Annotated in this window: 55 protein-coding genes and 1 tRNA gene (1 of these 56 only partly in view); 29 read left to right on the top strand and 27 right to left on the bottom strand. The window is 66.9% G+C overall.

Annotated features, from left to right (window positions below):
* The 10 genes from ACE3QC_RS07270 to ACE3QC_RS07225 all read right to left on the bottom strand — a co-directional run.
* Positions 1-1,717, bottom strand: the 5' portion of a protein-coding gene (locus ACE3QC_RS07270) for a protein-L-isoaspartate(D-aspartate) O-methyltransferase (protein WP_374406778.1). 254 nt of this gene lie to the left of the window's left edge; the window shows 1,717 of its 1,971 coding nt (coding positions 1-1,717); its start codon is at positions 1,715-1,717; the stop codon falls past the left edge of the window.
* Between the two features lie 112 nt (positions 1,718-1,829).
* Positions 1,830-3,479 carry a chaperonin GroEL gene (groL, locus tag ACE3QC_RS07265; RefSeq protein WP_374406776.1) on the bottom strand — a complete coding sequence of 550 codons (1,650 nt, stop codon included), beginning with the start codon at positions 3,477-3,479 and terminating at the stop codon, positions 1,830-1,832.
* 64 nt (positions 3,480-3,543) lie between these two features.
* Positions 3,544-3,831: a co-chaperone GroES gene (groES, locus tag ACE3QC_RS07260; RefSeq protein WP_374406774.1), complete on the bottom strand. Its 288-nt coding sequence runs from the start codon at positions 3,829-3,831 to the stop codon at positions 3,544-3,546.
* Positions 3,832-3,964: 133 nt separating this feature from the next.
* On the bottom strand, positions 3,965-5,371 hold the full coding sequence (locus ACE3QC_RS07255; RefSeq protein WP_374406772.1) for an MATE family efflux transporter: 1,407 nt from the start codon (positions 5,369-5,371) through the stop codon (positions 3,965-3,967).
* A 110-nt stretch (positions 5,372-5,481) separates the two neighbouring features.
* The gene (locus ACE3QC_RS07250) at positions 5,482-6,042 is read right to left on the bottom strand and encodes a hypothetical protein (RefSeq protein WP_374406770.1); all 561 of its coding nucleotides are present in this window, start codon (positions 6,040-6,042) and stop codon (positions 5,482-5,484) included.
* Between the two features lie 165 nt (positions 6,043-6,207).
* The gene (gene rplL / locus ACE3QC_RS07245) at positions 6,208-6,582 is read right to left on the bottom strand and encodes a 50S ribosomal protein L7/L12 (RefSeq protein ID WP_374406769.1); all 375 of its coding nucleotides are present in this window, start codon (positions 6,580-6,582) and stop codon (positions 6,208-6,210) included.
* A gap of 69 nt (positions 6,583-6,651) precedes the next feature.
* Entirely contained in the window at positions 6,652-7,167 is a 516-nt protein-coding gene (gene rplJ / locus ACE3QC_RS07240) for a 50S ribosomal protein L10 (RefSeq protein WP_374406767.1), read from the bottom strand.
* Positions 7,168-7,541: 374 nt separating this feature from the next.
* Positions 7,542-7,820: a hypothetical protein gene (locus ACE3QC_RS07235; protein WP_374406765.1), complete on the bottom strand. Its 279-nt coding sequence runs from the start codon at positions 7,818-7,820 to the stop codon at positions 7,542-7,544.
* A 145-nt stretch (positions 7,821-7,965) separates the two neighbouring features.
* A complete protein-coding gene (locus ACE3QC_RS07230) occupies positions 7,966-8,214 on the bottom strand; it encodes a helix-turn-helix domain-containing protein (protein ID WP_374406764.1) in 249 nt (82 codons plus the stop codon).
* The gene (locus tag ACE3QC_RS07225) at positions 8,214-8,762 is read right to left on the bottom strand and encodes a DUF2975 domain-containing protein (protein ID WP_374406762.1); all 549 of its coding nucleotides are present in this window, start codon (positions 8,760-8,762) and stop codon (positions 8,214-8,216) included. Before ACE3QC_RS07225 ends, ACE3QC_RS07230 begins: the two co-directional genes overlap by 1 nt.
* Positions 8,763-9,349: 587 nt before the next feature.
* Between ACE3QC_RS07225 and rpoB the strand changes: the two genes are divergently transcribed.
* The 4 genes from rpoB (at position 9,350) to gltX (ending at position 19,869) form a co-directional block, all read left to right on the top strand.
* The gene (rpoB, locus tag ACE3QC_RS07220; protein ID WP_374406760.1) at positions 9,350-13,555 is read left to right on the top strand and encodes a DNA-directed RNA polymerase subunit beta; all 4,206 of its coding nucleotides are present in this window, start codon (positions 9,350-9,352) and stop codon (positions 13,553-13,555) included.
* A 72-nt stretch (positions 13,556-13,627) separates the two neighbouring features.
* Entirely contained in the window at positions 13,628-17,977 is a 4,350-nt protein-coding gene (gene rpoC, locus ACE3QC_RS07215) for a DNA-directed RNA polymerase subunit beta' (protein WP_374406758.1), read from the top strand.
* Between the two features lie 107 nt (positions 17,978-18,084).
* On the top strand, positions 18,085-18,513 hold the full coding sequence (locus ACE3QC_RS07210; RefSeq protein WP_374406756.1) for a hypothetical protein: 429 nt from the start codon (positions 18,085-18,087) through the stop codon (positions 18,511-18,513).
* 27 nt (positions 18,514-18,540) lie between these two features.
* Positions 18,541-19,869 (top strand): glutamate--tRNA ligase, encoded by a 1,329-nt coding sequence (gene gltX, locus ACE3QC_RS07205; protein ID WP_374406755.1) that lies wholly within the window; start codon positions 18,541-18,543, stop codon positions 19,867-19,869.
* A gap of 129 nt (positions 19,870-19,998) precedes the next feature.
* Here the strand turns inward: gltX and ACE3QC_RS07200 are convergent, their stop codons facing one another.
* Together ACE3QC_RS07200 and pyk are read right to left on the bottom strand one after the other, a co-directional pair.
* Entirely contained in the window at positions 19,999-20,304 is a 306-nt protein-coding gene (locus ACE3QC_RS07200) for a cation transporter (protein WP_374406753.1), read from the bottom strand.
* Between the two features lie 58 nt (positions 20,305-20,362).
* Positions 20,363-21,829, bottom strand: a complete 1,467-nt coding sequence (gene pyk / locus ACE3QC_RS07195) for a pyruvate kinase (protein WP_374406751.1) — start codon at positions 21,827-21,829, stop codon at positions 20,363-20,365.
* Between the two features lie 49 nt (positions 21,830-21,878).
* Between pyk and ACE3QC_RS07190 the strand changes: the two genes are divergently transcribed.
* A complete protein-coding gene (locus tag ACE3QC_RS07190) occupies positions 21,879-22,193 on the top strand; it encodes a DUF1244 domain-containing protein (RefSeq protein WP_374406749.1) in 315 nt (104 codons plus the stop codon).
* 87 nt (positions 22,194-22,280) lie between these two features.
* Entirely contained in the window at positions 22,281-22,517 is a 237-nt protein-coding gene (locus ACE3QC_RS07185) for a DUF2312 domain-containing protein (protein WP_374406747.1), read from the top strand.
* Between the two features lie 4 nt (positions 22,518-22,521).
* Here the strand turns inward: ACE3QC_RS07185 and ACE3QC_RS07180 are convergent, their stop codons facing one another.
* Positions 22,522-23,157, bottom strand: coding sequence for a hypothetical protein (locus ACE3QC_RS07180; protein ID WP_374406745.1), 636 nt, complete (start codon positions 23,155-23,157; stop codon positions 22,522-22,524).
* Between the two features lie 212 nt (positions 23,158-23,369).
* Between ACE3QC_RS07180 and ACE3QC_RS07175 the strand changes: the two genes are divergently transcribed.
* The 7 genes from ACE3QC_RS07175 to ACE3QC_RS07145 all read left to right on the top strand — a co-directional run bounded on the left by ACE3QC_RS07175 (position 23,370) and on the right by ACE3QC_RS07145 (position 27,027).
* Positions 23,370-24,248, top strand: coding sequence for an SDR family oxidoreductase (locus ACE3QC_RS07175; RefSeq protein ID WP_374406743.1), 879 nt, complete (start codon positions 23,370-23,372; stop codon positions 24,246-24,248).
* The gene (locus ACE3QC_RS07170) at positions 24,241-24,588 is read left to right on the top strand and encodes a heavy metal-binding domain-containing protein (protein WP_374406741.1); all 348 of its coding nucleotides are present in this window, start codon (positions 24,241-24,243) and stop codon (positions 24,586-24,588) included. The genes ACE3QC_RS07175 and ACE3QC_RS07170 overlap by 8 nt, the downstream gene beginning before the upstream one ends.
* Positions 24,585-25,052 (top strand): AAC(3)-I family aminoglycoside N-acetyltransferase, encoded by a 468-nt coding sequence (locus ACE3QC_RS07165; RefSeq protein WP_374408012.1) that lies wholly within the window; start codon positions 24,585-24,587, stop codon positions 25,050-25,052. Before ACE3QC_RS07170 ends, ACE3QC_RS07165 begins: the two co-directional genes overlap by 4 nt.
* A 95-nt stretch (positions 25,053-25,147) precedes the next feature.
* The gene (locus tag ACE3QC_RS07160) at positions 25,148-25,891 is read left to right on the top strand and encodes a YebC/PmpR family DNA-binding transcriptional regulator (RefSeq protein ID WP_374406739.1); all 744 of its coding nucleotides are present in this window, start codon (positions 25,148-25,150) and stop codon (positions 25,889-25,891) included.
* Between the two features lie 4 nt (positions 25,892-25,895).
* Complete coding sequence (gene ruvC / locus ACE3QC_RS07155; protein WP_374408010.1) at positions 25,896-26,369, top strand: crossover junction endodeoxyribonuclease RuvC; 474 nt, start codon at positions 25,896-25,898, stop codon at positions 26,367-26,369.
* Complete coding sequence (locus ACE3QC_RS07150) at positions 26,369-26,683, top strand: antibiotic biosynthesis monooxygenase (protein WP_374406738.1); 315 nt, start codon at positions 26,369-26,371, stop codon at positions 26,681-26,683. The genes ruvC and ACE3QC_RS07150 overlap by 1 nt, the downstream gene beginning before the upstream one ends.
* Positions 26,680-27,027: an arsenate reductase gene (locus ACE3QC_RS07145; RefSeq protein WP_374406736.1), complete on the top strand. Its 348-nt coding sequence runs from the start codon at positions 26,680-26,682 to the stop codon at positions 27,025-27,027. The genes ACE3QC_RS07150 and ACE3QC_RS07145 overlap by 4 nt, the downstream gene beginning before the upstream one ends.
* Here the strand turns inward: ACE3QC_RS07145 and ACE3QC_RS07140 are convergent.
* On the bottom strand, positions 27,021-27,188 hold the full coding sequence (locus ACE3QC_RS07140; protein WP_374406734.1) for a hypothetical protein: 168 nt from the start codon (positions 27,186-27,188) through the stop codon (positions 27,021-27,023). The two genes, ACE3QC_RS07145 and ACE3QC_RS07140, sit on opposite strands and share 7 nt — an antisense overlap.
* On the opposite strand from ACE3QC_RS07140, the gene ACE3QC_RS07135 reads away from it, so the two are divergent.
* Genes ACE3QC_RS07135 through ACE3QC_RS07125 form a run of 3 tightly spaced genes read left to right on the top strand, consistent with a single transcriptional unit; the run spans position 27,187 to position 30,306 of the window.
* Entirely contained in the window at positions 27,187-28,272 is a 1,086-nt protein-coding gene (locus ACE3QC_RS07135) for a glycerophosphodiester phosphodiesterase (RefSeq protein WP_374406732.1), read from the top strand. The genes ACE3QC_RS07140 and ACE3QC_RS07135 overlap by 2 nt on opposite strands.
* 4 nt (positions 28,273-28,276) lie before the next feature.
* The gene (locus ACE3QC_RS07130; RefSeq protein WP_374406731.1) at positions 28,277-28,687 is read left to right on the top strand and encodes a thiol-disulfide oxidoreductase DCC family protein; all 411 of its coding nucleotides are present in this window, start codon (positions 28,277-28,279) and stop codon (positions 28,685-28,687) included.
* Positions 28,684-30,306 carry an SDR family oxidoreductase gene (locus ACE3QC_RS07125; RefSeq protein WP_374406729.1) on the top strand — a complete coding sequence of 541 codons (1,623 nt, stop codon included), beginning with the start codon at positions 28,684-28,686 and terminating at the stop codon, positions 30,304-30,306. The genes ACE3QC_RS07130 and ACE3QC_RS07125 overlap by 4 nt, the downstream gene beginning before the upstream one ends.
* Here ACE3QC_RS07125 and ubiG read toward each other — a convergent pair.
* Positions 30,303-31,058 carry a bifunctional 2-polyprenyl-6-hydroxyphenol methylase/3-demethylubiquinol 3-O-methyltransferase UbiG gene (ubiG, locus tag ACE3QC_RS07120; RefSeq protein WP_374406728.1) on the bottom strand — a complete coding sequence of 252 codons (756 nt, stop codon included), beginning with the start codon at positions 31,056-31,058 and terminating at the stop codon, positions 30,303-30,305. The genes ACE3QC_RS07125 and ubiG overlap by 4 nt on opposite strands.
* A gap of 53 nt (positions 31,059-31,111) precedes the next feature.
* On the opposite strand from ubiG, the gene ACE3QC_RS07115 reads away from it, so the two are divergent.
* The 4 genes from ACE3QC_RS07115 (at position 31,112) to purT (ending at position 35,467) form a co-directional block, all read left to right on the top strand.
* On the top strand, positions 31,112-32,389 hold the full coding sequence (locus ACE3QC_RS07115) for an aspartate kinase (RefSeq protein ID WP_374406727.1): 1,278 nt from the start codon (positions 31,112-31,114) through the stop codon (positions 32,387-32,389).
* Positions 32,390-32,475: 86 nt separating this feature from the next.
* Positions 32,476-33,129 (top strand): helix-turn-helix domain-containing protein, encoded by a 654-nt coding sequence (locus tag ACE3QC_RS07110; RefSeq protein WP_374406725.1) that lies wholly within the window; start codon positions 32,476-32,478, stop codon positions 33,127-33,129.
* A 215-nt stretch (positions 33,130-33,344) separates the two neighbouring features.
* Positions 33,345-34,256 carry a GGDEF domain-containing protein gene (locus ACE3QC_RS07105; RefSeq protein ID WP_374406724.1) on the top strand — a complete coding sequence of 304 codons (912 nt, stop codon included), beginning with the start codon at positions 33,345-33,347 and terminating at the stop codon, positions 34,254-34,256.
* A gap of 44 nt (positions 34,257-34,300) precedes the next feature.
* Positions 34,301-35,467 (top strand): formate-dependent phosphoribosylglycinamide formyltransferase, encoded by a 1,167-nt coding sequence (gene purT / locus ACE3QC_RS07100; RefSeq protein WP_374406722.1) that lies wholly within the window; start codon positions 34,301-34,303, stop codon positions 35,465-35,467.
* 9 nt (positions 35,468-35,476) lie between these two features.
* Here purT and ACE3QC_RS07095 read toward each other — a convergent pair whose 3' ends face one another.
* Both ACE3QC_RS07095 and katG read right to left on the bottom strand, forming a co-directional pair.
* A complete protein-coding gene (locus ACE3QC_RS07095; RefSeq protein ID WP_374406720.1) occupies positions 35,477-37,528 on the bottom strand; it encodes a S46 family peptidase in 2,052 nt (683 codons plus the stop codon).
* Between the two features lie 149 nt (positions 37,529-37,677).
* Positions 37,678-39,882: a catalase/peroxidase HPI gene (gene katG / locus ACE3QC_RS07090; RefSeq protein WP_374406718.1), complete on the bottom strand. Its 2,205-nt coding sequence runs from the start codon at positions 39,880-39,882 to the stop codon at positions 37,678-37,680.
* A gap of 186 nt (positions 39,883-40,068) precedes the next feature.
* Between katG and ACE3QC_RS07085 the strand changes: the two genes are divergently transcribed.
* The 3 genes from ACE3QC_RS07085 to ACE3QC_RS07075 all read left to right on the top strand — a co-directional run bounded on the left by ACE3QC_RS07085 (position 40,069) and on the right by ACE3QC_RS07075 (position 42,888).
* A complete protein-coding gene (locus tag ACE3QC_RS07085; protein ID WP_374406716.1) occupies positions 40,069-41,085 on the top strand; it encodes an NAD(P)H-dependent flavin oxidoreductase in 1,017 nt (338 codons plus the stop codon).
* A 1-nt stretch (position 41,086) separates the two neighbouring features.
* On the top strand, positions 41,087-41,941 hold the full coding sequence (gene purU / locus ACE3QC_RS07080; RefSeq protein ID WP_374406714.1) for a formyltetrahydrofolate deformylase: 855 nt from the start codon (positions 41,087-41,089) through the stop codon (positions 41,939-41,941).
* A gap of 62 nt (positions 41,942-42,003) precedes the next feature.
* A complete protein-coding gene (locus tag ACE3QC_RS07075; protein ID WP_374406712.1) occupies positions 42,004-42,888 on the top strand; it encodes a dienelactone hydrolase family protein in 885 nt (294 codons plus the stop codon).
* Between the two features lie 95 nt (positions 42,889-42,983).
* Here ACE3QC_RS07075 and ACE3QC_RS07070 read toward each other — a convergent pair whose 3' ends face one another.
* A complete protein-coding gene (locus tag ACE3QC_RS07070; protein ID WP_374408008.1) occupies positions 42,984-43,349 on the bottom strand; it encodes a response regulator in 366 nt (121 codons plus the stop codon).
* Between the two features lie 131 nt (positions 43,350-43,480).
* Positions 43,481-43,786 (bottom strand): hypothetical protein, encoded by a 306-nt coding sequence (locus ACE3QC_RS07065; RefSeq protein WP_374408006.1) that lies wholly within the window; start codon positions 43,784-43,786, stop codon positions 43,481-43,483.
* On the opposite strand from ACE3QC_RS07065, the gene ACE3QC_RS07060 reads away from it, so the two are divergent.
* From ACE3QC_RS07060 to ACE3QC_RS07050, 3 genes are all read left to right on the top strand, one after another.
* Complete coding sequence (locus ACE3QC_RS07060; protein ID WP_374408004.1) at positions 43,761-43,817, top strand: hypothetical protein; 57 nt, start codon at positions 43,761-43,763, stop codon at positions 43,815-43,817. The genes ACE3QC_RS07065 and ACE3QC_RS07060 overlap by 26 nt on opposite strands.
* Before the next feature lie 160 nt (positions 43,818-43,977).
* Positions 43,978-44,988, top strand: coding sequence for an SPFH domain-containing protein (locus ACE3QC_RS07055; RefSeq protein WP_374406710.1), 1,011 nt, complete (start codon positions 43,978-43,980; stop codon positions 44,986-44,988).
* Between the two features lie 3 nt (positions 44,989-44,991).
* On the top strand, positions 44,992-45,480 hold the full coding sequence (locus ACE3QC_RS07050; RefSeq protein WP_374406708.1) for an NfeD family protein: 489 nt from the start codon (positions 44,992-44,994) through the stop codon (positions 45,478-45,480).
* 7 nt (positions 45,481-45,487) lie between these two features.
* Here the strand turns inward: ACE3QC_RS07050 and ACE3QC_RS07045 are convergent, their stop codons facing one another.
* Positions 45,488-46,453: an SDR family NAD(P)-dependent oxidoreductase gene (locus ACE3QC_RS07045; protein ID WP_374406707.1), complete on the bottom strand. Its 966-nt coding sequence runs from the start codon at positions 46,451-46,453 to the stop codon at positions 45,488-45,490.
* Between the two features lie 175 nt (positions 46,454-46,628).
* On the opposite strand from ACE3QC_RS07045, the gene ACE3QC_RS07040 reads away from it, so the two are divergent.
* Positions 46,629-46,715 (top strand) — tRNA-Leu (locus ACE3QC_RS07040).
* 30 nt (positions 46,716-46,745) lie between these two features.
* Here the strand turns inward: ACE3QC_RS07040 and ACE3QC_RS07035 are convergent.
* Positions 46,746-46,997, bottom strand: a complete 252-nt coding sequence (locus tag ACE3QC_RS07035) for a hypothetical protein (protein ID WP_374406705.1) — start codon at positions 46,995-46,997, stop codon at positions 46,746-46,748.
* Between the two features lie 313 nt (positions 46,998-47,310).
* On the opposite strand from ACE3QC_RS07035, the gene ACE3QC_RS07030 reads away from it, so the two are divergent.
* The gene (locus tag ACE3QC_RS07030; RefSeq protein WP_374406703.1) at positions 47,311-47,439 is read left to right on the top strand and encodes a hypothetical protein; all 129 of its coding nucleotides are present in this window, start codon (positions 47,311-47,313) and stop codon (positions 47,437-47,439) included.
* Entirely contained in the window at positions 47,439-48,545 is a 1,107-nt protein-coding gene (locus ACE3QC_RS07025; protein ID WP_374406701.1) for a JmjC domain-containing protein, read from the top strand. Before ACE3QC_RS07030 ends, ACE3QC_RS07025 begins: the two co-directional genes overlap by 1 nt.
* Before the next feature lie 60 nt (positions 48,546-48,605).
* On the opposite strand, the gene ACE3QC_RS07020 is transcribed toward ACE3QC_RS07025, so the two are convergent.
* The 6 genes from ACE3QC_RS07020 to ACE3QC_RS06995 form a co-directional block, all read right to left on the bottom strand.
* Positions 48,606-49,148 carry a pseudouridine synthase gene (locus ACE3QC_RS07020; RefSeq protein ID WP_374406699.1) on the bottom strand — a complete coding sequence of 181 codons (543 nt, stop codon included), beginning with the start codon at positions 49,146-49,148 and terminating at the stop codon, positions 48,606-48,608.
* A complete protein-coding gene (locus ACE3QC_RS07015) occupies positions 49,145-49,339 on the bottom strand; it encodes a hypothetical protein (RefSeq protein WP_374406697.1) in 195 nt (64 codons plus the stop codon). Before ACE3QC_RS07015 ends, ACE3QC_RS07020 begins: the two co-directional genes overlap by 4 nt.
* Positions 49,340-49,344: 5 nt before the next feature.
* Positions 49,345-51,195, bottom strand: a complete 1,851-nt coding sequence (locus ACE3QC_RS07010) for an ABC-F family ATP-binding cassette domain-containing protein (RefSeq protein ID WP_374406695.1) — start codon at positions 51,193-51,195, stop codon at positions 49,345-49,347.
* Positions 51,196-51,273: 78 nt separating this feature from the next.
* A complete protein-coding gene (locus tag ACE3QC_RS07005; protein WP_374406693.1) occupies positions 51,274-51,915 on the bottom strand; it encodes a glutathione S-transferase in 642 nt (213 codons plus the stop codon).
* The gene (locus ACE3QC_RS07000; protein WP_374408002.1) at positions 51,905-52,876 is read right to left on the bottom strand and encodes a rhodanese-related sulfurtransferase; all 972 of its coding nucleotides are present in this window, start codon (positions 52,874-52,876) and stop codon (positions 51,905-51,907) included. Before ACE3QC_RS07000 ends, ACE3QC_RS07005 begins: the two co-directional genes overlap by 11 nt.
* 205 nt (positions 52,877-53,081) lie before the next feature.
* On the bottom strand, positions 53,082-54,788 hold the full coding sequence (locus ACE3QC_RS06995; RefSeq protein ID WP_374408000.1) for a DEAD/DEAH box helicase: 1,707 nt from the start codon (positions 54,786-54,788) through the stop codon (positions 53,082-53,084).
* Between the last annotated feature and the right edge of the window lie 487 nt (positions 54,789-55,275).

Raw genomic sequence — 55,275 nt, 5'->3', positions numbered from 1 at the left:
TGTCGTGGCACAGCCGCTCGTAGCTGTCGCGGCGCGAGGGGACGATGCGCTTGACCTCGCGCTCACCGTCCCAGTCGCTCGCCGCCGAGACGGTGCCGCCATGCGTCCCGAACCCGATCAGCGCTACGTCGCGGCCCCACTTCTCGCGCGCCAGTTGGCCGATATCGTGCTCGCCGCGCACCGAGCCCATCTCGGTCGCGCGCGCGTCGCCGATATGGCTGTTGTGCGCCCAGACCACCGCCTTCGCGTGCGGCCCGCGCGCATCGAGCAGGTGTTCGAGCGTTTTGGCCATGTGGCTGTCGCGCAGGTTCCAGCTCTCCGAACCGCCATAGTACATCGCGCGGTAATAGCGTTCCGCCGAAGCGATCAGCCGCGCGTTCATCGCCGCGCCCAAGCCATCGCCGTCTTCCGCCAGCGCGGTTTCGAGCAGGTCGCGACATTGCGCGACCACCGCCGCCTCGCATTCGGCATAGCCGCTACGCAGCGCCGCGCGGCCGTAGGTCGCAGGGTCGGCCTGCCACGGGGTCAGGCAGCCGTAGCGCTCGCGCGCGACCGCCGCGGTGTCGGGATCGTGTTCGTCGAGATAGGCGAGCACCGCTTCGATCGAGCCCGACATGTTGTAGATGTCGAGGCCGTAGAAGCCCGCTTGGTCGCGCTCGTCGCGGTGCGCGTTGATGGCCTTGAGATCGCGCAGCAGGCCGGGAATCACGGTGTTGCGCCACATCCACGTCGGAAAGCGCTGGAACGGCGGCGGCGCGCCGGTGCGCTGCGGTTTGCTGCGGATGTAGCGGTCGTAGGCGGCGGCATCGGGCCAGTCGCCTTCGACCGCGATCACGTTGAACCCGTGCCGCTGCACCAGATGGCGGGTGATCGCGGCCCGCGCGGCATAGAATTCGTACGTGCCGTGGCTGCATTCGCCGAGCATGACCACGCGGCGATCGGCGAAGCGGTCGAAAGCGCTGGCGAAGCCGGGGTCGGCGATCTCGCCCAAGGGGATGGCGGCATCGGCGATCAGTTCGGGCAGCGTCCGGTCGCGCGCGGGCCGGTGGTCGGTGGCCGCCCGGGCGCCGTCTTCGGCCACCGCGCCGGGCAGCAGCGGCACGAACCGCACCGGCGCGATGTCGTGGCTGTCCCACGCATCCTCGGCTGTACGGACCACGCAACGTAGCTGCTGCACCGCTTCGTCGCCGATCGGGATGACCATGCGCCCGCCGACCGCGAGTTGGTGCCGGAGCGCATCGGGCACTTCGAGCCCGCGCGCGGCGACGAGGATCGCGTCGAACGGCGCTTCGCCCGGCAGCCCGTCCATGCCATCGCCCGCGATCACCGTACAGTTGCCGTAGCCGAGCGCTTCGATCCGCTCGCGCGCCTGCTGGGCGAGGATCGCGTGGCGTTCGATGGCGAAGACCTGACCGGCCAGGCGCGACAGCACGGCGGCGGCGTAACCCGATCCCGCGCCGACCTCGAGCACGCGATCCCCCGCTTCGATCCCGACCGCTTCGATCATGCAGGCGACGATGTACGGCTGGCTGATCGTCTGCCCCTCGCCGATCGGCAGCGGGCCGTCGTCGTAGGCGAACTCGGCGAGGTCGGCGGGCACGAAGCGTTCGCGCGGCACTTCGCCGAAGGCGGCGAGGATGCGCGGATCGGCGATCCCGCGGTGACGGATCTGGCGCGTGACCATCGCGCGGCGCTGACTGTCGTGATCTGCCGGCATCGCCTCTCCTGCCTCGCCCGCACCGTTTACCCGACAAGCGCCTGTATGAAAAGCAAAAGGCCCGGCGGATCGCTCCGCCGGGCCTCTCGTGTATCGATCCGGTTGGCCGAGCTTAGAAGCCCATGCCGCCCATTCCACCCATACCGCCCATGTCGGGCATCGCGGGGGCGGACGACTTGTCTTCCGGCTTCTCGACCACCGCGGCTTCGGTGGTGATCAGCAGACCGGCGACCGAGGCTGCGTTCTGCAGCGCGGTGCGAACGACCTTGGTCGGGTCGATCACGCCGGCGGCGACGAGGTTCTCGTACGTATCGGTCGCGGCGTTGAAGCCGAGCGATTCGTCGTTGCCGTCGTTCAGCTTGCCCGCGACGACGGCGCCGTCGTGGCCCGCGTTCTGAGCGATCTGACGGACCGGAGCCTGCAGGCCGCGGCGCACGATGTCGATCCCGCGCGTCTGGTCCTCGTTCTCGCCGGTCAGGCCGTCGAGCGCCTTGGCGGCATAGAGGAGGGCAGTGCCGCCGCCGGGAACGATGCCTTCTTCCACCGCGGCGCGGGTCGCGTGCAGCGCGTCGTCGACGCGGTCCTTGCGCTCCTTCACCTCGACTTCGGTGGCACCGCCGACCTTGATCACGGCAACGCCGCCGGCGAGCTTGGCGAGACGCTCCTGCAGCTTCTCGCGGTCGTAGTCGCTGGAGGTGTTGTCGATCTGCGTGCGGATTTCGCCGACGCGGGCCTTGATGTCGGCCTCGTCGCCCGCACCATCGACGATGGTGGTGTTGTCCTTGTCGATGGTGACCTTCTTGGCTTCACCGAGCATGCCGAGCGTGACGTTCTCGAGCTTGATGCCGAGATCTTCGGAAATCATCTCGCCCTTGGTCAGGATCGCGATGTCCTGCAGCATCGCCTTGCGGCGATCGCCGAAGCCGGGCGCCTTGACGGCCGCGACCTTCAGGCCGCCGCGCAGCTTGTTGACCACCAGGGTCGCCAGCGCTTCGCCTTCGATGTCTTCCGCGATGATCAGCAGCGGACGGCCCGACTGAACCGCGGCTTCGAGCACCGGCAGCATCGCCTGCAGGTTCGACAGCTTTTTCTCGTGGATCAGGATGTACGGGTTTTCCAGCTCGACCGTCATCTTTTCCGGGTTGGTGATGAAGTACGGCGAGAGGTAGCCGCGATCGAACTGCATGCCTTCGACGGTCTCAAGCTCGAATTCGAGGCCCTTGCTCTCGTCGACGGTGATCACGCCTTCCTTGCCGACCTTCTCCATCGCCTCGGCGATCTTCTCGCCGACTTCGCGGTCGCCGTTGGCCGAGATCACGCCGACCTGGGCGATCTCGCTGGAGCCCGACACGTCCTTCGAACGGCTCTTGAGGTCTTCGACGACCTTTTCGACCGCGAGGTCGATGCCGCGCTTCAGGTCCATCGGGTTCATGCCGGCGGCGACCGACTTCATGCCCTCGGTCACGATCGACTGGGCGAGCACGGTGGCGGTGGTGGTGCCGTCACCCGCGGCGTCGTTCGACTTCGAAGCGACTTCCTTGAGCATCTGCGCGCCCATGTTCTCGAACTTGTCCTTGAGTTCGATTTCCTTGGCGACGGTAACGCCGTCCTTGGTGATGCGCGGGGCGCCGAAGCTCTTGTCGATCACGACGTTGCGGCCCTTGGGGCCGAGCGTCACCTTCACCGCGTTGGCGAGGGTGTCGACACCGCGGAGGATGCCTTCGCGCGCGTCGCGCGAGAATTTCACGTCCTTGGCAGCCATTGGTGTTTCTCCTGGAATTCTGTGGGTTAGTTGAAGAAATGCGTTCGTGACAGGATCAGGCGGATCAGCCGATGATCCCCATGATGTCGCTTTCCTTCATGATCAGCAGGTCTTCGCCGTCGAGCTTGACCTCGGTGCCCGACCACTTGCCGAACAACACGCGGTCGCCCGCCTTCACGTCGAGCGGGGTGACCTTGCCGTCTTCCGCCTTCGCGCCCGAACCGACGGAGACGATCTCGCCCTCGCTCGGCTTTTCCTTGGCGCTGTCGGGGATGATGATGCCCCCGGCGGTCTTTTCTTCGGCTTCGATGCGACGGACCAGTACGCGGTCGTGCAGCGGACGAAATGCCATGGTGTGACCTTTCTGTAATCGAATGATGAAACTGCGGTCTGGCACTCCCGCGCGGAGAGTGCCAGCGGCGGGCATTTGGGAATGTCGGACGGGCGAGTCAAGCAGGCGTCGCGCAAAAATCCGCTCGCTGCGATCAGCCGTGCAGCAGGGCGACCTGAGAGAAAGAGGGCGTGAGGCCGAGCGCGTCGCGCCGCCGCCAGCGCCACACCAGCAGCGCGGCGGCGAACGTCAGGCCGGTGGCGAGCCCGATCCATACGCCGAGGCCGCCCAGCGGCGTCTTGAAACCGAGCACCAGCGACGTACCGATCCCCGGCACCCAGTAGGCGAACACCGCGATCCACATCGGCACGCGCGTGTCCTGCAGGCCGCGCAGCGATCCGGCGGCGACCGCCTGCATCCCGTCGAACAGCTGGAACGCTGCGGCGATCACCAGATAGCGCAGCGCGAAGCCGACCAGCACCGCGTTTTCCGGCGCCCATGGGTCGAGATAGATCGCCAGCAGCAGTTCGGGCGCGAGGATTATCGCCAGCGCCGTCAGCATCATGAAGCCGGTGCCCATCGCGATCGCCGTCCAGCCTGCGCGGCCCACGCCTTCGCGGTCGCGCGCGCCGTAGAAATAGCCGACGCGGATGGTCGCCGCCTGACCGATCCCGAACGGCACCTGAAAGGCCAGCGAGGCGATCTGCAGCGCCACCGTGTGCGCAGCGAGCTGCGCGGTGCCGATCGCGCCCATCAGGAACGCGGCGGCGCCGAAGATGCCCGCCTCGGCCGTAATCGTCAGCGCGATCGGCGTGCCGATGCGCGCGATCTGCGCCATTCGCCGCCAGTCGGGCCGCCAGAAGAACCCGAACACGCGGTAGCGGTGCAACCGCGGATCGAGCCGGATCGCGACGATATAGGCGGTCATCGTGACGAGCGTGGTCAGGATCGTCGCCACCGCCGCGCCGCGCAGGCCCAGTTCGGGCGCGCCGAGATTGCCGAACACGAAGGCATAGTTGCCCAGCGCGTTCACCAGAATTCCGCCGCCCGTGATCGCGGTGGCGAACACCGGGCGGCCCAGCGCGGACACGAAATTGCGCAGCACGTTGGCGATCAGCATCGGCACCAGCGACCACACGATCACCGTGTTGTACTGGTTGGCGAGCGCGATGACCTCGCCGTCCTGCCCGGTCAGGCGCATCACCGGATCGAGCAGCATGCACAGGCCCATGCCGCCGATCCCGGCGATCACCGCCAGCCACAGCCCCATGCGCGTGGCGCGGCGCACCGGTCGCAGCGCGGGCGCGCGCGCGCCGATCTCCGCCGCGATCAGCGGCGCGACCGCACCGGTGAGGCCGGACAGCGCCCACAGCACTACGCCGAACACCGCGACCACGATCGCCGAGGCGGCCAGCGGCGCTTCGCCCAGCCGCGCGATGAAGATCACGTCGATCGCGTAGGTCAGCATCTGCAGCAGATTCGCGAGCGCGAGCGGCCACGCGAGCCGGTAAGTCGCGGCGATCTCGGTGCGCCAGGGCGAAGAGGGGCGGGGGTCGGACATAAAGCCGGCCCGGATAGGCGCGCCGCGCCGGGGCGGGAAGCGGGATCGCAGGCGCAGCCGAATTTCGCCGGCAGGAGCGTCCGCCAGGACACACCGACCCTTGCATGCCCTCAGTGCTCGGGCGCTGCGCTCACTGAAGCACGGAAGCAGAGCGCGGCGGCCAGCCACAGCGCGGTGAACACGGCGGCGAAGGCCAGCGCGCTCGTCGGGCCATCGGGCGTCTGCGCGGTTGCCGGCGCGGTCGCGACCGCGATACCCAGCAACGCCTGCATCGCCGCGACGCCGAGCATGGCGCGCGCCATGCCCGCGGGCCGGAACCGCGCGGCGAAGGCGCTCGTGCCCGCCGCCATGACGATCATGAAATAAGCCATGCCGGTGCCGTCGTCGCGCACGATCGTCGTCCACACGGTGAGGAAGCAGGCGAGCAGCACGAGAGCGACGCCCGCGCGGTAGGCGCGGCTGTGGTTCAGCCGCTCGGCGAATTCGTAGAGCAGGATCGTCCCGCCGATCGCCGCGCCGGCAAATACGAAGCTGGCGGCGGTCCAGTGCCATTCGTCGCTGACCTGCATCATCGCCAGCGGAACGAGCAGCAGCACGCAAGCCGCGCTCCAGCGCCCGATCCGCCAGTAGTTTAAGGGCCGCCTTACCGTCCCCGCGCCGAATTCCGCCATTCGATCGCCTCCATCGTGAATTGGACGATCTTCTATCTCAGGGATCGCGGTGAGCGGCATGAGCACGGGATGAGGAAACGCTGAAGAATGCAGTTGCAGGGCGGGCAAACGAAAAGGGCGGCGCCTTGCGGCACCGCCCTTCGTGTTTCTCGAACGAGAAGAAGCTTACTTGAGCTCGACGGTGCCGCCGGCAGCTTCGATCTTGCCCTTGACCTCTTCGGCCTCGGCCTTGTTCACGCCTTCCTTGAGCGGCTTGGGCGCGCCTTCGACCAGTGCCTTGGCTTCGGTCAGGCCCAGGCCGGTGATGGCGCGGACTTCCTTGATGACCTGGATCTTCTTGCCACCGTCGCCGGTGAGGATGACGTCGAATTCGTCCTTCTCTTCGGCTGCGGGGGCATCGCCGCCCGCGGCGGGGCCGGCAACGGCGACGGCAGCGGCGGCGCTAACGCCCCACTCTTCTTCCAGCGCCTTGGCGAGTTCGGCCGCCTCGAGGACGGTCAGCTTCGAAAGTTCTTCAACCAGCTTGGCTACGTCGGCCATGATGTATCACTCCTAAAAAACAGGCTGGGGCAGGTGCCCCGGAAAAATCGCGTATCTTGCGAAAACCGCTTACGCCGCGTCCTTGGCGCCATAGGCACCGAACACGCGGGCGAGCTTTGCGGCGGGCGCGTTGACGACCTGGGCGATCTTGGTCGCCGGGGCGTTGACGAGGCCCACCAGCTTGCCGCGAAGCTCGTCGAGCGAAGGCAGCGAGGCAAGCGCCCGCACCCCTGCTTCGTCAAGCATCTGCCCGCCCATCGATCCGCCGACGATTTCGAGTTTCTCGTTCGTCTTGGCGAATTCCACCGCGGCCTTGGCGGCCGCCACCGGGTCTTGCGACCAGGCGAGCGCGGTCGGGCCGGCGAGGTATTCCTCGAGGCCTTCGTACGCGGTGTCTTTCAGGGCGAGCGTAGCAAGGCGGTTCTTCGCAACCTTGTAGGACGCACCGGCTTCGCGCATCTTCGAACGCAGATCGGTGGACTGCGCCACCGACAGGCCGAGGTTGCGGGTGACAACCACCACGCCGACCTCGTTGAAGACCGCATTGAGCTGGGCGACCGCATCGGCTTTCTGCGAACGATCCATGCCATACTCCTTCATATGGCCGCACGCGCTGGCGCGCCCGCGACCGGCTCACAATCGCTCCGCACCGCTGACCGGTACGGGGCAGTCCGTTCGACGAAGGGAAGGAGGTGCGCCGTGGCGCGGGCAGGGGCGGACCCCTGCGAAATCTCTGTCCCCGTCTAGGCTGGAAATTAAGACCGGCATATTCCGGTCACCAACTGTCTCGGACGGATGACCGGCGCAGCGCGAGGCCCCGGCGGTCGAGGCGCGCATCTAGCGGCGCGGCGCGCCAAGTCAAGCGCGAAGATCGGGCAAGGAAGCCCGAAACGAAAGAGGCCCGCCGGGTGGGCGGGCCTCCTGCCGGAAGAACCGGCGTCGTGCGTTGGCCGAGCCGATTACATCGGTTCGGTGGTTTCCTCGGCCATCGGATCGGCCGGCTCGGCGGTCATGTCGTCCGCGGGCATCGTGTCGTCGGCCATCGGATCGGTCATGGTGTCGTCGGCCATGGGATCGGCCATCGGGTCGGCGGCCGGATCGGTCATGGTGTCGTTGGCCATCGTGTCCGCGGCGGTGTCGGCCGACATCGTGTCGTCGGTCGTATCGGTCGCGGTGTCGCCGCAAGCGCCGAGCGCGAGGGCAAGCGGGAGGGCGGCAGTGAGTGCGAGCTTCTTCATGAGGTAATTCCTTTCTCTACCCGCCATATAATTGCCACAATCCGCATTGGTTCCCAATCGAAAAATCGCTACCGGCGAATATTTTTCCGTTCAGATATCAAGGCTCTGCGATGAACGTTCAGCACCTGCGCGGCGCGCGACACCGTTACTGCTCGAACTGGTTGGCGGTGTATTCGAGCAGGTCGCCCGGCTGGCATTCCAGTTCGCGACAGATCGCCTGGAGCGTGGAGAAGCGGATCGCGCGCGCCTTCCCGGTCTTGAGGATGGAAAGGTTGGCCAGCGTCAGGCCGACGCGCTCGGCCAGCTCGGTCAGCGTCATGCGACGTTCGTGGAGCAGATCGTCGAGCCTGACCACAATGGCGGTTCCTTCGCTGTCGTTGCTTTCGGGGGGCATTATACGGTCCCCTCGAGATCGTCGCGCATGGCGGCGCCGTGGCGGAACACGCGGGCGAGGATAAACAGGATGATCACCATTAGCATGCCGTCAAGATCATAAAAACTGACGTCGATGCTGGCTCTGCCGTTTGCGGCATCGTCCACGAGGTTCACAAGATAGAGGCGGAGTCCTCCGACCAGCACGGTCAAAACCTGCACACCGAGAAGCAGCCACGCCATCGCGTTGAGACGCCGTGCGTTTTCGGGGATGAAAGGGTCGCCCTCGCCGACGCTCTTAATAAGAGCGCGCATTTTGCCGAAGAAGTAGAACAGCGCAGCAAGGATCATTGCCAGCATGAGAGCTATGCTGAAAACCGAGAGGGGCGACGCCTCTATGATCGGAAGGTCGTTTAAATCAAGGAACTCGGGAAGCATATCTTGGCTGGCCAGCGGGACAATCGGGATGAGCAAGAGAGCAACACCTCCTGCCAGGGCGCACACCCCCTGAAGGATTAAAGCAAACGCCTTGCCGAAGCGGAGTAGGGCATCGTTAGGTCTATCAGTCATGAGAAAATTCCCGAGTTTTAGGACAGTGCAGGGTTGGTAAGCGCGTTTGGGTTCATGTGAATTCGGCGATAAGGATCGGGGAGGCGGGAACCTTAGCCGTAACCGTCGGCATACCGACGGTCGTCCCGATGGATGCGACGGCGAGGATGATGAAGCCGAAAGCGGCGCTGAAGAGACGAGACATATCGATCTCCTTGATTGTCGATATCGAAAATCAATAAGAGCGATTCGGAATATCGTCAATCAATAATATCGAAAAACGATAATCGGTCGTTTTCGTGTCGCAATCCGACCGGTCTTCTCCGGACGTGTGCATCTTGCCCGCGTTGACATCGCCGGGGGCAAATCCTACATAGCCCCTCGACCGCACGCTTCGAGCAAGGCCTGTTCATGCGCGGGAACAGGCCTCAGGATGGAAGCGGCGAATCCATAGTCGCGACGTTGATGTAGCTGCAGCAGGCCCCGCAAGGGTGCGATTTGCTGCGGCTTTTTGGCGTCTCTGGCGACATGGCGATCACGTGCACGAGCATGAACTTGGCCGGCGGCGCACCGCCCCGGCGTAGCACACGAAGAGGCGAATCACCTCCATGGCGACCAAGGCGAAGAAGACCGGGGCGAAGGCACTCCAGAAGGCCGGAACCAACACCGGGACCGCGAAGAAGCGCATCCGCAGGATTTTCGGCGACATCCACGAAGTGGTGCAGATGCCGAACCTGATCGAGGTCCAGCGCGAGAGCTACGAGTTCTTCCTGCGCTCCGATCCGTCGATCGACTACGTCTCGGGCCTGGAAAAGACGCTGCGCAGCGTCTTCCCGATCCGCGACTTCGCCGGCACCGCCGAGCTCGATTTCGTGCACTACGAGCTCGAGCCGCCCAAGTACGACACCACCGAATGCCGCCAGCGCGGCATCACCTACGCCGCCCCGATGAAGGTCACGCTGCGCCTCATCGTGTTCGAGGTGGATCAGGAAACCGAGACCCGCTCCGTCCTCGATATCAAGGAGCAGGACGTGTACATGGGCGACATGCCGCTCATGACCGGGAACGGCACCTTCATCATCAACGGCACCGAGCGCGTGATCGTCAGCCAGATGCACCGTTCGCCGGGTGTGCTGTTCGACCATGATCGCGGCAAGACCCACAGCTCGGGCAAGCTGCTGTTCGCCGCGCGGGTGATCCCCTACCGCGGCTCGTGGCTCGATTTCGAGTTCGACGCGAAGGACATCGTGAACGTGCGCATCGACCGCAAGCGCAAGCTGCCGGTCACCGCGCTGCTCTACGCGCTCGGCCTCGACAGCGAAGCGATCCTGCACCACTTCTATGACACCGTCGTGTGGGAGCGCGTCTCCGGCAAGGCGGGTGAAGGCTGGAAGATGCCGTTCGTGCCCGAGCAGTGGCGCGGCGCCAAGCCGTCCTTCGCGCTGGTCGACGCCAAGACCGGCGAGGAGATTTTCGCGGCCAACCAGAAGATCAGCCCGCGCGCCGCGAACAAGGCGCTCAAGGACGGTCTGGAAAACCTGCTGATTCCGACCGAGGAAATCATCGGCCGCTACGCCGCGAACGACATGATCGACGAGGCGACCGGCCGCATCTGGGTCGAAGCCGGCGACGAGATCGACGCCGACAACCTCGACGTGCTCGACAAGGCGGGCGTCGACCGGATCGAACTGCTCGACATCGACGACGTCAACACCGGCCCGTGGATCCGCAACACGCTTAAGGCCGACAAGGCCGAGAACCGCGACGAGGGCCTCGAGGCGATCTACAAGGTCATGCGCCCGGGCGAGCCGCCGACGAAGGAAACCGCCGAAGCCCTGTTCGAAGGCCTGTTCTTCGACGGCGAGCGCTACGACCTGTCGGCCGTCGGTCGCGTCAAGCTCAACATGCGCCTCGGCCTCGATGCCGAGGACACCGTGACCACGCTGCGCAAGGAAGACATCCTCGCGGTGGTCAAGGAACTGGTCGGCCTCAAGGACGGCAAGGGCGAGGTCGACGACATCGACAACCTCGGCAACCGTCGCGTGCGCTCGGTCGGCGAGCTGCTGGAAAACCAGTACCGCATCGGTCTGCTGCGCATGGAGCGCGCGGTGAAGGAGCGGATGAGCTCGGTCGACGTCAGCACCGTGATGCCGAACGACCTGATCAACGCGAAGCCCGCCGTGGCCGCGGTGCGCGAGTTCTTCGGGTCGTCGCAGCTGTCGCAGTTCATGGACCAGACCAACCCGCTGTCCGAAGTCACCCACAAGCGCCGCGTCTCGGCGCTCGGGCCGGGCGGCCTCACGCGTGAGCGTGCTGGCTTCGAGGTGCGCGACGTGCACCCGACGCACTATGGCCGCATCTGCCCGATCGAGACGCCCGAAGGGCCGAACATCGGCCTGATCAACTCGCTCGCCTCATTCAGCCGGGTCAACAAGTACGGCTTCATCGAGACGCCGTACCGCAAGATCGTCGACGGCAAGGTGACCGGCGACGTGACCTATCTCTCGGCGATGGAAGAGCAGAAGCACGCCGTCGCGCAGGCTTCGGCCGAGCTCAACGACGACGGCTCGTTCGTGGAAGAGCTCGTCTCGGCCCGGCAGGAAGGCGAGTTCGTGATGCTCCCGCGCGAGCAGATCACGCTGATGGACGTCAGCCCCAAACAGCTCGTCTCGGTCGCCGCGTCGCTGATTCCGTTCCTGGAAAACGACGACGCCAACCGCGCGCTGATGGGCTCGAACATGCAGCGCCAGGCGGTGCCGCTGGTCAAGGCCGAGGCGCCCTTCGTCGGCACCGGCATGGAAGAAACCGTGGCGCGCGATTCGGGTGCGGCGATCTCCGCCACCCGCGGCGGCGTGGTCGATCAGGTGGACGCGACCCGCATCGTGATCCGCGCGATCGGCGATGTCGAACCGGGCCAGTCGGGCGTGGACATCTACAGCCTGCAGAAGTTCCAGCGTTCCAACCAGAACACCTGCATCAACCAGCGTCCGCTGGTGAAGGTTGGTGACACGATTGAGCCGGGCGACATCATCGCCGACGGTCCTTCGACCGATCTGGGTGAGCTGGCGCTGGGCCGCAACAGCCTCGTCGCGTTCATGCCGTGGAACGGCTACAACTACGAGGACTCGATCCTGATCTCCGAACGTATCGTGAAGGACGACGTGTTCACCTCGATCCACATCGAGGAATTCGAGGTCATGGCGCGCGACACCAAGCTCGGGCCGGAAGACATCACCCGCGACATCCCCAACGTCGGTGAGGAAGCGCTGCGCAACCTCGACGAAGCGGGTATCGTCTACATCGGGGCCGAGGTGCATCCGGGCGACATTCTCGCGGGCAAGATCACGCCGAAGGGCGAAAGCCCGATGACGCCGGAGGAAAAGCTCCTCCGCGCGATCTTCGGCGAGAAGGCCAGCGACGTGCGCGACACCTCGCTCCGCCTGCCGCCGGGCGTCGCCGGCACGGTGGTCGAGGTGCGGGTGTTCAACCGCCACGGCATCGAGATTGACGACCGTACGCGTGCGATCCAGAACGAGGAAATCGAGCGCCTGCGCAAGGACAGCCAGGACGAACGCGCGATCCTCAACCGGGCGACCTACAACCGGCTCAAGGACATGCTGACGGGCCAGACCGCCTCGGCCGCGCCCAAGGGCGTGAAGAAGGGCGCCGAGATCACCGACGAGGTGCTCGAGGGCGTCGACCGGCACGAATGGTTCAAGTTCGCGGTCGCGGACGACAACCGCCAGTCGCAGATCGAAGCCGTCAAGACGCAGTACGACGAGGCGGTGAAGGGCATCGACGAGAAGTTCGAGGACCGCAAGGAGAAGCTCGAGCGCGGCGATGAGCTGGCTCCGGGCGTGCTCAAGATGGTCAAGGTCTTCGTCGCGGTGAAGCGCAAGCTGCAACCGGGCGACAAGATGGCCGGCCGCCACGGCAACAAGGGCGTCATCAGCCGGATCCTTCCGGCCGAGGACATGCCGTTCCTCGAGGACGGCACCCCGGTCGATATCGTGCTCAACCCGCTGGGCGTGCCGTCGCGCATGAACGTTGGGCAGATCTTCGAGACGCACCTCGGCATGGCCGCGCGCGGCCTCGGCCAGCAGGTCGCGGGCGCGCTCGACGAATGGCGCGCCGCCAATCCCGATCCCGAGACGGCCAAGGCGCCGAGCGCGGTCGTGGAGCGGCTGAAGGACGTCTACGGCGAACAGTACCACGACGAGATCGACGCGCGTTCGCCGGCCGAGATCGTCGAACTCGCGGGCAACCTCACCAACGGCGTGCCGATGGGCACTCCGGTGTTCGACGGCGCGCGCGAGGGCGACGTGACCGTGATGCTCGAAAAGGCGGGCCTGCCCGGTTCGGGCCAGGTGACGCTGTTCGACGGGCGCAGCGGCGAGGCGTTCGACCGCAAGGTGACCGTGGGCTACATCTACATGCTGAAGCTCCACCACCTCGTGGACGACAAGATCCACGCGCGTTCGATCGGCCCCTACTCGCTCGTCACCCAGCAGCCGCTGGGCGGCAAGGCGCAGTTCGGCGGCCAGCGCTTCGGCGAGATGGAGGTCTGGGCGCTCCAGGCCTACGGCGCGGCCTACACGCTGCAGGAAATGCTGACCGTAAAGTCCGACGACGTGATCGGCCGGACCAAGGTCTACGAGGCGATCGTCAAGGGCGACGACACCTTCGAGGCCGGCATCCCGGAAAGCTTCAACGTGCTCGTGAAGGAAATGCGCAGCCTGGGCCTCAACGTCGAACTCTCCTCGCTGAACGACGGCGAGGACGACGAGGACCAGTGGCCGGAGGCGGCGGAATAACGGGGCAGGGGGCGCCCGCCCTCTCCTCGTAACCGCCCGCTTTGGAAATTTCACCCGCAAGGGAATAAAGTCATGAATGAACTGACCAAATTCACCAACCAGCTCGCGAAGCCGGAAACCTTCGACCAGATCCAGATCGGGATCGCCAGCCCGGAGCGGATCCGCTCGTGGAGCTTCGGCGAAATCAAGAAGCCCGAGACGATCAACTATCGCACGTTCAAGCCCGAGCGTGACGGCCTGTTCTGCGCGCGCATCTTCGGCCCGGTGAAGGACTACGAGTGCCTGTGCGGCAAGTACAAGCGCATGAAGTACAAGGGCGTGGTGTGCGAGAAGTGCGGCGTCGAGGTCACCGTGACCAAGGTCCGCCGCGAGCGCATGGGCCATATCGAGCTGGCCGCGCCGGTCGCGCACATCTGGTTCCTCAAGTCGCTGCCGTCGCGCATCGGGCTGCTGCTCGACATGCAGTTGAAGCAGCTCGAGCGCGTGCTCTACTTCGAGAGCTACATCGTCACCGAGCCCGGCCTGACCCCGCTCGAGAAGTTCCAGCTCCTCACCGAGGACGAGCTGCTCGAAGCACAGGACGAGTACGGCGAGGACGCCTTCACCGCCGGGATCGGCGCCGAAGCGGTCAAGTTCATGCTGATGGACCTCGATCTCGAACAGGAGAAGGCCGACCTTCTCGAAGAGCTCGAGACGACCAAGTCCAAGCTCAAACCCGCCAAGATCATCAAGCGCCTGAAGGTCGTCGAGAGCTTCATCGAGAGCGGCAACCGCCCCGAATGGATGATCCTCGAGGTCGTGCCCGTGATCCCGCCCGAGTTGCGCCCGCTGGTGCCGCTCGACGGCGGCCGTTTCGCGACGTCGGACCTCAACGACCTCTATCGCCGCGTCATCAACCGCAACAACCGGTTGAAGCGCCTGATCGAACTGCGCGCGCCCGACATCATCGTGCGCAACGAAAAGCGCATGCTGCAGGAAGCGGTCGACGCGCTGTTCGACAACGGTCGCCGCGGCCGCGTGATCACCGGCGCCAACAAGCGTCCGCTGAAATCGCTCTCGGACATGCTCAAGGGCAAGCAGGGCCGCTTCCGCCAGAACCTGCTCGGCAAACGCGTCGACTATTCGGGCCGTTCGGTCATCGTGACCGGGCCCGAGCTCAAGCTGCACCAGTGCGGCCTGCCCAAGAAGATGGCGCTCGAGCTGTTCAAACCGTTCATCTACGCCCGGCTCGACGCCAAGGGCCTGTCGATGACGCTCAAGCAGGCCAAGAAGTGGGTCGAGAAGGAGCGCAAGGAAGTCTGGGACATCCTGGATGAAGTCATCCGCGAGCACCCGGTGCTGCTGAACCGCGCGCCGACGCTCCACCGCCTCGGCATCCAGGCGTTCGAGCCGGTGCTGATCGAGGGCAAGGCGATCCAGCTCCACCCGCTGGTCTGCTCGGCGTTCAATGCGGACTTCGACGGCGACCAGATGGCTGTCCACGTCCCGCTGAGCCTCGAGGCGCAGCTGGAAGCGCGCGTGCTGATGATGAGCACCAACAACATCCTCAGCCCCGCCAACGGCAAGCCGATCATCGTGCCTTCGCAGGACATGGTGCTGGGCATCTACTATCTCTCGATGGACCGCGAAGGCGAGCCGGGCGAGGGCATGCTGCTGGCCGACATGGCCGAGGTTCACCAGGCGCTGCACGTCGGCGCGGTGACGCTGCACTCCAAGATCGTCAGCCGCGTTCCGCAGGCGGACGAGCAGGGCAACGTCTCGATGGTTCGCTTCGAGACGACACCGGGCCGCATGCTGATCGGCGAATGCCTGCCCAAGAACCACAAGGTTCCGTTCGACATCGTCAACCGCCTCCTCACCAAGAAGGAGATCGGCGACGTCATCGATCAGGTCTATCGCCACACCGGCCAGAAGGACACGGTGCTGTTCGCCGACGCCATCATGGCGCTGGGCTTCCGCCACGCGTTCAAGGCGGGCATCTCGTTCGGCAAGGACGACATGATCATCCCGCACGAGAAGGACAAGCTGGTCGACGACACCAAAGCGCTCGTCGCCGACTACGAGCAGCAGTACCAGGACGGCCTGATCACCCAGCAGGAAAAGTACAACAAGGTGATCGACGCCTGGAGCCGTTGCGGCGACCAGGTGGCCGACGCCATGATGGACAAGATCAAGGCCCGCCCGAAGGACAAGGACGGCCGCGAGGCGCAGATCAACTCGATCTACATGATGAGCCATTCGGGCGCGCGTGGTTCGCCGGCGCAGATGAAGCAGCTCGCCGGCATGCGCGGCCTGATGGCCAAGCCTTCGGGCGAGATCATCGAACAGCCGATCATCTCGAACTTCAAGGAAGGCCTGACCGTTCTCGAGTACTTCAACTCGACCCACGGCGCCCGCAAGGGCTTGGCCGACACCGCGCTCAAGACGGCGAACTCGGGCTACCTGACCCGCCGTCTGGTCGACGTGTCGCAGGACTGCGTGATCGTCGAGGACGACTGCAAGACCGACAACGCGCTGGAAATGCGCGCGATCGTGCAGGGCGGCTCGGTCATCGCCTCGCTCGGCGAGCGCATCCTCGGCCGCACCACGGCTGAGGACCTCGTCAACGCCAAGACCGGCGAAGTCATCGTCAAGGCGGGCACGTTGCTCGACGAGCCGATGGTCAAGGCGATCGAGGAGGCCGAGGTTCAGGTCGCCAAGATCCGCAGCCCGCTGGTCTGCGAGGCCGAACAGGGCGTCTGCGGCACCTGCTACGGGCGCGATCTCGCGCGCGGCACGCCGGTGAACATCGGCGAGGCCGTGGGCGTCATCGCGGCGCAGTCGATCGGCGAGCCGGGCACCCAGCTGACCATGCGGACCTTCCACATCGGCGGCGCGGCACAGCTCAACGAGACGAGCCATCTCGAGGCGATCTCGGACGGCAAGGTCGTCTATCGCGACATGCCGACCATCGTCGACAAGAAGGGCCGCATCCTCAGCCTCGCGCGCAACGGCGAGCTGGCGGTGATCGACGCCGAAGGGCGCGAGCGCGAAATCCACAAGGTCCCCTACGGCACCGTGCTGATGCACAAGGACGGCGCCAAGGTGAAGGAAGGCGATCGCCTGGCCGAGTGGGATCCGTTCACCCTGCCAATCATCACGGAGCAGTCGGGCGTCGTCCGCTATCAGGACCTGATCGACACCAAGACGATGGAAGAGCGGGTCGACGAGGCGACGGGCATCGCCCAACGCGTCGTGACCGAGAACCGTTCGACCGGCCGCGCCAAGAAGGACGATCTGCGTCCGCGCCTCACCCTGCTGGGCGAGGAAGGCGACGGCAAGGGCGACGATACCGAGGCGGCGCGCTACATGCTCGCCCCGGGCACCACGCTCTCGGTCGAGGACGGCCAGCAGGTCAATGCGGGCGACATTCTCGCCCGTGCGAGCCGCGAAGCCGCCAAGACGCGCGACATCACCGGCGGTCTGCCGCGGGTGGCCGAACTGTTCGAGGCGCGCATGCCGAAGGACAACTCGATCATCGCCAAAATTTCGGGCAAGATCGAATTCGTTCGCGAATACAAGGCCAAGCGCAAGATCGCGATCGTGCCGGAGGAAGGTGATCGGGTGGAATACCTGATCCCCAAGACCAAGGTGATCGACGTTCAGGAAGGCGACTTCGTCAAGAAGGGCGACACGCTGATCTCGGGCTCGCCCAACCCGCACGACATTCTGGAAGTGATGGGGGTCGAGGCGCTGGCCGAGTACCTCGTCAACGAAATCCAGGAAGTCTACCGGCTTCAGGGCGTGAAGATCAACGACAAGCACATCGAGGTGATTGTTCGCCAGATGCTGCAGAAGGTCGAGATCACCGACAGCGGCGACACCACGCTGCTGCCGGGCGAACAGGTCGACCTGGAAGAGATGAACGAGATCAACGCGAAGCTCGGCAAGGGCAAGGCGCCGGCGGCGGGTAACCCGATCCTGCTCGGCATCACCAAGGCCTCGCTCCAAACGCGTTCGTTCATCTCGGCCGCTTCGTTCCAGGAAACCACCCGCGTGCTCACGCAGGCGGCGGTCGAAGGGAAGAAGGACACGCTGATCGGCCTTAAGGAGAACGTGATCGTCGGCCGTCTCATCCCCGCCGGCACCGGCGCGGCGATGAACCGGGTGCGCGTGACCGCCTCCAGCCGCGACGCCGCGCTGCGCGCCGCGTGGAAGAAGCAGCAGGAAGCGCTGGTCGCGGCGCAGACCGCTGCGGAGGAGCACGAAGCCGAACTGGCGCAGGGCCCCGAAGCGGCGATCGGCGACGATCCGCTGGCGCGGGTCGAAGGCGAAACCCACGGCACCGACGCCGACGCGGGCGAATACCTGCAGCAGTCGGACGAGGGCGAAGCCGCCGAGACCGCGACCGAAGCGGCGCCCGAGGCGAGCGAGGAGCAGTAATCTCCTCCCACGCCGAGGCGTAACCGAACGAGCCCCGCCGAAGCGATTCGGCGGGGCTTTTTCGTATCCGCTTTCGCGCGTATCGTGGCGCGCGAAGGAGACCGACCATGCGCACGATCCTCGCCGCCCTTTCGCTCGCCACGCTGGCCGCGTGCCAGACCGCGTCCGGCGATACCGCCCCGGAAACCGAAGCGCCCGACACGGCCGAAGCGCCGGCCTCGCTCGTCGGCGAATACCGCGTCGCCGGGATCGACGGCACCGAAGTCGGCGGGCAGATCGGCATCGCGCTGTCGATCGAGGACGAGCGCATCCACTTCGAGCCGCGCTGCGCCGGGTTCGACTGGACGTACACTTACGATGGCGGCGCGCTGGCGACCGATCGCCCGGCCAACCGCCCGACCTGCCGCATCGCCGTCCATCCCGAACAGCAGCGGCTGGCCACTGCGCTCGATGCAGTGACCACGGCGCGGCGCACGCCCTCGAACGGCGTCGAACTGTCTGGCGGCGGACACGGCGTCACCCTGTTCTCGCAATAGCGGCGGCGCTCGGCTATCGGGCCGGGCATGACCACGATCACCCGCTTCGCGCCGTCGCCCACCGGGCGGCTGCATGTCGGCAATATCCGCACCGCGCTGCACAACTGGATGCTGGCGAAGCAGGCGGGCGGCCGTTTCCTGCTGCGGATCGACGACACCGATGCGGAGCGCAGCCGCGAGGAATATGTCGATTCCATCCGCGCCGACCTCGCCTGGCTCGGTCTCGACCCCAACGGCGAGGAGCGGCAGTCGGCCCGGCTCGCGCACTACGAGGCGGCGTTCGAAACGCTGCGTGCGGCGGGGCGGGTCTATCGCTGCTACGAGACGGCGCTGGAACTGGAACTGAAACGCAAGATCCTGCTCGGGCGCGGGCTGCCGCCGATCTACGACCGCGCGGCGCTGGCGCTGACCGAGGCCGACCATGTGGCGAAGGCGGCGGAGGGCATTGCGCCGCACTGGCGCTTCCACCTCGACCACGACGAGCCGATCGCGTGGGACGACGGCGTTCGCGGCGCGCAGAAATTCGATCCCGCGCAGCTGTCCGATCCGGTCGTACGCCGCGCCGACGGCTCATGGCTCTACATGTTGCCGAGCGCGGTCGACGACATCGAGATGGGCGTCACCGACGTGCTGCGGGGCGAGGATCACGTTTCGAACACCGCGGTACAGGTGCAGATGTTCACCGCGCTGGGCGGGCCGGTGCCGCGCTTCGCGCACGAGGCATTGCTGGTCGGCAGCGAGGGCAAGCTGTCGAAGCGGCTCGGCGCGCTCGGCTGCGATGCCTTTCGCGAACGCGGGATCGAGCCCGAGGCGCTGGTCGCGCTGCTCGCGCGGATCGGCACCTCGCTGCCGGTCGAGCCGATCGCCGACCGCGATGCGCTGGTGGCGACGTTCGACCTTTCGACGTTTGGCCGCGCGCCGGCGCGGTTCGACGATGCCGAACTGGAGCGGGTGAACGCCGCGATCGTGCATCAACTCGGTTTCGCCCCTGTGCGCGATCGCCTGCCCTCGGGGATGGATGAGGCGGGCTGGCATGCGGTGCGCCCGAACCTTTCGCACGTAGGCGAGGCTGACGAATGGTGGCGCCTCGTCACCGGCCCGATCGCGCCAGTGGATTTCACGGATGAAGACCGCGCGTATCTCGACGAGGCCGCGCGTCTGCTCGAATGGGGTGACGACCCGTGGCACGCGCTAACCGCCGCGCTCAAGCAAGCGACGGGGCGTAAGGGCAAGCCGCTGTTTCTCCCCCTGCGCCGGGCGCTGACTGGCATGGATCACGGTCCCGACATGGCCGAGTTACTGCCGCTGATCGGGGAGAACGAAGCGCGAGCTCGGCTGGAAAGCGCCGCTAGATAGGGCTCAGCGCGGCGCGGCTTCCGGCGCCTTCAACTGCGGCACGGCCTCGCGCAACACCCGCAGCGCCGAGCGCAGGATGACGAAGGCCATGGCGAGCCCGATCACGATATCGGGCCACGGCGAATCGAGCTACGCGACCGCGCCTGCGGCGATCAGCACGCCGAGATTGGCGATCACGTCGTTGCGCGAACATTCGAAAGTGCTCGACATGTTGATGTCCTGCTCGCGAAAGCGCCACAACAGGCGCAGGCATACGAGGTTGGCGACGAGCGCAAGGCCGCCGAACACTAGCATCAGCGTGGACGAGGGCGGCACCCCGGTCGCCATCCTGATCCCGACAGTGACGAGGATGCCGGTGCCCAGGATCAGGATCACCACGCCTTTCAGCGTCGCCGCGCCTGCTTTCCACCGCGCACGGTGATCTCGGCCGGCCATGCGACCAGTTCGATGGCGACCGCGCCGCAGTGGCAGCGCGCGGCGGGCTGGCCCGCGCTCATCCGCCGTGCTTGTCCAGTTCGTCGCCGGTCAGCGTCACCACGTGGAGGAGGTTGGTGCTGCCCGGAGTCCCGAACGGCACGCCCGCCAGCGCGATCAGCTTGCTGCCCGCGCGGGCGAAGCCGTGGCGCAGCGCCATGCGCTTGCCCTTGGCGATCATCTCCTCGAAGCTGCCGATGTCCTTCGTCGCGACCGCGTGCGCGCCCCACAGCAGGCCGACGCGCCGGGCGGTCGCCATCGAGGGGGTGAGCACCAGCATCGGCACGCCGGGCCGCTCGCGCGCGACGCGGCGCGCGGTGCTGCCCGATCCGGTGAACACCGTGATCGCGGCGACCGCGACGGTATCGGCGATCGTCATGCAGGCATGCGCCAGTGCATCGGCGGTGGTGCGGTCGGGCGGGGTTTCGAGGAAGCGCACGCGGCCGATATAGGCGTCGTCGCGTTCCACCTGGGTGGCGATCTTGTCCATGATCGTCACCGCCTCTTCCGGCCATTCGCCCGCCGCGGTCTCCGCGCTGAGCATCACCGCATCGGCCCCGTCGTAGACCGCGTTGGCGACGTCGGAGACTTCGGCGCGCGTCGGCGCAGGGCTCTCGATCATCGATTCGAGCATCTGCGTCGCCACGATCACCGGCTTGCCCGCGGTGCGCGCCATGTTGACGATCTTCTTCTGGAGCGGCGGAACCTCCTGCGGTTCCAGCTCCACGCCCAGATCGCCGCGCGCCACCATGATCCCGTCGGCCAGTTCGACGATCTCGGGCAGGCGGCGCACCGCCATCGGCTTCTCGATCTTGGCGCAGAGCGCGGGGCCCTGCGCACCCGCGCCGCCCATCAGCTTGCGCGCCTCGGCCAGATCCTCGGGCCGCTGGACGAACGACAGGCCGATCCAGTCCGCCCCTTCCCTGACCGCGAAGGCAAGGTCGCGCCGGTCCTTTTCGGTGAGCGCGGGGATCGGCACTTCGGCGTCGGGTACGTTGACGCCCTTGCGGTCGGAAATCACCCCGCCGACTTCGGCCGAACACAGGATCGCGTCAGTATCGGCCTTGATCACCCGCAGGCGGATCTTGCCGTCGTTGATCAGCAGGCGCTGCCCTTTCTCGAGCAGGCCGAACAGTTCCGGGTGCGGCAGGTGGACGCGGGTTTCGTCGCCCGGCGCGGGATTGCGGTCGAGCGTGAAATGGCCCGAATGGCGGATCACCGCCTGCCCGTCCCTGAATTCGCCGACGCGCAGCTTCGGCCCCTGCAGGTCGCACAGGATCGCGATCGGGCGGCCGAACTCCTTTTCCAGCGCGCGGATCGCCTTGATCGTTTCGGCATGGGTGGCATGGTCGCCGTGGCTCATGTTGACGCGGAAGGCGTCGGCCCCGGCGCGAAACAGCTTGCGCAGCATCTCCGGCTCGCGGCTGGCGGGGCCGGTGGTGGCGAGGATCTTGACCTTGCGGGCGCGCGGATCGAGCTTTTGCATGGCCTCGGGCTATGCCAGAGGCTGATTGCAAGACAAGGAAAAGCGCCCGATGGATACGAATTCGCCCGACCCGCTCGACGATCTCGATGACGCTACGGCAGCCGCGGCGTTCAGCCGGCTGGTGCGCCACCTGCGCCACCGGCACGATGCGCAGAACATCGATCTGATGGGCCTCGCCGGGTTCTGCCGCAATTGCCTCGCCGACTGGATACGCGAGGCCGGATACGACGGGGACAAGGCCGCCGCGCGCGAACTGATCCACGGCATGCCGCAGGAAGAATGGAAGGCCAAGCGCCAGTCCCCCGCGACCGAGGAGCAACTCGCGCGGATGGAAGCGAGCGTGGCGAAGAACGCACGGGAATAATCGCTCGGGCGGGGTTCACCGAATCCGACGGGATGGCTATCGGACGCGCCGAGCGATTCTCGCACACATATCCGGAGCATCCCTGAAATGGCCGAAACCACCGACGACCGCCTGCGCCTGCTGATCGAGCGCATCGAACGCCTCGAGGAAGAGAAGAAGGGCATCGCTGACGACATCCGCGACGTCTACGCAGAGGGCAAAGCAGTTGGTTACGACACCAAGATGATGCGGCAAATCTACCGCCTGCGGAAGATGAAGCCGGATGACCGTGCCGAAATGGAAATGCTGCTGGAAACCTATAAGGCAGCTCTGGGGATGAGTTGAGGCGTCAACTCTCGTCGCCGGACTTGGCGATGTATTGATAGAGCAACGTTGTCTCGGGGTCGCCAGCCTTGAGCTTCTCAAGCACATCTTTGAAGAGGCCGAGGTAGCCATGCACCGCGACGTTGGCGTGTTCCATAGCGCTTGAAGCCGCTTCACCAAACCAGAAGAACGCTGAGACGCTTCGATCGACATCGCCTTTGCTCAGTTCAAGATCGGCGGTGGTCTTGGGATGGGTGATGCGATTGCGGACTCGCACCGCCTCGCGCATACTCTTCCAATCCGAGCCCGAGAAATCGATTTCCGCTTCGGGAGCGATCCTGGCTGCAATACGAGCAATCAACCGCACCTGCGACAACATCGGCAGGAACTTGGGTTGTGCATTGATCCTGCCTTGATCGTTCACCTGATAGGAATTCTCGGCGAGAACTTGGCTTTCTTCTTCCGTTAAGCCGTAGGTGGAGTCTGCCGCTTCGACAATGTGCTCACGAAAGATCCATACGAAGCCTTCGATCGCGGCAAAAGACGTGCGAACCAAGTCTCTGCGCGATGCCTGACTGTCGTGAAGCTCGCGCCGATGCATCGAGGCAAACACGTCACCTACCAACATGGCAGCGAAACTTTGCTTCGAATTCTCAGACATTCCACTCAAACTCTCTTTCACAGCGCAACTTTGCGGCCTCGTTATGCTGAGTAGAAGAATTAAGCGAGAGACTGCAGAGTCCGTTCGTGAGTGATCTTCTGAGCTGGCGCTCGGGCTCGGCTGAGGCGTGCTGCGTGCATTGATGCAGGAACCGTAATCTCGAACCGCGCTTTCCTTCCATGCAACCACCTGATTGCATGGAAGGAACGCGCATGTCCGGAACCACCGAGCCCGTCGACAAGGCTTTCGTCGAGGAAACCGGCGAAGAGCCGAAGATGCCCGGCCACGAAGCCGCGATGGGCGATAAGCCCGAGTGGGAGCCGCGCTATCCGGGATCGGGGCGGCTGAAAGGCAAGGTCGCGATCGTCACCGGCGGCGACAGCGGGATCGGGCGCGCGACCGCGGTGCTGTTCGCGCGCGAGGGGGCGAACGTCGCCATCGCCTATCTCGAGGAAGACGATGACGCGCGGATCACGGCGGACGCGATCGAGCAGGAAGGCGGCGAGGCGCTGCTGCACGAAGGCGATCTGGGCGATCCCGCGGTCGGCAAGGCGCTCGTCGCCAAGGTGATCGACAAGTGGGGCCGGCTCGACGTGCTGGTCAACAACGCGGGCGAGCAGCATCCCGACAAGAACATCGAGGACATCACGGTCGAGCAGCTCCAGCGCACGTTCCAGACCAACATCTTTTCGATGTTCTACCTCGTCCAAGCGGCGCGCCCGCATCTGAAAAAGGGCGCCGCGATCGTTAATTGCACCAGCGTGACGATGTACCAGGGCGCAAGCGAGCTGCTCGACTATTCGGCGACCAAGGGCGCGATCACCGCCTTCACCCGCTCGCTCAGCGAAAACCTCGTCGGCGATGGAATCCGCGTGAACGCGGTCGCGCCGGGGCCGATCTGGACCCCACTCAACCCCTTCGGCGGCGCGAGCCCCGAGAAGATGGAGCACTTCGGCGAAGGCACGCCGATGGGCCGCCCCGGCCAGCCGAACGAAGTCGCGCCCGCCTTCCTGTTCCTCGCCTGCGAGGATTCGTCCTATATGTCGGGGCAGGTCCTGCATCCCAACGGAGGAACGATCGTCAATGGCTAGCCCCTGGAAAGACGCGCGCGGCATCATCGTCACCACCACGCACACGATCGAGGGGCGGCCGATCCAGGACTATCTCGGCGTGGTCACCGGCGAAGTGATCGTCGGCGCCAACCTGTTCCGCGACCTGTTCGCCAATATCCGCGACATCGTCGGCGGGCGCTCGGGCAGCTACGAGCGCATCCTGCGCGACGCGCGCGAACAGGCGATCGAGGAATTGCAGGCCGAATGCGGCGCGCGCGGCGGCAACGCGGTGGTGGGCGTCGATCTCGATTACGAGGTGATCGGCGACACCGGCTCGATGCTGATGGTCTCGGCCAGCGGCACGGCGGTGAAGGTCTGACCGGCACGGCGGAGTTCGCCGTCGCGCGGCTCGGGCCGGGCGATCTGCCGCGTTTCCGCGCCATGAATACGCTGTTTGGCGCTGCGTTCGACGATCGCGAGAATTACGCTGCGAATCCTCCTGACGATGCCTATGCCGACGCCCTGCTCGCGCGTGCAGAAACCGTGCTGCTCGTCGCGGAGGGCGAGGGAAAGATGGTAGGCGCGCTCGCAGCCTATGTGCTGCCCAAGTTCGAACAGGCGCGCAGCGAAGTCTACATCTACGATCTCGCGGTCGCCGAAAGCTGCCGCCGCCGCGGGGTGGCCACGGCATTGATCGAGGCATTGCGCCGCATCGCGCGCGAGATCGGCGCATGGATGGTCTACGTCCAGGCCGATACCGCGCCGGAAGACGAACCCGCCCGCGCGCTCTACGGCAAGCTCGGCACGCGCGAGGAGGTGCTGCACTTCGATATTGCGCCCTGATCAGCCGCGGCGCGATTGCCCGGCACGCCCGGCTTCGCTAGGAGCGCGGGGACGATGCGGCGCGCCGCTGATCCACACGTTTCGCGAAGGTACCCATGGCAGGCCATTCCAAGTTCAAGAACATCATGCATCGCAAGGGCGCGCAGGATAAAAAGCGCTCGGCGATGTTCTCCAAGCTTTCGCGCGAGATCACCGTCGCGGCCAAGATGGGCATGCCCGACCCCGACATGAATCCGCGCCTGCGGCTGGCGGTCAACGCGGCCAAGGCGCAGTCGATGCCCAAGGACAATATCCAGCGCGCGATCGACAAGGCGAGTGCCAACGAAGGCGACGACTACGAAGAGGTCCGCTACGAAGGCTACGGCCCCGGCGGCAGCGCGATCATCGTCGAGGCGCTGACCGACAACCGCAACCGCACCGCCACCAACGTGCGCACGGCGTTCAGCAAGAACGGCGGCAATCTCGGCGCATCGGGCTCGGTGGCGCACGGCTTCGAGCGGCTCGGGCTGATCTACTATCCGGCATCGGCGGGCGGCGAGGACAAGATCCTCGAGGCGGCGATGGAAGCGGGGGCCGAGGACATCCAGTCGGACGACGACGGCCACGAGATCTGGACCGCGGCGGACGACTTGCACGAAGTTTCCTCCGCGCTCGAAAAGGCGCTGGGCGAGGCCGAGACGGTCAAGCTGGCGTGGAAGCCCAACCTCACGGTCGAACTCGACGAGAAGGACGCCGGCACGCTGCTCAAGCTGGTCGACGCGCTCGACGACGACGACGACGTGCAGACGGTGTGGGGCAACTACGAGATTTCGGATGAGATCATGGAGAAGCTCGACTGATCCGATGCTGATCCTCGGGCTCGATCCTTCGCTCAGCTGCACCGGCTGGGGCGTGGTGCGGGTCGAGGGCGCGCGGCTGTCGCATGTCGCAAACGGCCAGATCGCGACCGATGCGAAGGCGCCGATGGCCGCGCGGCTCGCGGTGTTGCAGGCGGGCGTGGCCGAAGTGATCGCGGCGCACCGGCCCGATCGCGCGGCGGCGGAGGAAGTGTTCGCCAACAAGAACCCGCAATCGACGCTCAAGCTCGCGCAGGCGCGCGGCGCGGTGCTGGCGGCGTGCGGCGTGGCGAATATCGAGGTGCGCGAACATGCCGCGCGGCTGGTGAAGAAGGCGGTGGTCGGCACCGGCGCAGCGGACAAGCGCCAGGTCCAGGCCATGCTCAAGGTCCTGCTGCCCGGCGCGCAAGTCGCGGGCGCCGATGCGGCGGACGCGCTGGCGGTGGCCATCGCCGACGCGCATCTGGGCGGGCGCGGCTGATGTTCCTCGTCGTGTCCCGCAACCGCAAGCGCGCCGATATCGACTACGCGGCCTACGAGGCGGAATCCGAACGAATGCTCGCACTGGCGCAGGCGCAGCCCGGCTATCTTTCGTTCAAGAGCTACACCGCCGACGACGGCGAGGTGATCGCGCTGTCCGAATGGGCGGACGAGGCCTCGGCGCGCGGCTGGGGCAGGCTCGCCGAACATCGCGCAACGCAGGCGCGCGGGCGGCGCGAATTCTACGCCGGATATACGCTGTTCGCCTGCGACGATCCGCGCATCCACGAATTCCGCATCGAGGACGACACATGAGCATCGAGGTCTACGGCATCCCCAATTGCGACACGGTGAAGAAGGCGAGGCTGTGGCTCGAGGCCGAGGGGATCGACTACACCTTCCACGACTACAAGAAGGAAAGCGCCGATCCCGCGAAGCTGCGGCGCTGGATCGCCGCCGCAGGGGTGGATACCGTTCTCAACCGGCGCGGGACGACCTTTCGTAAGCTGTCCGATGCGGAGAAGGCCGATATCGACGCCGACAAGGCCGTCACGCTGCTGCAACAGCATCCGAGCATGATCAAGCGGCCGGTGGTCGAACATCCGGGCGGGCTGCTGGTGGGGTTTTCGCCAGACGAATGGGCAGCGGCGCTTCAGTAGGTCGAGCCGGAGCCCCAGCCGCCGTCGTCGGCCGGGGTGAAGCCGCGCGCATTGTCGTTCGCCGCGCCGAGCATAGCGCGCTTGACCGAGGCCAGATCGCTGCCAGACCCGTAGATGAGCCCGATCACGGCAGCCGCCACGAAGAGGAGCTTCTTCAACATGACCGGATCACTGTCGCACACCATGGTCAAGATTTGGCTAACGGCGCTGCTCGCCTGCCTCGCGGCCGCACCGGCGCTGGCCCAAGGCGGTGACGGCGTGCTGGTGATCGCCCACCGCGGTGCGAGCGGCGAACGGCCCGAGCATACGCTGGCGGCCTACGAACGCGCGATCGACCAGGGCGCGGACTATATCGAACCGGACCTGGTGGCGACCAAGGACGGCGTGCTCGTCGCGCGGCACGAGAACGAGATTTCGGGCACCACCGACGTCGCCGATCATGCCGAATTCGCCGATCGCCGGCAGACGAAGGACATCGACGGGCAGAGCGTGACCGGCTGGTTCGTGGAAGACTTCACGCTCGCCGAATTGCGCACCTTGCGCGCGAAGGAGCGGCTACCCGCGCTGCGGCCCGCGAATGCGCGGTTCGACGGGCTCTACCCGGTGCCGACGTTCGCCGAGATCGCGGCGCTGGTAAAGGCGAAGGAGGCCGAGACGGGCCGCCGCATCGGGCTCGTTCCCGAACTCAAGCACCCGACCTTCCTGCGCGAACAGGCGGGGCTCGACACGGTCGCGCTGATGCTGCGCGCGCTCGCCGACGCCGGGCTGGAGCCGGACGATCCGGTGCTGATCCAGAGCTTCGAGGTCGCGCCGCTGAAGCGGCTGGCGCGCGAAAGCGATTACCGGCTGGTGCAGCTCGTCACGGTCGAAGGCGGCCCGGCGGAAGCGCCCGACATGCGCTATGCCGACATGGTGACGATGGCCGGGATGGAGCGGATCGCCGAATACGCCGACGTGGTCGGCGCGGACATCCGGCTGGTGCTGGAGGGCGACGGGACGCCGAGTGGGCTCGTCACCGCCGCGCACGCCGCCGGGCTGGATGTCCATGCATGGACACTGCGCAAGGAAAACGCCTTCCTGCCGCCGCCGCTGCGACGTGGGGAGAGCGATGCCGCGCGCGGTTGCCCCGAACAGATCTGGACCCTGCTGGCGCGCGCGGGGGTCAAGGGAATCTTTACCGACGATCCGGCGATCGGCGTCGCTGCGCGCGATGGCGCGCGCTGCGCGGCTCCCGTGAGCGACTGACGCTGTGACGGGGGCGGGGGCGCATCCGGTCGTGGTGTTCGACGGCGACTGCATCCTGTGCTCGGCCAATGCGCGCTTCATCCTCAGGCATGACCGGCGCGGGCATTTCCGCCTCGCGACGATGCAGGGCGCAGCGGGCGCGGCGCTGATGGCGCGCTTCGGGATCGACCCGCTCGACCCGGAAACCTTCATCCTCGTCGAAGGCGACCGGGTGCGACGCAACAGCGATGCCGCGCTCGCCATCGCCGAAGGGCTCGGCTGGCCGTGGAGGGCGCTCGGCGCACTGCGGATCGTACCGCGGCCCTTGCGCGATGCGGTCTACGGCCTCGTCGCGCGCAACCGCTATCGCTGGTTCGGGCGGCGCGAACGCTGCTTCGTGCCCACGCCCGAGCAGGCGCGGCGGGTGCTGCCATGAACCGCGTGCTCATCCTCGGCGGCTACGGCGGGTTCGGCGCGCGGCTGTCGCGGCGGCTGGCGGGCGACGGGTGGACGGTGATCGTCGCCGGGCGCGACATTGCGCGAGCGCGAGGATTCGCCCGAACGCTGCAAGGATCGGAGGCCCTGCGCGCCGATCGCGAGGGCGATCTCGTGCCCGTGCTCGCGGAGGCCCGGCCGGACCTGCTGATCGACGCGGCCGGGCCGTTCCAGGGCAACTCGTACCGCGTGCCGCAAGCCTGCATCGCCGCGGGCGTCCACTATACCGATCTCGCCGACGCGCGCGATTTCGTCTGCGGCATCGGCGAACTCGACCACGCGGCGCGGACGGCTGGGGTCGCGGTGCTCGCGGGCGCCTCCACCGTGCCTGCGCTGACCGGGGCGGTGCTGCGCGAACTGGCCGCGCCGCTCGACCGGGTCGACGCGGTCGACATGGCGCTCGGAGCCTCGACCGCGGCCACCGGTGGCGCCTTGATCGCCGCGGCGGCGCTGAGCTATGCGGGCAAGCCGATCCGCGTGTGGCACGGGCGGCGCTGGAGCGAGGCTTTCGGGCTGCACGGATTGCAGCGGCGCGTGTTCGCCGTTGCCGGGCGGCGGCCGGTGACGCGGTGGGTCGCGCTCGCCGACATTCCCGACCTCGAACTGGCGCCGCAGGCGCTGCCGGGCGCGCCCGCGGCGTCGTTCCGCGCCGGCAACGAAAGCGCGGCGCAGATGATCGCGGGGCGCATGTTGTCGGCGCTCGTCAGGCAGGGCTGGCTGCGCTCTTTAACCGCGCTCGGCGGGATGCTGCTGCCGCTCCAGCGCCGGCTCGCGCGTTATGGCAGCACGCGTTCGGCGATGTCGGTCGAAGCCGCCGGGTGGCGGGGGGACGAGCCGGTGCTGCGCCGGTGGACGGTGATCGCCGAAGACGGCGACGGCCCCGAGATACCCGTGCTCGCGGCGCAGCTCGTCGCGCGGCGATTGCGCGACGGGGCGCTCGAGGCCGGTGCGCGCGACACGTCGCGCCTGTTCGCGCTCGGCGATTTCGGCCCACTGCTGGGCGGCCTGCGCGCTGCGACCGAGATCGAGGAAACGGCGCATCCCCCGGTCTATCGCCGGGTGATGGGCGCGGGCTACGATCGGCTACCCGAACCGGTCCGCACGATGCATGCGATTGTCGGGGACGGCGGGGCCGAGGGCGAAGGCACCGTCGAACGCGGGGCCGCCCTGCTCGCGCGGCTGGCCGGCGCGATCGGGGGCTTTCCGCCTGCGGGCCACTATCCGGTCCACGTCGCCTTTGCCGAGCGGGACGGGATCGAGCGCTGGACCCGCAGCTTCGGCCTGCATCGTTTCCACAGCCACCTGAGCCAGGCGGGGCGCAGGATCGAGGAGCGCTTCGGCCCGCTGCGCTTCCAGTTCGATCTGCCGGGCGATGAGCTCGGCTTGCGCATGGTGCTGCGCGGATGGAGCGCGTTCCGCATCCCGCTGCCGCGATTCCTCGCGCCGCGGATCGTCGCGACCGAGCGCGCCGAGGGCGACGATTTCGTATTCGACGTGGCGGTGGCGCTGCCGCTGGTCGGCCCGGTGGTGCACTACCGTGGGCGGCTGCGGCGGGTTTAGGCGCGCGTCGCGGTGGCGATATAGTTCAGTGCCAGATCGCCCGATAGGTGCAGGCCCTTCGATGGCGAGAAGGCGATGCCGCGCGGCTCCCCCATCGCCAGCCCGGCATCGGCCAGCAGCTCGCGCAATTCGTCGGGCGTGGCGAAATCCTCCCAGTGATGCGTCCCGCGCGGGATCGCGCCAACCGCTTCGGCCGCGCCGACCAGCAGCAGGCGCGATTGCGGGGTGCGGTTGGGGGTGGAGAGGACCATCAGCCCGCCGGGCGCGAGGCGGGCCGCCAGCGCGGCGATGAAGGCGGGTTTGTCCGCGACGTGTTCGATCACCTCGAGACAGGTCACGAGATCGAACCTGCCGAGGTCCAACGCGCCGATCTCTCCCGAGACGTAGCGGATATCGAGCCCGGCGCCCTCGGCATGGTGCGCGGCGGCGGCGACGTTCTCGGGCGCGGCGTCGACCCCGGTCACGTCCGCGCCGAGGCGGGCGAGCGGTTCGCACAACAGGCCCGCACCGCAACCGACGTCGAGCGCGCTCTTGCCGGCCAGCGGTCGCAGCGCCGCGTCGACGCCCCAGTGCGCATCGATCGCTTCGCGCACGAAGCCGAGCCGCACCGGGTTGAGCCTGTGGAGCATGGCTGAGGAGCCCTTCGGATCCCACCAGTCGCGCGCCAGCTTGCCGAAATGCGCGGCCTCGCCGGGCCGGATGGTTTGCCCGGCCGTAGTTTTGGTTTCGCCCTGTGGTGTTGCATCGCCCATGAGGCCCCCTTAACAGCGCGGTTCGACCGAAACCAGCGGGAGGCTCGGGGTTCTTGGCGCGCATCGTGATGAAATTCGGCGGCACCTCGATGGCCGGGACCGAGCGCATCCGCCGCGTCGCGAACATCGTGCGCAAGCAGCAAGCCGCCGGGCATGAGGTCGCGGTGGTCGTTTCGGCCATGGCGGGTGAGACCGACCGGCTGGTGAACTTCTGCCGCGAAGCGAACGCGCTCTACGATCCGGCCGAATACGACGTGGTCGTCGCCAGCGGCGAGCAGGTGACGAGCGGGCTGCTCGCGCTCACGCTCCAGTCGCTCGGTTCGAAGGCGCGCTCGTGGCTCGGCTGGCAGCTTCCCGTGCACACGGTGGAGGCGCACGCCAAGGCGCGGATCGACGCGATCGATTCCGACAAGCTCACCGCCTCGATGGCGGCGGGCGAGATCGCGGTGATCCCCGGCTTTCAGGGCATCGGCGCGGATGGCCGCATAACGACGCTGGGGCGCGGCGGCTCGGACACCTCGGCGGTCGCGGTCGCCGCGGCGGTGGGGGCGGACCGATGCGATATCTACACCGACGTGGACGGGGTCTACACCACCGATCCGCGGATCGTCGCCAAGGCGCGCAAGCTGAAGGCGGTGACGTACGAGGAGATGCTGGAGCTCGCCAGCGTCGGGGCCAAGGTGCTCCAGACCCGTTCGGTCGGCCTCGCGATGAAGGAAGGCGTGCGCCTGCAGGTCCTCTCCAGCTTCATCGGCGACGATGCGATCCCGGCGGACGACCTGCCCGGCACGATGATCGTGTCGGAAGAGGAAATGAACCAACTGGTGGAGAACGGCGACATGGAACGCCAGCTTGTAACCGGCATCGCGCACGACAAGAACGAGGCGAAGGTGATCCTCACCCGCGTGCCCGACAAGCCGGGCGCGGTGGCGCATATCTTCGAGCCGCTCGCCGCCGCGAGTATCAACGTCGACATGATCATCCAGAACGTCGGGCGCGACAAGGGCGAGACCGACGTGACCTTCACCGTGCCCCAGGCCGACCTCGCGCGCGCGCAGGCGCTGCTGGAAGACAGGCGCGGCGAGATCGGCTTCAACCGCATCATCACCGACAGCAAGATCGCTAAGATCAGCGTCGTGGGTGTGGGTATGAAGAGCCATGCGGGCGTCGCCAGCACGATGTTCCGCGCGCTGTCGGATCGCGGGATCAACATCCAGGCGATCTCTACCAGCGAGATCAAGATCAGCGTGATGATCGACGAGGACGAGACCGAACTCGCGGTGCGCGTGCTGCACACCGCCTACGGGCTCGACGCGGGCGACGAGGCGTGATCGGACACGGTTAGCCGCATTCGCCGCGCCGCCTAACCATTCCTTAACCCCCAGCGCCGACTGCCGCTTCAGGAAAGGAGCGGCGCATGGCGATCGCGGCACATCTCGAGGGCAACACGCAGGGCGAAGGCAAGCGGGGCTCGCAGCGCCGCACGCTCCGCTTCGAGACCGTCGGCGGCCGTGCCGCGGGCGACGTCCAGCCGGTGCAGGTCCACAACGCCTCGGCGACCGGACTGCTGCTCGAGAGCGACGATGCGCTGGCGGTCGGCGATGCGATCGACATCGATCTGCCGCACGTTGGATTGACGACCGCGCACGTCGTCTGGGCCAGCGGCGCGCTTTATGGCTGCCGTTTCGACACCGCGATTTCCGAGGCAGCGCTCGCCGCGGCGCAGTTGCGCAGCGACATCGATCTCGAGCCGCGCCCGGTTAACCAGCCCGGCGAATCGTTCGGCATGCGGCTCCAGCGCCTGCGCAAGGCGCGCGGGCTTACGCTCGCGCAGCTCGGCGACCGGCTGGACGTGAGCAAGCCGACCGTCTGGGCGTGGGAAAAGGGCAAGGCGCGCCCGATCGACAGCCGCATGGACGCGCTCGCAGAAGCGCTGGGGGTGTCCGAGGCCGAACTGGCCGACGTCCACGACAATGCCGAGGCGCGCGAGCTGCTGATGCGCAGCCGGGAGGCGATCGCCCGTGCCTTCGGGACCGAGCCGGGCAAGGTCCGGATCATGATCGAGCTTTGACCGCATCGCCCCGATGCGAAATGACTCCAACAATCCACGTGCCTTGGTTAATATCGCTCTAAAGTCGATTCGGTAGTCAATTTAGTTAGCTAACCGTATTAACTTTGAGCTGGTATGTATCGGGGTTGTGCAAATACCGGCTTGTTAAATCATTGTTGCGCGTGATTTCGTTTGTTCGCTGAATGGATGAACCGGGCTTCGGGGGCATGATTTGCATGGTGGAAGATTTCACCCTTCACGAAGGGGCCGCACTGTATGGCCTGCTCGCGGAGACGGATTCGGATATAGTGATCAAGCTCGATCGCGAGGGACTCGTGATCCATGCGTCGGCCGCGATCGACCGGCTGGGGATCGAGCTTCCCGGCATGCTCATTCGTCCGCATCTCGCCGACCTCGCCGAGCCGGCCCAGGCCGAGAAGCTTCGCGCGTTTCTCGAAGTGGTGATGCGCGGCGGCAGTGCGACGGGCTGGTTCGAATTCGCCGCCCGGACCGCGGACGGGGGCGCGAACTGGTACACGCTCCAGCTTCGCCCGCTGCTCGACGGAACCGGCGAGGTTTGCGGCGCGCTCGGCATCATGCGCTCGATCGAGGAACGGCGCGCGCTCGAGCAGAAGCTGTTCGCCGCCACGCTGACCGATCCGCTCACCGGGCTCGCCAACCGGCGCGCGTTCCGCATCATGCTGCGCCATCTCGCGCGGCACAGGTCCGGCGGATCGCTGGCGATCCTCGACATCGCGCAAGTCCGCCGGATCGGCCTGCGCCACGGCGCACGCGCGGGCGACCGTGTGATCACCGTCTTCGCGGTGCTGCTGCGCGACCTGCTGCGGCGCGAACACATCGTCGCTCGTATCGGCGACGAGCGCTTCGGCGTGCTGCTGCCGAACGATGGCCCGGCCGCCGCCACCTGCGTGGTGCGGGCCGTGCTCGACGAACTGGCGGAAGCGACCCATGCGCCGGGCTCGGAAGACCAGATCGACTTGCGCGCCTGCGTGGGCATCGCGCCCATAGGGGCGAGCGCCGACGCCACGATGCAGCACGCCGATCTCGCGCTGATCCGGGCGCGGGCGCGCGGGCGCGGCAAGATCGAATGCGCGCAGGACAGCGAGCCGCAGCGCCGCCGGGCGTGACGCGCCCCATTGCCAGCCACGGGCCTCGCCCGTAGTCGGCGGGTATGGCCTTTACCGCGAAAATCCTCCTCCTCGGCTCGGGCGAACTCGGGCGCGAATTCGTCGTCTCCGCCAAGCGACTGGGCGCTTACGTCGTCGCCTGCGACGCCTACGACCACGCACCCGCGATGCAGATGGCCGATGCGCGCGAGGTGTTCTCGATGCTCGACGGCGCGGCGCTGCGTGCGGCGGTCGAGAAGCACCGGCCGGACTACGTCGTGCCCGAGATCGAGGCAATCCGCACCGAGGTTCTCGTCGAACTGGAGGCCGAAGGGGTCAACGTCGTGCCGTCCGCGCGCGCGACGCAGCTCACCATGAACCGCGATCGCATTCGCGATCTCGCGGCGGATGAACTCGGCCTCGTGACCTCGCGTTACCGCTATGCCGAGACGCTGGAGGAGGTTCTCGCGGGCGCCGGGCACACCGGGTTTCCCTGCGTGATAAAGCCGGTCATGTCCTCGTCGGGCAAGGGCCAGAGCAAGGTCGCGGACGCCGCCGGGCTGGAAGCTGCGTGGGACTACGCCACGGCGAACATGCGCGGTGATCGGCGGCGAGTGATCGTCGAGCAGTTCATCGATTTCGATTACGAGATTACTCTGCTGACGGTGCGGACGCGGGACGGCGTGTTGTTCTGCCCGCCGATCGGCCACCGGCAGGAACGCGGCGATTACCAGGAAAGCTGGCAGCCCACGCCGATGTCCGACACCGCGATCGCCTCCGCGCAGGACATGGCGCACAAGGTGGTCGACGACCTCGGCGGCTATGGCCTGTTCGGGGTCGAGTTCTTCGTGAAGGGCGAGGAGGTGATCTTCTCCGAACTGAGCCCACGCCCGCATGATACCGGCATGGTCACGCTGGTGAGCCAGAACCTTTCCGAATTCGACTTGCACGCGCGCGCGATCATGGGCCTGCCGATACCGCAGCCGATCCGCGCGCGGCCTTCGGCGAGCGCGGTGATCCTGGCCGACCGCGACAGCGAGCAAGTAGGCTATTCGGGGCTGGCCGAAGCGCTGGACACCTCCGGCGGCACGGTGGACGTCCGGATCTTCGGCAAGCCCGTGAGCCGCCCGCACCGCCGCATGGGCGTGGCGCTGGCGAGCGCGGGCGACACCGGCACCGCCCGCCGCGTCGCTGCCGAGGCGGCGGGCAAGGTGCGGATCGACTACGGCTGAGCCGGGGCGTTACTCCCCGCCCAGTTCCGCCACCAGCGCGGGCGCCGGATAGATCGTCTCGAGCGCTTCCTGCACTGCCGCGGTGGAGACCGCCACGGTACGGTTCATCGTCCCGTCGTAGCCGTAGTTGCCGCCCAGCGAGTGGATGTTCCCGTCGAACGCCGCGCCGATCACCGTGCCCGCGCGGTCGATTACGGGGCTGCCCGAGTTGCCGCCGATGATGTCGTTGGTGGTCACGAAATCGTAGGTCGTGTTCGCGTCGATCTGGGCCTGCTTCGCGGCGAAGGCGGGAGCGAGATCGAACGGGGCGTTGCCGGTCGCGCGATCGAAGGTGCCGCCCATCGTGGTGTGGATCGGGACCTCGTTGCCGCGCTGCGTCCAGCCCTTCACCGCGCCGTAGCTGATGCGCAGCGTGAAGGTCGCGTCGGGATAGAGCGTGTCGCCATAGGCGGCGAAGCGCGCATCGGCGAGCTTGGCTCCGGCGACCGCGAGCGGGCCCGAATACTGCTCGTCCGCCAGTTGCTCCAGCTCGCGCTGGCGCGGGGCGAGCGCGAGGGCATACTGGATCATCGGATCGTCCGACGCCTCGATCGCGGCCATGCCGCCGTCCCACAGCGCCTTGCGCACCGCCGGGTCGGCCAGCTTCGATCCGTCGATCAGTCGCTCGGCGCGCTGCTCGGGGCTTTCCTTGCCGAGCAGGAGCTGCGAATCGGGATCGTCGACGCCGAGGTATTCGCGCGCCTTGCTGAGGCTCCACTCCATCGTCAGCTTGTCGAGCCACGGATAGACCGGGCGCTCGTCCAGCACCTGCTTCTCGGTCAGCGGCAGCGCGCTGTCGGTGAAGCCGGGCAGCCGCTCGGCATTGGGCTTGGCCCGTTCCTGCGCGGCGAACACCAGCGTGCGGGCGTAGCTGTAGAGATCGCTCGAAGGCTGGGTGAAGCGCAGCGGGAAATAGAGCGCGCGGTAGTTCGCCAACGCCTGATCGACCGCCGCCCACGGATCGCCGATCGCGGCATCGTTCGCGCTGCGCGCCTTGAGGTCGGCCTCGGCCTCGGCGAGCGTGGCGGTGAACGCCGGATCGCCCAGCGCGCCGGTGCGGCCGATGTAGACCTTGAGCGAGTTTTCCACCCCGCTCAGCAGGTCACCGCCCTCGCGTGCCTTCTGCGGGCTCTCGTCCATCGCGCGGATCAGTCGCCCGCGCAGTTCGGACATCGTGGCGACCGTGACGGGCAGGCGCACCTCGCGCTCGAACGCGCGCTGGCTCTCGGTCCACAGCCGCGCGGTGGAGCCGGGGTTGCCGACCACGAAGGTGATCTCGCCTTCTTCCGGCGCGCGCGGGTTCCAGGTGAGATGCTCGGGCGTGGAGACGGGCTCGCCGTTCTCGTAGGCGCGCAGGAAGCTGGCATCGAGCGAATAGCGCGGGAAGTTGAAGTTATCCGGGTCCCCGCCGAACGTCGCCGCGCGATCCTCGGGCGCCCAGGCGAGGCGCACGTCCGAATACTTGCGGTAGGTGTAGAGCTTGTACTGCCCGCCGCCGAACAGGGTGACGACCTGGCAGCGGGTGGTTTCGGTGTCGGGGCAGCCGGCCGATTCCAGCTCCGCGATCTTCGCGTCACGCGCCTTGGTCAGCGCCTCGCCGGTGAGCGTGCCGATCGCGCCGGTCACGTCGTCGGTCACATCGGTGATCATGGTCACGACCTCGGCCTGCTGGCCGGGGCACTTCAGCTCGCGCTCGCGCCGGTCGGCGACGTAGCCGTTGAGCAGGTAGTCCGTCTCGTCGTTCGAATTGTCGAACAGGCAGCTCGCCACGCAATGGTGGTTGGTGAGGATCAGCCCGTCGGGCGAAACGAAGCTGGCCGAACAGCCGCCGGTGAGGCGCACGGCCGAGTTCTGCACCTTCTCGAGCCATGCCGCGTCGGGCGCCCAGCCGTAGGCTTCACGCACCTGCTCTGCTGGAAAGCCGTCGAAGGTCCACATACCCTCGTCGGCGCTGGCAGGCGCGGCGGCGAGCGAAAGTGAGCCGAGCGAGGCGGCGGCGAGAAGAATGGTGCGGCTGGTCATGAGACTCTATCTCCCGGTGGAATTTCTGGGCGCTGTCTCTGCCTCGCGCGTGACATTGTCCAGTAGATTCCCCGAGATAGACGGCTTCAGCCAAGGAAAAAGGCCCCCGGCATTGCTGCCGGAGGCCTCGTTTCGCCAATGCGGGTGGATCAGGCCGCCTTGTGGTATTTCGCGTAGGCGAGATCGAACCGGTCGGCGTCCATCACCTTCGTCCAGGCCGCGACGAAATCCTTAACGAACTTCGTTTCGCCGCCCTTCTCGGCATAGACCTCGGCCACCGCGCGCAGCTCTGCGTTGGAGCCGAGCACGAGATCGGCGCGGCTGGCGCGCCATTTCTCGTGGCCCTCGGCACGGTCGGTGGCGACGTATTCCTCGTCGTCCGACCCATCGACTGCCTTCCATACGTTGGTCATGTCGAGCAGATTGACGAAGAAGTCGTTGGTCAGTTCGCCGGGCCGATCGGTGAAATGGCCGTGGCCGCGCTCGCCGTGGTTTGCGCCGAGCACGCGCAGGCCCCCGATCAGCACGATCATTTCCGGCACCGACAGCCCGAGCAGGCTGGCGCGGTCGAGCATCAGTTCCTCGGTCTTCACCGCCAGCTTCTTGGGCAGGTAGTTGCGGAACGCGTCGGCCTCGGGTTCGAGCCAGTCGAAGCTCTCGACATCGGTCTGTTCCTGCGTCGCGTCGCCGCGCCCGCCGGTGAAGGGCACGTCGCCCGCACCCGCCTTTTCCAGTCCGACCACGCCGCCGAGCACGATGGCATCGGCGAGGCTCAGGTTGCCGCGCAGACCCTCGAGCGTGTCGAGCACCTTCTTCAGTTCCGCCGGTTCGTTGACGTCCCAGTCCTTCTGTGGGCTGAGCGCGATGCGCGCACCGTTAGCGCCGCCGCGGTAGTCGGTCTTGCGGTAGGTGCTGGCCGAGGCCCAGGCGGCCTTGACCAGTTGCGCGACCGAAAGTCCGCTGTCGGCGATCTTGGTCTTCACCGCCTTCACGTCGGCATCGGACGGCGCGGTTCCTGCGGGCACCGGATCCTGCCAGATCATCTCTTCGGCGGGGACTTCCGGGCCGAGGTAGCGCACCTTGGGCCCCATATCGCGGTGGGTCAGCTTGTACCACGCGCGGGCGAAGGCATCCTTGAACGCCTCGTGGTCGTCCCGGAACTTCTCGCTGATCGCGCGGAATTCGGGATCGCGTTTCAATGCCATGTCGGCGGTGGTCATCATGGTCGGCACCTTGATGCTCGGATCCCACGCCGCCGGGGCCATGTCCTCTTCCTTCTGGTCGATCGGCTGCCACTGGTTGGCGCCCGCGGGCGACTGCACCAGCTCGTAATCGTAATCCAACAGCAGGCGGAAATAGTTCTCGGTCCACGTATCGGGCGTGTTGGTCCACGCGCCTTCGATGCCGCTGGTGACGGTGTGTTCGCCGATCCCGCCGCTTTCGTGTCCGCTGACCCAGCCGAAGCCCTGCGCGGCGAGGTCGCCGCCCGAAGGGGCCGCGCCGAGCAGCGAGGCATCGCCGTTGCCGTGCGCCTTGCCGAAGGTGTGCCCGCCCGCTGTCAGCGCGACGGTCTCCTCGGGGTCCATCGCCATGCGGGCGAAGGTTTCCTTCATGTCGCGCGCCATGCCCTCGTCGTCGTGCGGGTTGCCCTGCGGGCCCTCGGGATTGACGTAGATCAGGCCCATCTGGATCGCGGCGAGCGGGCCTTCGATCTCGTGCATGCCGTGTTCGGGCGCGATGCGGGTCTGGACGTTCTCGTTGACCCACTTGTCCTCGCTGCCCCAGTAGATGTCGCGCTCGGGCTCGAACACGTCGGGGCGGCCGCCGCCGAAGCCGAGCGTCGGGCCGCCCATGCTCTCGATCGCGACATTGCCGGTCAGGATGAACAGGTCGGCCCAGCTGATGGCCTTGCCGTATTTCTGCTTGATCGGCCACAGCAGGCGGCGCGCCTTGTCGAGGTTGCCGTTGTCGGGCCACGAGTCGAGCGGAGCGAAGCGCTGCTGCCCGCTGTTGGCGCCGCCGCGGCCGTCGGCGGTACGGTAAGTGCCCGCCGCGTGCCAGGCCATGCGGATGAAGAACGGGCCGTAGTGCCCATAGTCCGCCGGCCACCACGGCTGGCTGTCGGTCATCAGCGCGGTCAGGTCAGCTTTCAGCGCCTTGTAGTCGAGCGTGTTGAACGCTTCGGCGTAGTCAAAATCCTCGCCGTGCGGGTTGGTCGGGCCGTTGGGATTGAGGATCTCGGTCGCCAGCATCTCCGGCCACCAGTCCTTGTTGGTGCGGCCGAGCAGCGCGCGCACGCCGCCGTCTCCGCCGACCGGGCAACCTCCTGAAATCGAACCTGTCTTCGCGTCCATCGTGGCATCCTCCAGATTGGCGGCCGCCGGATGAACGGACTGGCCGCATGAGTCGTTTGTGAGCGAAGGCTACGCTCGCCCTTCAATCGGTCAAAGCTATTAACTCCTGTCAGGCTTATCGGTTCACTCGATTGAACTTGTCGCGGCCTCTTGCCGCCCCGCGATGCTGGCCGTAAGCGCGCGGCGATGAGCGATTATCCCAAGACGAGCCGGCTGATGCAGCGCGGCACCGATTTCCTCGGCTGCGAAACCGCGATCCTGTGCGGCGCGATGAGCTGGGTGTCCGAACGCAATCTCGTGTCCGCGATCAGCAACGCGGGCGGCTTCGGCGTGATCGCCTGCGGGGCGATGACTCCCGAACTGCTTGATGCCGAGATCGCCGCGACGAGGGAACTGACCGAAAAGCCCTTCGGCGTGAACCTCATCACGATGCACCCGCAGCTGTTCGACCTGATCGCGGTGTGCGAGAGGCACGCGGTGAGCCACGTGGTGCTCGCGGGCGGCATCCCGCCCAAGGGCAGCGTCGAGGCGATCAAAGGCGGGCAGAATCCGGCAAAGGTGATCTGCTTCGCGCCCACGCTGGCTCTGGCCAAGAAGCTGCTGCGTTCCGGTGCCAACGCGCTGGTGATCGAGGGGATGGAGGCGGGCGGCCATATCGGCCCGGTCTCGACCAGCGTGCTGGCGCAGGAAATCCTGCCCGAACTCGCCGCCGATCATCTGGTGTTCGTCGCCGGTGGGATCGGCAAGGGGCAGGCGATCGCCGGTTACCTCGAGATGGGCGCGGCGGGCGTGCAGCTCGGCACGCGCTTCGCCTGCGCGACCGAATCCATCGCGCACCCCGATTTCAAGAAGGCGTTCTTTCGCGCCAGCGCGCGCGACGCGGTCACCAGCGTGCAGGTTGATCCGCGCCTGCCGGTGATCCCGGTCCGCGCGCTGAAGAACAAGGGCACCGAGAGCTTCACCGCCAAGCAGCGCGAAGTCGCGCAGCGGCTCGACGAGGACGGCATCGCGATGGACGAGGCCCAGCTCCAGATCGAGCATTACTGGGCCGGCGCGCTGCGCCGCGCGGTGATCGACGGCGACGTGGAGGGCGGCAGCCTGATGGCGGGCCAGTCGGTCGGTATGGTGAAGGAAGAGGAACCCGCCGCGCAGATCGTCGCCACGCTGATGGCCGAATGCGAAGAGGCGCTGACACAAAGGTAGCATGGGCGAACCGCTGGTCCTCACGCTGAGCTGCGCCGACCGGCCGGGCATCACCGCGCAGGTGGCCGGGCTGCTGTTCGAACGCGGCGGCAACATCCTCGAGGCGCAGCAGTTCAACGACCGCGCGAGCGACGCGTTCTTCATGCGCATCGCGTTCGATCCCGGGCAGGCGAGCGCGGACGACCTGCGCGCGGCCTTCGCGCCGTTCGCCGAGCGCAGCGAAATGGCGTGGAAGCTGGTGCGGCGCGACCGTCCGCGCCGGGTGCTGATCATGGTCAGCAAGTTCGACCATTGCCTGGCCGACCTGCTCTATCGCTGGCGGATCGGCGAACTGGCGATGGAGCCGGTGGGCATCGTCTCCAACCATCCGCGCGAGGCGATCCGACACACCGACATCGGCGATATCCCGTTCCATCACCTGCCGGTAACCGCGAACTCGAAGATCGCGCAGGAAGCGCAGGTCCGCGCGATCGCGGAGGAGAGCGGGGCGGAGCTGGTCGTGCTGGCGCGCTACATGCAAATCCTGTCGGATGAACAGGCCGCGCATTTCGCGGGGCGCTGCATCAACATCCACCATTCGTTCCTGCCCGGCTTCAAGGGCGCGCGACCCTATCACCAGGCGCATGCGCGCGGGGTCAAGATGATCGGCGCCACCGCGCACTACGTCACCGCCGACCTCGACGAAGGGCCGATCATCCATCAGGACGCCGAGCCGATCACCCATGCCGACGGCCCCGACGATCTGGTGCGCAAGGGCCGCGAGATCGAAAGCCGGGTGCTCGCCGAAGCCGTCCGCCTGCATATCGAGGAGCGCGTGCTGACGAATGGCGCGCGCACGGTGGTCTTCGCGGGCTGACGGGCTTGCATGATCGGCTCGCCGCGCGCAGCATGGCGCACGAACCACCGGGAGGAACGATCATGTGCGACCAAGACAAGCTGGCCCGCTGGGCGCGCGAGGGATTGAATCGGCGGCAGTTCGGCGCGCTCGGGGGCATGGCCGCGCTGGCGGCCTGCACGCCGATGGATGGCGCATCGGGCGGCGCCGCGGGCGATATGTCCGACCTAACCGAAAGCGCCGTCAGCTTCGCGACCGCCGACGGAACGATGGATGGCATTTTCGTCCATCCCGCGTCCGGCGCGGCCCCGGCGGTGCTGTTCTGGCCCGACATCGCGGGCCTGCGCGAAGTAAAGCGTCAGATGGCGCGGCGTCTCGCGCACAGCGGCTACGCGGTCTTCGTCGCCAACCCCTATTATCGCGACGTCGCGGGCCAGCAGTTCGCCGATTTCGCGGATTTCGCAGGGAATGGCGGTTTCCAGAAAGTCGGTCCGTGGCGCGAGAAGCTGGGGCCCGAGGCGATCATGCGCGATGCCGAGGCCGCGATCGGCTGGCTCGACGCGCAAGAGGCGGTCGACACCGCGCGCGGGGTGGGTACGCAAGGATACTGCATGGGCGGGCCGTTCACCGTGTGGAGCGCGGCCGCGATGCCGGAGCGCGTGCGCGCGGCGGCGAGTTTCCATGGCGGCGGGCTGGTGCGCGACGGCAACGCGATGAGCCCGCACGCGCTGCTCGACGATACGCAGGCGAGTTTCCTGATCGCGATCGCGCAGGACGACGATGCCAAGGCGCCCACCGACAAGACCGTGTTCCGCGAAGCCGCCGCCGAAGCGGGCCGCCCGGCCGAGATCGAGGTCTATGCCGGCGATCACGGCTGGACCGTGCCCGATTCCCCCGCCTACGCCGAAGCGGAAGCCGAGCGGGCGTGGGCCAACCTGCTGGAGCTTTACGGGCAGACGCTCGCCTGATCGTTGCCTGTTTTCCTACGCAGGCGGGAATCTCAGGCTGTCGAGGAGCCGCAACCGGCCTGAGACCCCCGCCTTCGCGGGGGCTCGGTCATGCCTTAGGCCAGGCCGATATGGGCGAGCCTGGCGCGCAGCGTCGCCTCGTCGAACGGCTTTATCACGTAGTCGTCCGCCCCGGCGTCGATCCCCTTGTGGATCTCGGCCGCGCCCGAATTCGAGGTGCAGAACACCACCCGCGGCACGCGGTCGGCGGGCATCGCGCGCAGCCGCTCGACGAATTCCAGCCCGCTCATCACCGGCATGTTCCAGTCGAGGATCACGAGGTCCGGCATCGCCGCCTTGCACCGCGCGAGCGCTTCTTCGCCGTTCTCGGCCTCGGCGGTCTCGAAGCCCATGTCCTCGACGATCCGGCGCGCGACCTTGCGGATCATGCGCGAATCGTCGACCACCAGGCAGCGGCGCACGCGCGGCTGGCCGTGGCGCGCGGCGTGGGCCGCCTTGGCTTCCTCGACGATGCGCTGCGTGCGATCGGCCGCCACCGGCGCTTCGGCAGGCGCTCGCGCGGCCGCTTCCTTGCCCGGCACGTTGCGTTTGATCAGCCCGTGAATGACGACACCTCCTCGTCCTCGCCCAACACGGGCGCGCGCACGGCAGCGAGGCGGGGGCCGCCGATCGCGACATGGATCGGGGTCGGCGCCGCGGCGTCCACCGGTTGCGGCTGCGCGGGCGGCGTGACCGCCTGTTCCTCGGGCGTCATGCAGACGTGGAGATAGGGCATCCACACGTCGCCGAACTCGGCCTTCTGATACCACACGTCGAGCACGTCGTAGGAAGCCCAGCAGCCGTCGGGCTCGCGCAGGCGGATGCCTTCGCCGATCCGCGGCACCGAGGCGAAGCGCAGCCGGTCCTGCGTCTGGTGGGTCTCGTTCTGAACCTCGATCTCGATCACGCGCGCGTCCCCGGTTCGTCTTTTGCAGGCACGCTAGAGCGCATTCCTTGCCGAAAGGTAACGGGGCCCCGTCCGCCGCCGGTTTCGCTTGCCCCGGCCTGCCCGCGCGTTACGATGCCGGGAACGGAGACGAGGAGAGAGCGATGGGCATCGCCCTGATAATGTTGCTGGTGCTGGCGGTGCTGTTCCTGCTGATGGCGGTGCGCGTGGTGAAGCAGGGTTACGTCTACACGATCGAGCGGCTGGGCAAGTTCACCCTCGCGGCCGAGCCGGGGCTGCACCTGATCGTGCCGTTCATCGACCGCGTCGGCCACAAGATCAACGTGATGGAGCAGGTGCTCGACATTCCGGGGCAGGAGATCATCACCAAGGACAACGCGATGGTCGGGGTCGACGCCGTGGTGTTCTTCCAGGTGCTGGACGCGGGCAAGGCCGCTTACGAGGTTTCGGGCCTGCACAACGCCATCCTCGCGCTCACCACCACCAACCTGCGCACAGTGATGGGCAGCATGGACCTGGACGAAACGCTGTCGAAGCGTGACGAGATCAACGCCCGGCTGCTCTCGGTGGTCGATCATGCGACCTCGCCGTGGGGGATCAAGATCACCCGCGTCGAGATCAAGGATATCCGCCCGCCGCTCGACATTTCCGAAGCGATGGCGCGCCAGATGAAGGCGGAGCGGCTGAAGCGCGCCGAGATCCTCGAGGCCGAGGGGGACCGCGCCAGCCGCATCCTGCGGTCCGAAGGCGAGAAACAGAGCGCGATCCTGACCGCCGAGGGCAAGCGCGAGGCCGCCTTCCGCGATGCCGAGGCGCGCGAGCGCGCGGCGGAAGCGGAGGCGACGGCCACGCGGCTGGTGTCCGACGCGATCGCGCAGAGCGGCAACGCGGCGATCAACTACTTCGTGGCGCAGGAATACACCAAGGCGGTCGGCAAGTTCGCCACCAGCCCCAACGCCAAGACGATCCTCTTCCCGGTCGAGGCGACGCAGCTCATCGGCTCGCTCGGCGGGATCGGCGAGCTGGTGCGCGAAGCGATCGGCCCGGCGGACGGCAACGTGACTGCGCCCGCGCCCGATGCCGGGACGCCGCTACCCTCCCAGCGCGAGCGGGTGCCGCGCTCCAGCGTGCCGCGCAGCGGCGGTAACGGATAGCCGATGGACGGGCTCGACAGCCTCGACGCGCACTGGCTCTGGGTCGCGCTCGGCCTCGGGCTGGCGACGCTCGAGCTGCTCGTGCCGGGGGTCTATCTGATCTGGCTGGCGGCGGCGGCGATCGCCACCGGCGTGCTCACGTTCGTGCTCGATCTCGGGCTCGCCGCGCAGGTGATCGATTTCGTGTTCCTGGCGCTGATCTTCGCCTTCTCGGCGCGGCGTTTTCTGCGCGACAAGCCGATCGTTTCCGCCGATCCGATGCTCAACAACCGCATGGGGCGGCTGATCGGCCAGACCGGCACCGTTGCGCTCGCGATCGAACAGGGCGAGGGGCGCATCCGGCACGGCGACAGCGAATGGATCGCGCGCGGGCCCGATCTCGCCGCCGGAGCACGGGTGCGGATCGTCGGGTTCGAGGGCGGGACCGTGCTGGTCGAGCCGCTGACCTTGCTGGCCGACGAGGGGACGATGCCGCCCGCCGAACCGTCCTGAGCGGGCCTTAGGCCGCGCCGCGCGTCTGCGGGGCAAACCTGCCGTGCTTGCGGTAGCGCGTCATCCACCGATCCAGGAACAGGCCGAGCGGGCGCGGCTGGATGCCCAGCCTGTCGAGCCCCGGCTGCTTGCCCGATGCGGTGTTGCCGTGCTGCAGCAAGGCCCACTGGTCCGCATTCATCGGCGTGCCCGGCAGCATCGCGAACAGGCCCGACAGCGCGTCGGGCACGGGCATGAAATACCGCTTGTGCCCCTGCGCGGCAGCGATCCGCTCGTGCAGGTCCATCATCCCGATCGCTTCCGGCCCGGCGATCTCGTAGGTCCTGCCGCCGTGCTTCGCCGGATCGGCGAGCGCGGCGGTCACCGCGTCGGCCGCATCGTCGACGAACAGCAGTTGCAGCTTCGCCTGCGGCGCGAACACCGGCACCAGCGGGAACGTCGCGATCGTATCGGCGAGCAGGCGTACGAAGCCGCCGCTGTCGGCGAACAGCAGCGACGGGCGCAGGATCGTCGCACCGGGAAACGCGGCGAGCACCTCGTCCTCGGCACAAGCCTTGGCCTGCGCATAGGTGGCGGGCGATCCGGCATCGGCGCCGATCGCGCTGACGTGGACCATCGCGCCCGCGCCGGTTTGCTGCGCCGCTTCGGCGACGTTGCGCGCGCCGCCGCAGATCAGCTTCATCAGGTTGCCCTCGAACGATCCGACCAGGTTGACCACCGCATCGGCCCCCGCGACCGCCGCGGTGGCCTGCGCCGGATCGCGCACGTCGCACCGCGCGAATTCGATCTGGCCGAGGTTGGCCAGCGGCTTGAGCGAAAACGCCTTGCCCGGCTCGCGGCTCGCGATCCTGAGGCGTGCCCCACGTTCGAGCAGCGCCTGCGCGACATGCCGGCCGAGAAAGCCGCTGCCGCCGGTCATCGCCACCAGCTTGCCGTCGAGCGCCGTTTCGCCCGCAAAACCCTGTGCCGCCATCGCCTTCGCCGTCCGTCGTGATTGCCGCCCGCGCCCATGCGCGAATCCGTCGCCGCCTTGCCCCAATGCGCGCCCCGCCGCAACCGCCGTCACAAGTCGTTGACAACCTGCCACCGCCTTCGCTACTGGCCCGCCCCTACCCGCGAGCCGGATCGAGACGACCGGCCCGCACCGTGCCCAGATGGCGGAATTGGTAGACGCACCGTCTTCAGGTGGCGGCGCTCGCAAGGGCGTGGAGGTTCGAGTCCTCTTCTGGGCACCACTTCTGGTCAAAGATGGGAACGCTCCATCTTCAGGCTCTTTCGAGGGCGATTTTCGTCCCGGAGATGCGAATCTCGTGGGATGAAAGTTCGACGCGATCGACGAACAGGTGAACATACTCGCTACGGAACCGATTGTTACCGTCGCGAAGGGTATGCGCCATCTTGTCCCCGAACGGGGCGATCATCTCGTCGGTGATTCGAATCTTCGAGGTGGCGAGCTGGCGTTCCAGGCTTTGCACATCAGTTTCGAGCGCGGCCTTGCGGGCCTTATTGTGAGCCATCGCTGGATGAATAACGGGTCGAGGCGCAGATGGAATGCACAAACAATTCAAGAACGGCGACCTGATGACGATGCGCGGCGAAACCTTCGCGAGCCGTGCAATCGTTGGGCTTCGGCCAGACCTCACCACGACTACGGCGTGACGCGCTTGATGGCGCGTGGTAGCGCCGCTCAATGCAGTTCGACGACCTCCACTACCAATACTTCGGCTCCCGCTCGTTAGACGCTCCAGAGGAAGTGCCACGCGTTTCCGGGATCGAAAGGATGCAGGTCGATTTCGAGCTGTCGCGCGGTCGTGGGCAGCGGTTCGCGTTGTGGTCGATCCACTCCTGCTCGGCGCCGCGCCGGATGTCGAAGTCGCGTTCCCCGATGAAAACGACCGGGATGCGGCCCGCAATTTCATGGGCCTGATGGCCACGGCCGACAGAGAGACAGAATTCTAGTGCTGTCCCTACGCACGTTCGACACCGCGCGGTTCCTTGCCGACATCTGGCAGAAACGCCCGCTGCTGATCCGCGGTGCGTGGGACGACTGGACCAACCCCCTCGAACCCGAGGCGCTTGCCGGACTGGCGTGTGAAGCGGAGATAGAATCCCGTTTAGTGCAGCAGCCGGGGCCCAACCGTTGGGAGCTCGAACATGGCCCCATCGCTCCCGAACGCTTCGGCGCGTTGGGCGATTGCCCGTGGACATTACTGGTTCAATCGGTCGATCATCACGTGGCGGAGGTCGCTGCGCTGATCGAGTCGTTCCGCTTCATCCCCGACTGGCGCATCGACGACGTGATGGTCAGCTATGCCGTCGACGGCGGCGGGGTGGGGCCGCACTTCGACCAGTACGACGTGTTTCTCGTACAGGGGCTGGGCCGGCGGCGCTGGCGTGTCGGCCCGCGCTGTGACGATACCGCGCGCCTGCTGCCACACGACGGCCTGCGTTTGCTCGCCGATTTCGAACCGGTGAAGGACTGGGTGCTGGAGCCGGGTGACATGCTTTACCTGCCGCCCGGCTTCGCACACGAAGGCGTGGCAGTGGGCGACGGCTGCATGACCTATTCGATCGGTTTCCGTGCGCCATCGCGCGGCGACCTCGTCTCCGCTTGGGCGGACCACATGCTCGACCGGCTGGACGAGGACGACCGTTATACCGATGTCGATCTGAATCCGGGTGCCGACCCCGGCGAAATCTCCACCGCGGCTCTTGCGCGCCTGCATGACATGGCCGTGGGCGCGCTGGCGGACCGGGCCGCCTTCGCGACCTGGTTCGGCGCATACATCACGGCGCCGAAGGACGAGCGGCTCGATTGGGCACCGGAGGAGCAGATCTCTGCCGCCGACCTGGGGAGCGGCGCAGCGGGGCCTCTCCGGCTCGAGCGCAATCCGGCCATCCGATTTTCCTTCATCCGGCAGAACGCGGGTGAAGTGACCCTGTTCGCCGCCGGACGGACGTATGCCTGCAACGGCCCAGCAGCGGCGGTCGCCCAACGGATTTGCGCCGATGCGCGGTTCGCGCTGGACCCCGAAGTCACAAGTGCCCGGCCGTTGCCGACCTGATTGTCGAACTGGTCAATCGCGGCTGTCTGGCCCTTGGCGAGCGCGACTGACGCGCTCCGGTCAGGTCCGGCGCCATTCGCCGGGTGCCAGCCCGGCGAGCGACCATTGCCCCACCGACCAGCGAACCAACCGCAAGGTAGGATGGCCGACGGCCGCGGTCATGCGCCGGACCTGCCGGTTCCGCCCCTCGGCTATCGTAAGCCGTAGCCAGCAGTCGGGAATGGACTTGCGCACCCGAATCGGCGGGTCGCGCGGCCACAGTGCCGGATCCGCCACGCGGTCCGCTGCGGCAGGCCGCGTCACGCCGTCCTTCAAGCGTATGCCTTGCCGCAGAGCGTCCAGCGCAGCCTCGTCCGGCTCGCCCTCGACCTGCACGAGATAGGTTTTCGTCAGCTTGAAACGCGGATCGGCGATGCGCGCCTGCATGCGCCCGTCGTTGCACAGCACCATCAGCCCCTCGCTGTCGAAATCGAGCCGCCCGGCCGGATAGTACCCCGGTGCGTCGATGAATGCGGCCAGCGTCGGGCGAGCAGCGCCCTGCCGTTCGTCGGTGAACTGCGAGAGGACGCCGAAGGGCTTGTTGAACAGGATGATCCCGGTCACCGGGCCAGCCCCCCGGTCGCCGGCGGACGCGGGATGCGCTTGCCCTTGCGGCGGCTGGTGAGGCGGTATGCCCCGCACCGATCGCAGCGGTAATGCCTCAAGTCGGCCTCCGTCTCGCCTGCCGCCGCCAGCGCCTCCGCGTCGGTGCCGAAGCGTCGCTTGCGCGCGCAGACGCTGAGGCGGGTGCGCATCCCGGTCAGGCCTCGGCCTTTTCCAGGCGCTCCTGCGCGTCCAGCCATTCCACCTCGGCTTCCTCCAGCCCCGAGGCGACTGCAGCCCGCTCGCGCATGAGGTCGGCAGGGGTCTTGCCGGGTGTGCCCGACGGATCGGCCAACGCGTGGTCGAGCGACGCGAGCCTGTCCTGCAGGCGTGCGATTGCCTTTTCGCTCGCCGTGACGCTGCTGCGCGCGAGGCGCACGGCCTCACGATCCTTGGCAGAGGCGCGCTTGTCCTTCTTCGGTTTCGCCCCGCCGCCTTCTTTCGGCTGGTTCCGCCCGAGCACGAAGTCGATGTAATCCTCAATGCTGCCGGCGTATTCCTTCGCCGTGCCGCCATCGACGAGCACCAGCCGGTCGGCGGTGAGTTCGACCATGTGGCGGTCGTGGCTGATGAGGATGACGGCGCCATCGAACGCGTTCAACGCCTGCACCAGCGCCTCGCGCGCGTCGACGTCGAGGTGGTTGGTCGGTTCGTCGAGGATGAGGAGATGCGGCGCGTCGCGGGTGATGAGCGCGAGCGCCAGGCGCGCCCGCTCGCCGCCGGAAAGCGTACCGATGCGCGCGGTGGCGCGGTGCCCGGAGAATCCGAACCGCCCGAGTTGCGCTCGCACCGCGCCGGGCGAGGCACCTTCCATGGCGCGGACCATGTGGTCGAGCGGAGTGCCATCGGGCGACAGCTCTTCCACTTGGTATTGCGTGAAATACCCCACCCGCATCCGGCCCGATGCCTGCATCGCTCCGTCCATCGGCGCGAGCTGGGCGGCGAGCAGCCGGGCGAGCGTCGTCTTGCCGTTGCCGTTGCGGCCGAGCAGGGCAATCCGGTCGTCGGGATCGATCCGCAGGTTCAGGCGCTGCAGGATCGCCGTTTCGCCATAGCCCACCGCCGCGAGATCGAGCGTGATGAGCGGCGGGCGCATCTCGTCGGGGCTGGGGAAGTCGAAGCTCAGGCTCGGGTCTTCCATCAGCGCGGCGATGGGCTGCATCTTCGCCAGCATCTTGGCCCGCGACTGCGCCTGCTTGGCGGTGGAGGCGCGGGCGCTGTTGCGCGCGACGTAGTCCTCCAGCCGGGCGCGCTGAGCATCCTGTGCCGCCTTGGCCGCCGCCAGCTGCGCGGCGCGTTCGGCGCGCTGTTTCTCGAATGCGTCGTAGCCGCCGGGATAGAGCGTCAGCTGGCCATCCTGCAGATGGAGGATCGCCGTGACGACGTTGTTCAGCAAATCGCGCTCGTGGCTGATGACCACTAGAGTGCCCTGGTATGCCTTGAGAAAGCTCTCCAGCCATAGCGTCGCCTCGAGATCGAGGTGGTTCGACGGTTCGTCGAGCAGCAGCACATCGGGGTTGGACAGCAGCAGCGCGCCCAGCGCGACGCGCATCTTCCACCCGCCCGAGAAAGTGTCGATCGGCTGTGCCTGCATGGTTTCGTCGAAACCGAGGCCGGTCAGGATAATCGCCGCGCGGGAGGGCGCGGCGTAAGCGTCGATCGCCAGCAGCCGTTCGTGGACATCGCCCAGACGGTCCATGTCGGTGCACGTCTCCGCTTCTTCCAGCAGGTGCGCGCGTTCGGCATCGCCTGCCAGCACCGCCTCGAACGGCGTAATCGACCCGCTCGGCGCTTCCTGTGCGATGTAACCGACGCGGGCGCGGCGGGGCATTTCGATCGAGCCCTGATCCGGCTCGATCTCGCCGATCAGCGCCTTCATCAGCGTCGATTTGCCGGCCCCGTTGCGACCGATCAGCCCGACGCGGGCACCCGGCGGAATGGCGGCGGAGGCATCCTGCAGGATCGGGCGCCCGCCCAGCCGCACGGTGAGTTTGTCGATGGTGATCATTGCGGCGCGGGCCCTAGCAGGGAGCGCCGAAGAGCCCAAACTGTTAAGAGGCGCAGCTCTTTCGCGCGCTATGCTTCGTTACCCGCCGGGAGTGGCAGGGAAAACGACCGGTTCATCGCCCGGCTGCCAGGGCTTGGAGCGAACCATGACCGTTTCGAAAAGCGCAGAGGCAAGGTGGCCCGCGAGCCACGCTTGCAAATTAGGGAGTGGCTGGGCGGCAAACCATTCGTTGTCGACCGCTGCAAACTGTCGCACGAAGGGCATGATCGCGGCGTCCGCAAACCCGCGATCTTGTCCGCACAGCTGCCCGGCGTGCGCGAGCCGAGCCTCCAGCTCGTGCAGGAACGCGGCGCCAGCAGCCCGATGGGTCGTCGGGTCTCCATCGTAGCGATCGGGGTATTTGTAGCGATCGAGGTCGTGCTTGAACGACGTGTCGTTCCGGCCGATCAGCGCGGCGTCGTTCCGCCGCAGCCAGCCCTCCGGATCGTTTGCACCCAGCGCCCACTGCATGATATCGAGGCTTTCATCGATTACCTCGCCATCCGGCAGTACGAGCACGGGAACGGTGCCCTTGGGTGAGGCGGCAAGCATCGCATCGGGCTTTGCCGACAGCTTGACCTCGCGCAGCTCGCATCGCTTCGCGCTGACAGTCAGCGCCAGCCGCGCCCGGATTGCGTAGGGGCAGCGCCGGAAGCTGTAGAGGATCGGATCAGTCGACATGGCGCTTCTTCGGCTCGACCGGCGAGGCGCCGACATGCGCCTCGCCGCGCGCGGCGGCGAGCGTCTCCTGACGGTGGCGTTCGCGATATGATGCGCGCTGATCGTCCGTACGCTCCGCGTAGCAAGCCGGGCAGCTCACGCCCGCTTCATATGAGGCCGCTGCACGGTCTTCGGCCGTCACCGGCCGGCGGCAAGCGAAACAGAGCGTGTGGTCACCCTCTTCCAGACCATGGCCCACCGCCACGCGCTGGTCAAAGACGAAGCATTCGCCCCGCCACAGGCTGTTTTCCTGCGGGATCGTCTCGAGATATCTCAGGATGCCGCCCTTCAGATGATAGACGTTCTCGAGCCCCTGCCGCTTGAGAAAGGCCGTGGACTTCTCGCAGCGGATGCCGCCGGTGCAGAACATCGCGATCTTCGGCGGCGAGGACTGACCCGCCAGCTTGTCGCGCTGGCTGCGGAACCACTCGGGAAAATCGCGGAATGTCCGGGTCTCGGGATCGATCGCGCCCTCGAACGTGCCCAGGGCCACCTCGTAATCGTTGCGCGTATCGATCACGATGGTGTCCGGATCGGAAATCAGCTCGTTCCAGTCCTGCGGCTCGACATAGGTACCGACGCTCGCTCGCGGATCGATATCGGGAACGCCCATCGTCACGATCTCGCGTTTCACGCGCACTTTCATGCGGTGGAACGGCATGGCGGATGCAGTCGAGAACTTCACATCCAGATCGGCGCAATCCGGCAAGGCGCGGATGGCATCGAGCACGTTCGAGATTCCATTATGCGTACCGGCAATCGTGCCGTTGATACCTTCCGGGGCGAGCAACAAGGTGCCGCGGATTCCCTGCTCGCGACACAGGCGTTCGAGCGGCGCGCGCAGGCAAGCGCAATCGCCAAGACGCGCGAAGCGGTACAGCGCGGCAACGGTCAGCGGTGCGGGAGGTTCGGAAATTGACATATCCGATGCCCCATAGCTGCAAGCCGCTCGCACGTCAGCACAGTGCAGGGGATCGGGGCCGGCAACGCCGGCACGACCGCTACGCGTGGGCGAGCATTTTGAGTCTGCCGGCGCCGCAAGTGCATGCCTCGCGAATGGTGTGAAATGGGCCGGCAATAGACTGCCCGCTCGGTAAGCACGCGGAACGAGAAGCGGAGATGGCTCCTCACGTCCGCCTTTTCCTTCCCTGTTTCGGTCGTGGTCGCACCTTGACCCCGTGGGCGGGCTGCTTCTTGCGGTTGTTCGTCCGTGCAGTGGCGCGGGGCGGTTCGGTGGCGCGCTCTATCGCCAGATCGCTCCCATCTCCGTCGTCGCCCGCCGTTTTCGCGGCGGCGCGTGCGAATGTGTCGGCGACTGCGCGCGGTATCTGGAAGTGCGTTTCGCCCTGCCCGATACGGATCGCGCCGATCTCGTTTCGCGTGATGTGGCCGCGCCGGCATAGAATCGGCAGGATCCAGCGCGGGTCCGCGTTCTGGCGTCGCCCGATGTCCATGCGAAACCAGACGATGTCGTCGAACCCGGGGCGGTGCCGTTCCTTTTGCGCGGCGCGGTGCGCTTCGGCGGAATTCACCAGCAGCTCTTCCGGTTCGGGCATCCTGGAACGGTGCGCCTGGATCAGCAGCGTCGCTATCTCGCGCGGGGTGCGCTGTTCCAGCAGGGCATCGGCGAGTTCGCGATCCGCCTCGTCCGCCTCGACCGGCTGAAGCATCGTTTCCAGCAAACGGGCGCGGTCCTGCGCGATGATCGCATCGCGATCCGGCGCCGCGATCCATTCGGCCTGAATCTTGGCGTGCCGCAGCATGCTCTCGACCCGCTTGCGCCGCGGATAAGGCACCACGATCACCGCAATGCCCTTGCGGCCCGCCCGGCCGGTGCGGCCCGAACGATGCTGCAAAGTCTCGGCATCGCGCGGAATCTCCACATGGATCACCAGGCTCAGACTCGGCAGATCGATACCGCGCGCCGCCACATCGGTAGCGACGCAAACCTTGGCGCGCCCATCGCGCAGGGCCTGCATGGCCTGATTGCGCTCGGATTGGGAATGTTCGCCGGAAAGGGCGACGACCTCGAAGCCCCGTTCCTGCAAGGTCGCATGCAGATGGCGCACCTTTTCGCGGGTGGCGCAGAACAATATCGCGGTTTCCGCTTCATGGAAGCGCAACAGGTTCACCACCGCATTCTCGATCTCGGACGGCGATACGGTGACCGCCTGGTAGGCGATGTCACCGTGCCCGCGCGCCGCCCCCACCGTGGCGATCCGCATGGCGTCCCGCTGATAGCGGCGGGCCATCGCCTCGATCGGGCGCGGCATGGTGGCAGAGAACATCAGCACGCGCCGCCCATCGGGCGTGGCGTCGAGAATGTGTTCGAGTTCATCGCGAAAGCCCATGTCGAGCATCTCGTCCGCCTCGTCGAGCACCACTGCGACCAGCGACGACAGATCGAGCGTACCGCGTTCGAGATGGTCGCGCAGCCGCCCCGGCGTGCCGACGACGATGGTTGCGCCCGCCTTGAGCGCGCGGCGTTCCTGCTGCGGGTTCATGCCGCCGACGCAAGTGGCGATACGCGCACCTGCTGGCCGGTACAGCCAGTCGAGTTCCCGGCTGACCTGGAGAGCCAGCTCGCGCGTGGGCGCGATCACCAGCGCCAGCGGCACGCTCGGCGCGCGCACGCTTCCGTCTTCGCCCAGGACCTGCGCCGCGAACGCCAGGCCGAAAGCTATCGTCTTTCCCGATCCGGTCTGTGCCGACACCACCAGATCGCGTCCGTGCGCGCCGGGTTCCAGAACGGCCTGTTGAACCTGAGTCGGCTTTTCGTAGCCTCGTTCGGCAAGGGCGCTGGCGAGGCTGGAAGGCAGATCGGGAAAGGGCATGGGGTAAGACTTTCGAACGGACGCGCGTAGCACGCGATGCCGGCTGAGCCCGGGTCGCTTGACGGCTGAGGGGATAGGGATGGCCATACGTCTAGCGCGGCCATCCCTGTCCTTACACCCAAACGGGCCGAAATGCCCTATGTATTATGTCACAGGTTCGCCATTGCGATCGGACGGCGGATTCGCGTCGAAAGGTGCCCGGCGTCCGAGCATCGCGTAATGGAAAGCTGGCATCCGAAACGCAGTACTAGGACCTGTCGCGTGAAGGCTCGTCAAGAAAGCTTCAAGGCGGTTGATCCAAATTTGATCTGCATAGCCCATTTCGATTGTCAACTGTGGCGCAGCCTTTGGTTTGATTGTTCAGACCAGAGGCTAGGTCTAGAAGGAACGCCGAGTGGGTCAATCTCTTCAGGCGTAAATTTGATCTCTCCGCAAAGGCCCGTATTGTAGGGATCTTCCTTACCCACTGTTCGCCGAACCTTGGGAA

The sequence above is a fragment of the Pelagerythrobacter sp. genome, assembly GCF_041912895.1.
In the GTDB taxonomy this organism is placed as follows: domain Bacteria; phylum Pseudomonadota; class Alphaproteobacteria; order Sphingomonadales; family Sphingomonadaceae; genus Pelagerythrobacter.
Note: the sequence above shows the minus strand (reverse complement) of the source record. Positions and strands in the feature narration are given on the sequence as shown.

Bases quoted from the DNA above. Each gene is read 5' to 3' on its own strand.
- groL (WP_374406776.1), bottom strand. From the start codon at position 3,479: ATGGCTGCCAAGGACGTGAAATTCTCGCGCGACGCGCGCGAAGGCATC.
- groES (WP_374406774.1), bottom strand. From the start codon at position 3,831: ATGGCATTTCGTCCGCTGCACGACCGCGTACTGGTCCGTCGCATCGAA.
- ACE3QC_RS07255 (WP_374406772.1), bottom strand. From the start codon at position 5,371: ATGTCCGACCCCCGCCCCTCTTCGCCCTGGCGCACCGAGATCGCCGCG.
- ACE3QC_RS07250 (WP_374406770.1), bottom strand. From the start codon at position 6,042: ATGGCGGAATTCGGCGCGGGGACGGTAAGGCGGCCCTTAAACTACTGG.
- rplL (WP_374406769.1), bottom strand. From the start codon at position 6,582: ATGGCCGACGTAGCCAAGCTGGTTGAAGAACTTTCGAAGCTGACCGTC.
- rplJ (WP_374406767.1), bottom strand. From the start codon at position 7,167: ATGGATCGTTCGCAGAAAGCCGATGCGGTCGCCCAGCTCAATGCGGTC.
- ACE3QC_RS07235 (WP_374406765.1), bottom strand. From the start codon at position 7,820: ATGAAGAAGCTCGCACTCACTGCCGCCCTCCCGCTTGCCCTCGCGCTC.
- ACE3QC_RS07230 (WP_374406764.1), bottom strand. From the start codon at position 8,214: ATGCCCCCCGAAAGCAACGACAGCGAAGGAACCGCCATTGTGGTCAGG.
- ACE3QC_RS07225 (WP_374406762.1), bottom strand. From the start codon at position 8,762: ATGACTGATAGACCTAACGATGCCCTACTCCGCTTCGGCAAGGCGTTT.
- rpoB (WP_374406760.1), top strand. From the start codon at position 9,350: ATGGCGACCAAGGCGAAGAAGACCGGGGCGAAGGCACTCCAGAAGGCC.
- rpoC (WP_374406758.1), top strand. From the start codon at position 13,628: ATGAATGAACTGACCAAATTCACCAACCAGCTCGCGAAGCCGGAAACC.
- ACE3QC_RS07210 (WP_374406756.1), top strand. From the start codon at position 18,085: ATGCGCACGATCCTCGCCGCCCTTTCGCTCGCCACGCTGGCCGCGTGC.
- gltX (WP_374406755.1), top strand. From the start codon at position 18,541: ATGACCACGATCACCCGCTTCGCGCCGTCGCCCACCGGGCGGCTGCAT.
- ACE3QC_RS07200 (WP_374406753.1), bottom strand. From the start codon at position 20,304: ATGGCCGGCCGAGATCACCGTGCGCGGTGGAAAGCAGGCGCGGCGACG.
- pyk (WP_374406751.1), bottom strand. From the start codon at position 21,829: ATGCAAAAGCTCGATCCGCGCGCCCGCAAGGTCAAGATCCTCGCCACC.
- ACE3QC_RS07190 (WP_374406749.1), top strand. From the start codon at position 21,879: ATGGATACGAATTCGCCCGACCCGCTCGACGATCTCGATGACGCTACG.
- ACE3QC_RS07185 (WP_374406747.1), top strand. From the start codon at position 22,281: ATGGCCGAAACCACCGACGACCGCCTGCGCCTGCTGATCGAGCGCATC.
- ACE3QC_RS07180 (WP_374406745.1), bottom strand. From the start codon at position 23,157: ATGTCTGAGAATTCGAAGCAAAGTTTCGCTGCCATGTTGGTAGGTGAC.
- ACE3QC_RS07175 (WP_374406743.1), top strand. From the start codon at position 23,370: ATGTCCGGAACCACCGAGCCCGTCGACAAGGCTTTCGTCGAGGAAACC.
- ACE3QC_RS07170 (WP_374406741.1), top strand. From the start codon at position 24,241: ATGGCTAGCCCCTGGAAAGACGCGCGCGGCATCATCGTCACCACCACG.
- ACE3QC_RS07160 (WP_374406739.1), top strand. From the start codon at position 25,148: ATGGCAGGCCATTCCAAGTTCAAGAACATCATGCATCGCAAGGGCGCG.
- ruvC (WP_374408010.1), top strand. From the start codon at position 25,896: ATGCTGATCCTCGGGCTCGATCCTTCGCTCAGCTGCACCGGCTGGGGC.
- ACE3QC_RS07150 (WP_374406738.1), top strand. From the start codon at position 26,369: ATGTTCCTCGTCGTGTCCCGCAACCGCAAGCGCGCCGATATCGACTAC.
- ACE3QC_RS07145 (WP_374406736.1), top strand. From the start codon at position 26,680: ATGAGCATCGAGGTCTACGGCATCCCCAATTGCGACACGGTGAAGAAG.
- ACE3QC_RS07135 (WP_374406732.1), top strand. From the start codon at position 27,187: ATGACCGGATCACTGTCGCACACCATGGTCAAGATTTGGCTAACGGCG.
- ACE3QC_RS07140 (WP_374406734.1), bottom strand. From the start codon at position 27,188: ATGTTGAAGAAGCTCCTCTTCGTGGCGGCTGCCGTGATCGGGCTCATC.
- ACE3QC_RS07125 (WP_374406729.1), top strand. From the start codon at position 28,684: ATGAACCGCGTGCTCATCCTCGGCGGCTACGGCGGGTTCGGCGCGCGG.
- ubiG (WP_374406728.1), bottom strand. From the start codon at position 31,058: ATGGGCGATGCAACACCACAGGGCGAAACCAAAACTACGGCCGGGCAA.
- ACE3QC_RS07110 (WP_374406725.1), top strand. From the start codon at position 32,476: ATGGCGATCGCGGCACATCTCGAGGGCAACACGCAGGGCGAAGGCAAG.
- ACE3QC_RS07105 (WP_374406724.1), top strand. From the start codon at position 33,345: ATGGTGGAAGATTTCACCCTTCACGAAGGGGCCGCACTGTATGGCCTG.
- purT (WP_374406722.1), top strand. From the start codon at position 34,301: ATGGCCTTTACCGCGAAAATCCTCCTCCTCGGCTCGGGCGAACTCGGG.
- ACE3QC_RS07095 (WP_374406720.1), bottom strand. From the start codon at position 37,528: ATGACCAGCCGCACCATTCTTCTCGCCGCCGCCTCGCTCGGCTCACTT.
- katG (WP_374406718.1), bottom strand. From the start codon at position 39,882: ATGGACGCGAAGACAGGTTCGATTTCAGGAGGTTGCCCGGTCGGCGGA.
- ACE3QC_RS07085 (WP_374406716.1), top strand. From the start codon at position 40,069: ATGAGCGATTATCCCAAGACGAGCCGGCTGATGCAGCGCGGCACCGAT.
- purU (WP_374406714.1), top strand. From the start codon at position 41,087: ATGGGCGAACCGCTGGTCCTCACGCTGAGCTGCGCCGACCGGCCGGGC.
- ACE3QC_RS07075 (WP_374406712.1), top strand. From the start codon at position 42,004: ATGTGCGACCAAGACAAGCTGGCCCGCTGGGCGCGCGAGGGATTGAAT.
- ACE3QC_RS07055 (WP_374406710.1), top strand. From the start codon at position 43,978: ATGGGCATCGCCCTGATAATGTTGCTGGTGCTGGCGGTGCTGTTCCTG.
- ACE3QC_RS07050 (WP_374406708.1), top strand. From the start codon at position 44,992: ATGGACGGGCTCGACAGCCTCGACGCGCACTGGCTCTGGGTCGCGCTC.
- ACE3QC_RS07045 (WP_374406707.1), bottom strand. From the start codon at position 46,453: ATGGCGGCACAGGGTTTTGCGGGCGAAACGGCGCTCGACGGCAAGCTG.
- ACE3QC_RS07035 (WP_374406705.1), bottom strand. From the start codon at position 46,997: ATGGCTCACAATAAGGCCCGCAAGGCCGCGCTCGAAACTGATGTGCAA.
- ACE3QC_RS07015 (WP_374406697.1), bottom strand. From the start codon at position 49,339: ATGCGCACCCGCCTCAGCGTCTGCGCGCGCAAGCGACGCTTCGGCACC.
- ACE3QC_RS07010 (WP_374406695.1), bottom strand. From the start codon at position 51,195: ATGATCACCATCGACAAACTCACCGTGCGGCTGGGCGGGCGCCCGATC.
- ACE3QC_RS07005 (WP_374406693.1), bottom strand. From the start codon at position 51,915: ATGTCGACTGATCCGATCCTCTACAGCTTCCGGCGCTGCCCCTACGCA.
- ACE3QC_RS07000 (WP_374408002.1), bottom strand. From the start codon at position 52,876: ATGTCAATTTCCGAACCTCCCGCACCGCTGACCGTTGCCGCGCTGTAC.
- ACE3QC_RS06995 (WP_374408000.1), bottom strand. From the start codon at position 54,788: ATGCCCTTTCCCGATCTGCCTTCCAGCCTCGCCAGCGCCCTTGCCGAA.